Origin of the sequence: Enterobacter sp. 940_PEND (assembly GCF_001059415.1) — a bacterium.
Lineage (GTDB): Bacteria > Pseudomonadota > Gammaproteobacteria > Enterobacterales > Enterobacteriaceae > Enterobacter > Enterobacter cloacae_M.
Map to the genome: position 1 here is coordinate 1 of NZ_JUMS01000149.1, position 49868 is coordinate 49868.

Sequence of the window (49868 nt, forward strand, 5' to 3'; positions counted from 1 at the left end):
CCGAGCGGTTGAAGGCACCGGTCTTGAAAACCGGCGACCCGAAAGGGTTCTAGAGTTCGAATCTCTACGCTTCCGCCAAATTCGAAACCCTGCGATAGCAATATCGCAGGGTTTTTTCGTTTTACAGCCCAATCACCAGCTCCCCGGAATGGCTCCGCGAGCAGCACAGCGCCACCTGCTGGTCCGTTGCGCTTTTTTCCGCCTCCGACTGCACGCTATCCCGGTGATCCGCCACGCCGTCAATCACCGGCGTCAGGCACGCCCCGCAGATCCCCATTTCGCATGAAAGCGGCACGTCCACGCCATTTTCCTGTAATACCTGAGCGATGGTCTTATCCGCGGGCACCGGCCAGCGCTCCCCGGTCGAGGCGAGTTTGACCGTAAAGATCTCGCCTGCGTCACCGCGTGCGGCAGGGGCCGCGGGCTGAAACGCCTCGCTGTGAAGATGGCCATCATCCCATCCCCTGGCCGTCGCCACGTCTCGCACTTTTTCCATAAACCCTGCCGGACCGCAGATCCAGGCGTGAAGCCCCGACTCAGCCACCGGAAGATGTTCTGCCAGCGCCGTGCGCGGGCTGGCGGTATGAATCTGGCACTCACCGAACCGGGAGAGTTCGCGCGCAAACGCCGCGCTTTCGCGGCGTTTGACGTAATAGTGCAGCGTAAACGGCGTTCCGGCCGCCTTCAGCTGCAGGGCCATTGCATACAGCGGCGTAATGCCAATGCCTGCCGCCAGTAGCAACACCCGATCAGCCTGATGCAGCGGAAACAGATTGCGCGGAGCAGAAATCGTTAATTTCTGCCCGGGTCGCAGCGTCTCGTGAACGTAGCGCGATCCGCCGCGCGAGGCGGTTTCCCGTCCCACGCAGATAAGATAGCTCTCGTCTCCGCATGCCCCGGTCAGGGAATACTGGCGCACCGCGCCGCAGGGCAGGTGTACATCAATGTGCGCGCCGGGCTGCCACGCCGGCAGCGCGTTACCGTCTTCAGCTACCAGCCTGACGGCGAGGCTTTTGTCGCCCTCGCGCCACAGCCCGTCAACAATTACGCTCAGCATATCGGCCTCCGTCATACGAGGAAAAATTCGCCAAAGCCCATCTTCTTCAGCCCCCGACGGTAGGCAATTGAGCTTTTATCGGCGGGAATATGGGCTTCCAGGGTCAGATCCAGCGGCAGACTTTCCGGGCGCTGGGTTTCGACCATCAGGCGATCCTCTTCAAAAATCCGCAGGTTAAAGGCATGTACATCTTCCACCGGGATATGCAGGTCAAAGTTACGCGCGATCGGCGCGAACATGCGGGTTACACGTGACGAGACGGGCGATGCGGCGTTCATAATGACCAGTCTCGATTCTCCCGGAAAATGAATCGTCAGGATGGCGGTAAACGGCAGATGCATTTCAAAATGGCGCAGCCACTGGAATCCTTCTGGCGCCTGCACGGGTGAACTGGCGGGATAGTTGCTCACGGAGCTCCAGTAATCGGCAACAAAACCGAACGGCGTCTCCTGCGGCTGATAGGTGGGAACCAGCTGATTACTGGGATCGGCAAAGGTATCGGTGTGGATCCAGGCAAAGTGTGCCACGTCCAGAAACCCCTCCACCTGACGTCCGGCAAAGCCGTTCACCTCAAACGCCGGGCAGTTGATCTGCTGAAATCCGTCGTCATCCCAGTGCGGCATGGTGGGCAGCGGTACAGGATTGTCCGGGTCAAACGCCAGGCAGGTCCAGATCAGGCCGAAGCGCTCTTCCACGGCGTAGTTTATCAGGTTCAGCTTCGCCGGAACGGGCTGGTCGGGGCTGGACGGAATACGGTTGCAGCGCCCGTCTTCCCCAAAGCGGAGGCCGTGGTAGGGGCAGATAATCCCATGCTCATCGTGAAAGCCGAGCGTCAGCGGCACGCCGCGGTGCGGGCAGACGTCACGGGCGACCACGACCTGGTCGTTAATCCGGTAAATCACCAGCTGTTCATCCAGCAGGGTCGCCTTAACCGGTGCCGGGCCAACGTCGCAGGCGCGCGCGACCGGATGCCAGCATTTCGCGAGGCGCAGCCAGTCCTCTGGCTCAAACGTGCAGTGGGCGGGTGGAGTCGGTTCTCTTTTCATCGTTATCCCTCTTACGTTCAGCCTAACGGGCCGCCCTGAATGGTCTCGCACAGACCGTTGATGATGCGCTCGCCGGTCTCTTCTTTGAGCTCCTGATACCAGGCCTGCGTCAACGCCATGTCTTTCCCGTGGGTGACGTCGCAGCGCTTACGGGCCTTCAGGACCAGGTCGCGCACCCGGTCGCAGCGCAGCGCCTCGTACTGCCGCAGCGCCAGCGTGATGTTGTGGTTTTCTCGCAGGCATTCTCCCAGCACCACGGCGTCTTCCATCGCCGCACAGCCGCCCTGACCGATATCCGGCGTGGTGCTGTGTCCGGCATCGCCGAGCAGCGCGACGTTGCCGCGCACCAGGCTGTCGAACGGCTCAATGTCGTGGATTTCAATGCGGTTGGTCGTTTCAGGATCCAGCGCCGCGATAAGCTTCTGCACCGGCGGCGCCCATCCGCGGAAGTAGCCCGTGAGATCGGCGCGCAGGGTGGTGCGATCCTCCGCCAGGCCCGCGGGCAGCGGCACGTCAAAAAAGAAGTAGAAGCGTCCGCCGGAGACGGGCATCAGCGACACGCGTTTGCCTTCGCCAACGAAGGTGGTCCACTGGTGCGCCGGGGCGATTTCTTCGTCAATCTTCACCAGCCCGTTCCAGTTCACGTACCCGGCGTAGCGGCGCTCCGGGGTATACCCCAGCACGTAAGGGCGAACCGCCGAGTGGCTGCCGTCAGCGGCAATCAGAAAATCGCCGGCTGCCGTGGTGCCGTCGGTGAAGGTCACGTTCACGCCCGCGTCGTCTTCATGGACGCGCTCCACGCGCTTGCCGAACTGCACCTTGTCGCGCCCCCAGAAGTCCAGCATTTCGCGCTGAAGCTCGGCGCGCGAGACGGGGCAGGGACGCCCGCCGGTACGCTCAACCAGCGGGGCAAGGCTGAAGCGGGTCAGGGTGTCGCCGCGCCGGTAATCCTTGTAGGCCATAAAACGCATCGGCCCGCCGTACGTCTCGATGATGTCGCCCATGCCGAGGTGCTGCATGCATTTCACGCCGTTAGGCCAGATGGAGATGGCCGCCCCGACGGGCCTGATCTCTTTGACGGCTTCAAACACGGTACAGTCGATACCCGCTTTCTTCAGCGCGACGGCGGCGCTCAGGCCGCCAATACCCGCACCAATGACGATTGCTCTCATGCTTCTCTCCTTTTGCAGGGTGTAAAGACATTCAGCAATTTGCGTACCAGGCTGCAGAGTGGCGAAAACGGCGTTGTGAGGGGGACGTTTGCACTGATAAGGTGCGCAAACGCGGTGAACGTGCCTTTTTTTGAATCAAAAATTTCCAGTTGAGCTATACGGAATCGACTGTTTCACGCCCGCGTTTAGAGTGGCGTGGTTTGTGCAATAACCCGGAGGAAGACAATAAAGGAGACACTATGATCGCACTGCACGACTTCAATCATCTTCCCCACGAAAAGGCGTTAGCGCTGATTCATCCCTGCGTGGCGCTCCCCGAGTGGGCCGATGCGCTGGCTCTGAGGCGACCCTACGCCAGCCGGGACGAATTGTTTAGTACGGCAAACGCGCTGACGCAAAACTGGGATGAAGCGGCGCTGGCGCAGGCCCTGAACGCCCATCCGCGCATCGGGGAAAAGCCCGCAGGTTCACAGGCGGAGGCGGCGCTGTCGCGCCAGGAGCAGGGCGAGGTGAACGATCGCGATGCTGACCTTGCCCGGGCGCTGCGTGAGGGAAATGCCCGCTACGAGGCCCTCTTCGGACGCGTCTTTCTGATCCGCGCGAAGGGCCGCAGCGGCGAGGAGATTTTACAGGCGCTGCACGCGCGGCTGGAGAACAGCGACGCCCAGGAAGTCCGTGCCGCGCTGGAACAGCTGCGGGAAATTACGCTGCTACGGCTGGAAGGAGTCATTAGCGAATGAGCACACTCAGCACCCATATTCTGGATATCTCGACGGGCAAACCCGCAGAGGGCGTGACGGTCCATCTCGAACGGGAGGGCGAAATCATGGCGACGGGCGTGACCAACGCTAATGGTCGTATCACCGAATTTGTCCCTTTCCTGCCCGCGGGCCGCTATCGGCTGGTGGCGGAGATCGGCGCGTGGTTTAGCGAAACCGGTCGCGACACGATCTGGCCCTGCGCGCAAATTGATTTTGTGACGGGAGAAACGGCAGACGAACATTTCCACCTGCCGTTTGTGATTGCGCCCGGCGGGTGGTCAACCTACCGGGGCAGTTGACCACACCCGCTCGCCGTTGACCCAGGTCTCGCTGATGTTGCGCTCGTCGCCGAGGGTCATCAGCACAAAAAGCTGCTCGTAGATATCCTGGCAGCGGCGATTGCGCAGGCGCTGCAGCGGCGTCACGTCGGGGTCAATCACCACGAAATCCGCCTCTTTCCCGGGCGCGAAGTTGCCAATCTTATCTTCGAGCCTGAGAGCGTGCGCGCCGCCCAGCGTGGCGTGATAAAACGCCTCGCTGGCGCGCAGGCGGTAGCTCTGAAGCTGGCCGACCTTGTAGGCCTCCCCCAGGGTGCGCAGCATGCTGAAGGTGGTACCCGCCCCGACGTCTGTGCCGATGCCCATGCGCACCCTGTGCTGCCAGCAGGCGGGCAGGCGAAACAGCCCGCTGCCGAGAAACAGGTTAGAGGTGGGGCAAAACGCCACCGCCGAGCCGGTGTCGTGCAGGCACTGCCACTCGCTGTGGTGAAGGTGAATCGCGTGGGCAAACACGCTGCGCTCGCCGGTCAGCCCGTAGTGGTGATATACGTCCAGATAGCGCTCGTGCTCCGGCCAGAGGTCGCTCACCCAGGCTACTTCGTTGGGGTTTTCGCTCAGGTGGGTCTGCATCCAGGTATCCGGGAACTCCTCTCTGAGCAGGCTGACCGCGGCGAGCAGCTCGGGTGAAGACGTCGGTGCAAAACGCGGGGTAATGGCATACCCCAAGCGTCCCCGGTGGTGCCAGCGCTGGATCAGCGCCCGCGTCTGCCGGTAGCTCTGCTTCGCGTCTTCGCTCAGGTAGTCCGGCGTGTGTCTGTCCATCATCACCTTTCCGGCGATAAGGCGCATGTTCAGTCGCAGGGCTTGGGTAAACAGCGCCTCGACCGATTCCGGATGCAGCGTGCAAAACACCAGCGCGGTGGTGGTGCCGTTGCTCACCAGCTGCTGAATGAAAAATTCGGCGATCTCTTTCGCGTAGGCTTCATCGGAAAACTGGCTCTCCACCGGGAAGGTGTAGGTGGTCAGCCACTCCAGCAGCTGTTCGCCAAAGGCGCCGATCATCTCCGTTTGCGGATAATGGACGTGGGTGTCGACAAAACCGGGCAACAGCAGCCTGCCGCGCAGGTCGGTGTAGCCCTTGTGGGGGTCAAGATACTGCTCGCCCTCCTGCCACGGCATGTGCGCCAGAATTTTCCCGCTCTGTATAAACAGCAGCCCGTCCTCAAGGTAGCGCGCGTGTTGGGCAATCGCGTCTGCGCTGTCGCAGACCTGGGCAATATCAAAAAATGCGCCGCGGATCGCTGTCTGGTAATCCATCATGGTTCCTGCCTTAGTGTTTGCGTAGCGGGGTGATAAGGCGCAGCAAGAACGGTGCCAGAATGAACGGGCCGCAGATACGCTGCGGCCGGAGGAGGGGGTTACTCTTTTTGCGTCGCCACGCGGGAGCTGAACGACGTCGCGCCCGCCGTCTCGCGGTCTTCCCGCGCCAGCCAGCGGTAGGTCACGCCGCCGAGGAAGACGCCGATAAACCAGCTGAAGTTTGCCACCTCATGCAGGGCCGGGATGAAGCTAATCACCAGGCCCACGGCAACGGATGGGATCAGCGCGCCAATAGCTTTCGGGTTAAAGCCGTTGCGGTACCAGTATTTACCCTTTGGCGTGTCGTCGAACAGATCGTCAACCGACACCTTGCCGCGCTTAATCAGGTAGAAGTCGGCAATCAGAATGCCGAACAGCGGGCCGATGAACGCCCCGAGCACGTCCAGGGTGTAGTGGATAAGCTCCGGCGAGTTGAACAGGTTCCACGGGGTAAGCAGGATCGAGCCGACGGCGGCAATCATGCCCCCGGTGCGGAAGCTGATCTTCTGCGGCGAGCAGTTAGAGAAATCAAACGCCGGGGAGACGAAGTTCGCGACGATGTTGATCCCGATGGTAGCGGTGATCATCGTCAGCAGGCCAATCGCCACGGCCAGATCGTTGCCCACGCGGCTGACGGTTTCGATCGGGTCGGTGATCATGCGGCCAAACAGCGACTGGGTGCCGGAGACAATGACTACGGTGACGATGGAGAACAGCAGGAAGTTAAACGGTAGCCCCCAGCGGTTGCCGCGGCGTATCTCGCCCATGCTTTTGCCGTAGCGGGAGAAGTCGCCGAAGTTGAGCAGCGGGCCGGAGAAGTAAGACACCACCAGCGCGGTCGCGGTGATCATCTGCCAGGTCTGCTCGCCCGCGCTCAGGGATTTGCTGGCGAGGGTGAAGGAAATGCCGTCAAAACCGGTCTTGTATACAATCCATCCGGCGAGGGCCAGCATCACCACGTAGACCGCCGGGCCGGCGATATCAATAAAGCGCTTGATGGCGTTCATGCCGTGCCAGAAGACCATCGCCTGCAGGACCCACATGATAGCAAAGCAGATCCAGCCCAGATGCGACAGGCCAAGGAACGCGCCGGTGGTGAGCGAAGAGAGCGACGGCCAGAACTTCAGCGCCACCAGCATCAGGGCATTGGCGGCCAGATAGGTCTGAATGCCGTACCACGCAAAGGCGATCAGCCCGCGGATCACCGCCGGGATATTCGCCCCGAAGACGCCAAACGCCTGACGGCTGATCACCGCATAGGGCACGCCCGCCATCTGGCTCGGTTTGGCCACCAGGTTGGCGCACAGCTGCACGATGCAAATCCCCACCAGCAGGCAAAGCAGCACCTGCCAGCTTGCCAGCCCGAGCGTAAAGAAGCTCGCGGCGACAACATAACCCCCCATGCTGTGAACATCCGACATCCAGAACGAAAAGATGTTGTACCAGCTCCAGTTCTGGTCACGCGTCGGTGCCAGATCCTCATTGCAAAGACGTGGGCTGTAAACCGCACCGGAATCAGCGGCCGTACCCTGCTGCGCGTTTTGACTGTTTGGCATGAAACCTGCTCCTGTGAATGAAAACCCGTTAAGCGGGAGTGCAGACGGTGTTGCAGGATCCAGGCCAAAATAATAAATCTTGTATGCAATATTTTATTTTTATGTATACGATTCGATAACGAAGAGTAAAAGACGGAGTGGTGAATGAACAACATAAATGCCCTGCAGACCGCGGCAGACCTGCATGACAAAGATGAATCGATCTTTCAGGCGCTGATGACCGCGATTGTCGAACATCAGCTGCTGCCGGGGAGCAAACTGCCGGAAGAGGCGCTGGCCGAGGTGTTTGGCGTAAGCCGCACGGGCATCCGCAAGGTGCTTCAACGACTCGCCGCTGTGCAAATGGTCACCTTAACGCCCAAGCGTGGTGCACACGTTGCCAGCCCGACGGTGGAAGAGGCGCAGCACATCTTCCGCACCCGCGCCCTGCTGGAGGTCGCTAACCTGCCGGACGTGCTGGCCCGCTGCCAGCCGCCGCACCTTGCCGCCCTGGAAGCCATTATTCGCCAGGAGCAGCAGGCGCACGAGGCGTACGACGGCCCGGCGGCAATTCGCCACTCCGCCAATTTCCACATTCAGCTGCAGGCCATCTCCGGCAACCAGGTGCTGACGGAGATGGTGACCGGCCTGAGCCAGCGCTCGTCGCTGGTGATTGCCACCTGGGGCGCGCCGTGGCGTCAGGGGTGCCGCTGCAACGATCACGAACAGCTTGTGGATCTGCTGCGCCAGAAGGCGCTCCAGCCGCTCAGCGATGCCTTAATGCACCATTTTGAACATATCGTCGCCAGCCTCTGCTTCGAGCGGGCGGGCGAGTGTCTGCCTGATTTTGCCCGGCTGTTTGCCGGCCACAAGGAGTCGTAATGTCCTCTGTCTGTATACAAGTAATTAACCCCAACACCAGCCTCGCGATGACGGAAACCATCGGCGCGGCGGCACGCGCGGTGGCGGCGCCGGGAACGGAGATCCTCGCGGTCTGCCCGAGCGCGGGCGTGCCGTCTATAGAGGGCCACTTTGATGAGGCCATCGCCGCCGTGGGGGTTCTCGAACAGGTTAAGCTCGGCAGAGAGCAGGGCGTGGACGGTCACGTCATCGCCTGCTTTGGCGATCCGGGCCTGCTGGCGGCGCGCGAGCTGGCGCAGGGGCCGGTTATAGGCATTGCGGAAGCCGCCATGCATATGGCGACGCTGGTGGCGACGCGCTTTTCGGTGGTCACCACGCTGCCGCGCACGTTGATTATTGCCCGCCATCTGCTGCACCAGTATGGCTTTCACGATCGCTGCGCGGCGCTGCACGCTATCGATCTCCCGGTGCTGGCGCTGGAAGACGGCAGCGGTCTGGCGCAGGAAAAAGTGCGTGCGAGCTGTATACAGGCGCTGAAAGAGGACGGCTGCGGGGCCATCGTGCTGGGCTGCGGCGGCATGGCGACGCTGGCGCAGGAGCTGACGCGCGAGCTGCGCGTGCCGGTCATCGACGGCGTCAGCGCGGCGGTGAAGATGGTGGAGTCGCTGGTGGCGCTGGGGCTGTCGACCAGCAAGCACGGGGATCTGGCGTTCCCGGAGAAAAAAGCGTTAAGCGGACAGTTTCAGGCACTGAATCCATTTTAATTTTTGGGGGTGGCAATGGGGCTTTTTGAACAGAATTACCCGCGGGATCTGCGCGGCTACGCGGGCAACCCGCCGCACGCGCGGTGGCCGAATCAGGCGCGCATCGCCGTGCAGTTTGTGCTCAATTATGAGGAAGGGGCGGAGAACCACGTTCTGCACGGCGATGCCGGATCCGAGCAGTTCCTGTCGGACATTATCGGCGCGGCCAGCTACCCGGATAAACACATGTCGATGGACTCCCTCTACGAATACGGCAGCCGCGCCGGATTCTGGCGGATCCACGGTGAATTTCAAAAGCGCGGCCTGCCGCTGACGGTCTTCGGCGTGGCGATGGCGCTGGCGCGTCATCCTGAGATCGTCGAGGCAATCAAGGCAGCGGATTACGACGTGGTGAGCCACGGCTGGCGCTGGATCCACTACCAGAGCATGGATATCAGCCAGGAGCGCGAACACCTTCACAAGGCGGTGCACGTGTTGACCGACCTTTTCGGCAAGCCGCCGACGGGCTGGTACACCGGGCGCGACAGCCCCAACACCCGCCAGCTGGTGGTGGAGCACGGCGGCTTCGACTATGACAGCGACTACTACGGCGACGATCTGCCCTTCTGGACGGAAGTGGCCTGCGGCGACGGCTCCCGTAAACCGCACCTGATCGTGCCCTATACGCTGGATGCCAACGACATGCGCTTCGCCACCGCGCAGGGGTTTAACACCGCCGAGCAGTTCTATACCTACCTGAAGGACAGTTTTGACGTGCTGTACGAAGAAGGGGAAAGCGCGCCGAAGATGATGTCCATCGGCATGCACTGCCGCCTGCTGGGGCGGCCGGGGCGTTTTCGCGCGCTGCAGCGTTTCCTGGATTACGTGCAGCAGCACGAGCGGGTGTGGGTCTGTACCCGCCAGCAGATTGCCAACCACTGGCGGGAGGTGCATCCGTTTCAGAAATAAGTGTGCCGTGTTTAGCCGGGTGGCGGCTGCGCCTTACCCGGCCTACAGGACCCACAGGGCATACGGGACATCGCAGGCTCGGTAAGCGCAGCGCCACCGGGCGGGTTTTTCAGCATTACACCATCAAACTCACCTGCGCCGCCACGATCCGCCACCCGTAGGCAAACCGTACCCACGTCTGCTGCTGGCGGCCAATGCGCTCCGTGCCCTCGCGGGTAAACTCGGTGCTGCACACGGCATAATCCTCCCCGAAGGTGGTAATCACGGTGTGACGCAGCGTCCGCTGCAGCCCGGCGGCGGGGCGCGCCGCGCGAAAGGCGCGGATTTCATCAATCCCATACAGGTTTTCACCCGCCCCCAGACGCACCGTGTTTTTGTCGTGCCAGAACAGCTCGTCCAGCACCGCAACGTTGTTGCTCACCAGCGCGTCTTCATAGCGGTAAAACGCGGCGGTCACCTCGGCAACCACCCACGGCAGGTTAATGTCATCGTGATTCATCATGCGGCCACCTCCGCCGGACGCGCGTCGGCGATCCCACTCTCTTCCAGCACGCGCGCTACGCGCAGGCAGGCCTGCTCGTTAAACGGCGCGGCAATCAGCTGCAGGCCAATCGGCGCACCCTGGGCGGTGCGCAGCGGAACGGTGGTCACGGGTAGGCCCAGAAACGAAATCGGCTGGGTCAGCATCCCCATGCTGGCGCGAATGGGGAGCGGCTGACCGTTAATCTCCATGGTCTGCTCACCCGCGAGCGTGGCGCTGCGCGGCGTTGCCGGAGCGATCAGCACGTCGGCCTGCGCGAACAGGGTTTTAAACGCCTGCCGGGCGTGCGCGCGAAACCGCTGGGCCTGAATGTACCAGGCGGAGGGGATCATTGCGCCTGCCAGCAGGCGTTCCCGGGAGTGCGGCTCAAACCGCTCGGGCTCGCGGCGAAGCGCGGGCAGGTACTGATTTCCCCCTTCGGAGGCGCTGATGATAAACGCCGCGGAACGCGCCAGTTCGGCGTCCGGGAACTGCAGCTCATCCTGCACGTCGAGCGCCTTCGCCACCCGCGCCACGGCGTCTCTGGCATTCGCGTCGCACCAGGTGGTGAAGTAGCCGCCGAGCACCGCGCAGCGCAGGCCGTCGAGCCCGAGGTCGAGCAGGGGGCGCGTCTGCTCGCGCGAGCTCTCTGCCTGAAAAGCGTCGCTGCTGTCCCGGCCCTGCAGCGCATCGTATACGGACGCCAGATCGCACACGCGGCGGGCAAAGGGGCCGATATGATCGAGGCTCGCGACAAACGGATGGCTGCCGGATCGTGACAGGCGGCCAAACGTGGGCTTCAGGCCGTAGATGCCGCACAAGGAGGCCGGAACGCGAATCGAGCCGTTGGTGTCGGTGCCGAGCGAAAAATGCACCAGCCCGGCGGCCACGGCGGCGGCCGAGCCGCCGGACGAGCCGCCCGCAATGCGCGCCAGATCGTGCGGGTTACGCGTCGTGCCGTAGTGGCTGTTTTCGGTCGTGAAGCCGTAGGCGTAGGCGTCCATGTTCACCATCCCGGTCAGCAGCCCGCCCGCGCTGCGCAGCTGGCGCACCGCGAAGCTGTCAGCGGCCGCGGCGGGGCGCTGGCTGAACAGCTCTGCCCCTGCAAGGGTGGTGTGGCCGGCAACGTCGAACAGGTTTTTTACCGCGTAGGGTACGCCCGCCAGCGGCGGCAGGGGGCGCTTTTCGCGGCGGAGGGTATCGATGCTCTCGGCCTCGGCGAGCATACGTGCTTCCGTCACGGCGGTCCAGGCGCCGATCTGCGGGTTAACGCGCGCAATCGCCTCCAGCGTCTGGCGGGCAATCTCGCGAGCGCTCAGCTCGCCCGCGCCCAGCGCATGCTGGATCGCGCTGATACTCATCTCGTGTAGCCTCATGCTTTGTACACTCCTGCGATCTCCAGACGGTCATCGAGCGGCAGCGCCATCAGCGGGGCGGCCATGCTTGCAATGCGGCTGAACTGCACCTGCAGCTCGGCGCGGCGGGCATCGTCCAGCGTCACGTCGAGCACGGACTCCATTTGCGCCAGATACGCCTGCCAGTCGGGTTGTTGTGTCGTCATTGTTTTCTCCTCAGAATCCGGCGGCCGCGCCGTTGCTGCGCGGGTCAAATGCCCCTTCGAACAGCCCGTTGGGGTGGCGGACAATCGCGCCCGCGTGGCCCATCGCTTCGCTGAAGTCAGGGAAGATTTCCACCTCGTGTCCGAGCGCCTGAAGCCGTGAGACCGTCTCAGCGGTAAAGCGTCCTTCCAGCTTTAACGTGTCCGAGGTTTGTCCCCAGGTGCGCCCCAGCAGCCAGCGCGGGCGGGAAATGCTCTCCTGCAGTGGCACGCCCTGAATCGCGTAGCGGGTAAAGAGCGCGGCCTGGGTTTGCGGCTGGCCGTCGCCGCCCATCGATCCGTAGACCATCACGCGCCCGTCCTTAAGACGCGCCGCCGCCGGGTTCAGGGTATGGAAGGGCTGCTTGCCCGGCGCGAGGGCCAGAAGACTATCGGGATCGAGGCTGAACGATGCGCCCCGATTCTGCCAGACGATGCCGGTGTCGGGCAGCACCACGCCGCTGCCGAACTCGTGATAGATACTCTGGATAAACGACACGGCAAGCCCGCTGTTATCCATCACTCCCATCCACACCGTATCGCCGGGGCCTTTTCCGGTGCCCCACGGCGCGGCGCGTCCGTCGTCAACCCTGTCGGCAAGCGCCTGCAGGGCGGCGGGATCCAGCAGACCCTGAATATCGGTTTTCAGCTCGCGCGGGTCGGTGATGTGGGCATCGCGCAGGCCAAAGGCCAGCGTGGTGGCTTCAACGATGCGGTGAATGGTGTCGGCGTCGTCGGCCTCCGCCATATTCAGGCGGTCGGTGATGCCGAGTATCGCCAGCGAGACCAGCCCCTGCGTCGGCGGGGCGTGGTTAAAGATCTCCCCCTGCTGATGCTGCAGCCTCAGCGGCGCGGTGCGCCGGGCGACGTGCGTGCGCAAATCGGCCAGCGTCACGGGCAGGCCCAGCGTCTCCATGCCGTGCGCCAGGACTTCCGCCAGCGGGCCGCGGTAAAAGCTGTCCAGACCGTCCTCCGCCAGGCGCGTCAACGTCGTGGCCATGGCGGGCTGGTAAAAGCGGCTCCCGACCTCTGGCGGCTTGCCGTCCACCAGCCAGGTTTCCGCGAAGCCGGGGATGTCCTTCAGCTCGTCGAATTTGCTGGCCGTGGCATGGGCCTGCGAGGCCGTGACCGGCGTGCCGTTCTTCGCATAGTCAATGGCGTCGGCCAGCAGGCGGGCCAGCGGCAGCGCCTTGCCGGTCATCTCGCGCGAGACCTTCAGCGCCTCGTCCCAGCCGCTCACCGTGCCGGCGACGGTCAGCGCCGCGCGGGGGCCGCGGTGGGGAATATGCGCCAGCCCGTCGTAGGCGGCGAGCGTTGCGCGCGATCCCGCCGTGCCGCTGGCATCAATGGCGACAGGTTCGCCGTCCGGCGGCACGATAAGCCAGAAGCCATCGCCGCCCAGCCCGTTCATGTGCGGGTAAACCACGGCAACGGTGGCCGCCGCAGCGACCATCGCCTCTATCGCGCTGCCGCCTTCGCGCAGTACCGCCAGCGCGCTCTGGCTGGCAAGATGGTGGGGCGCAACGGCCATGCCGTGCGTGGAGACATTACTTTGCATAAAGCGTCCTCGTAACCCTGAAAGTCACAAGGTGCTGCAAAAGCTGTTCCAGATCTGAAAGAAAAGTTTCAGTAAACTGGCACGTATAATGAATACGCATAATAAAAGGTACAATGTGATGAAACAAAAGTTACAGAGGCGCTATGGAACAACTGGATGAACGTCTGAAAGCACAGTACCCGTCGCTGTCGCCGCAGGAGCAGCGGGTGGCGGACTTTATTTTCGACCATTTTGACGACCTGATTAGCTACAACAGCGCCGAGCTGGCGCAGCTGAGCGGGGTGTCGAAAGCCACGGTCAGCCGTCTGTTTAAGCGTCTGGGCTATGAGAAATATAAGGACATGCGCGACGAGCTGCGCACCCTGCGCCAGAGCGGGATGCCGCTCACCGATAACCGCGACGCGGTGCAGGGCAATACGCTGCTGGCGCGCCACTATAAGCAGGAGATGGCGAACCTGACCCAGTGGGTCAATGCCCTCGACGCGCAGCAGTTTGCCGACGCCATGGCCTGCATGGTGAAGGCGCGGCGCATCGTCATTATCGGCATGCGTAACGCCTATCCGGCGGCGCTGCACCTGCGTCAGCAGCTGCTGCAGGCGCGCGGTCAGGTGCTGGTTCTGCCGCAGCCGGGGCAGAGCCTGGGCGAGGAGCTGGTGGATTTAACGCCGGACGATCTGGTGGTCATGATGGCCTTTCGCCGCCGCCCGCGCATCATCCGCCCGCTGATGCAGCAGCTTCAGAGCAGCGGTATTCCGGTACTGCTGATGTGCGAGCCGCAGGCGCACAGCCTGTTTCCGCTGGCGAGCTGGCAGCTCTGCGCCCCGCTGGACAGCGTCTCGGCCTATGACAGCTACTCCTCGGTCAACAGCCTGATCAACCTGCTGGCGAACGCTTTCCTGCATGAGATTCTCGATAAAGGCCGTCCGCGCATTCACGAGATTGCCTCCCTCTACCAGCAGCTGGACGAACTCGAACAACGATAATGGGGCATCAGGCTGGTGCTTTGCATTAAAATGGTGCATGTGGCGGGTCGGGAAAACGCTCGTTTTTTCGACCCTTCCCCGTTTTATCAGGCTTTACAAGAATATTTCCCGCTTCGCCCTGGTTGGCACATTAGTTGCAAAATCACATTCAAAGAATCTTTTGTTTCATGTTAACGTTACGGGGAAGCACCATGAAAAAATTGTTGATTGCACTGGCCGGGGCCGCATGTCTCTTCACACAGCTGCCGGCAAAGGCTGACCAGCTTCAGGATATCGAGAAGCGCGGCACCATCCGCATTGCCGTTCCGCAGGACTTCCCGCCGTTTGGCTCGGTGGGGACCGACCTGCAGCCGCAGGGCTATGACATCGACATGGCGCGCTATCTGGCCAAACAGATGAAGCTTAAGCTGCAGCTGGTGCCGGTGACCAGCGCCAACCGCGTGCCGTATCTGCAAACCGATAAGGTGGATCTGGTCATTTCAAGCCTCGGTAAAAACCCGGAGCGCGAGAAGGTGATCGACTTTAGCCGCGCCTACGCGCCGTTCTTCCTCGGCGTGTTTGGTCCGAAAGGCGCCGAGCTGAAAGATGCCGCCGCGCTGAGCGGAAAAACCATCGGCGTGACGCGCGGGGCGGTGGAGGACATGGTGCTGACCGGCCTGGCGCCGAAAGACGCGGACGTGAAGCGCTACGAGGATAACAACACCACGCTCTCCGCCTACCTCTCCGGACAGGTGCAGTACGTGGCAACCGGCAACCTCGTGGTGGCGGCCATTTCGCGCCAGAACGCGGATAAAGCCCCGGTGCCGAGCTTTATGCTGAAAGATTCGCCGTGCTTTATTGGCCTGAAGAAAAACGAACCGGCCCTGAAGGCAAAGGTGGATGCGCTGATTGAGCAGGGCATCAAGGACGGCACGCTGAACGGCCTGTCCGAGCAATGGCTGAAGGCCCCGCTGCCGGCAAACCTTGGCGCCTGAGCCGATGACTGAGCAACTTCATTTCTCCGCGCTCTGGCCGCACTGGCCGGAGCTGCTGGCGGGGCTATGGGTCACCGTTCAGCTGACGGTGATGGCCACCGTCGGCGGGCTGGCGATAGGGATTTTCGGGGCGGCGATCCGCAGCGGACGCAAAACCTGGTTCAGCCGGATCTGGGGCGGCTACGTGGAAATTATCCGCAACACGCCGTTTGTCGTGCAGCTGTTTTTCATCGTCTTCGGCCTGCCGAATCTCGGGCTGAAGATGACGGCGGGGGAAGCGGCGCTGCTGGCCATGGTGGTGAACCTGGGCGCCTACAGCACCGAAATTATCCGCGCGGGCATACAGGTCACGCCGAAAGGGCAGTGGGAAGCCGGACGCGTGCTGGGGCTGACCCGCCTGCAGACCTTTATCCGCGTGGTGCTGCCGCCCGCGCTGCAGCGCATTTATCCGGCGCTGGTGAGCCAGTGCATCATCGTGATGCTCGGCTCGTCGGTGGTGTCGCAGGTCTCGTATGAAGAGCTGACCTTCGCCGCCAACCTGATCCAGTCCAGAACGTTTTTGAGCTTTGAGGTTTATCTGGTGACAACCGGGATTTACTTAGCGCTGTCGATTACCCTGCGCCAGCTGATGATGGCGGCGGGACGCAAATGGCTGGGGGTGCAGGCATGATGACCACCTTTACCGACTGGGACATTATTCGCAACCTGCTGCTGGCCGGACGCTGGACGGTGCTGCTGTCGCTGGTGGCGTTTGTCGGCGGGGCGGCGGTGACGCTGCCGCTCCTGCTGCTGCGCCTCACGGGCGGGCGCACGGTCAGGCGCATCATCCGCGGCTATATTGAGCTGTTTCAGGGCACGCCGCTGCTGATGCAGCTGTTCCTGGCCTTCTTCGGCGTGGCGCTGTTCGGCATCGACGTTTCGCCTTGGACCGCCGCCTCGCTGGCGCTCACCTTCTACACCAGCGCGTTTCTGCTCGATATCTGGAACGGCAGCATTCGCGCCCTGCCGAAAGGGCAGTGGGAAGCGTCGCGCTGTCTGGGGCTGACCTTCGGCCAGACCCTGTTTCGCGTCGTTGCCCCGCAGGCGCTGCGCATCGGCATCGCCCCGACGGTCGGTTTTGCCGTTCAGGTGATCAAAGGCACCGCGCTGGCGTCGATCATCGGCTTTATTGAGCTGACCAAGGCCGGGACCATGCTGACCAACGTGACGTATCAGCCGTTTAAGGTCTTTGCGCTGGTGGCGCTCGGCTACTTTATTCTGTGTTATCCGCTGTCGCGCTACAGCCGCTATCTGGAGACGAAATTCAATGCCTCTCATCACCATTAATCAGGTGCAGAAGTACTACGGCGATAACCACGTGCTCAAGGGCGTCGATCTGGATATCGACATGGGCCAGGTGATCTCCATTATCGGGCGCAGCGGATCGGGCAAAAGCACGCTGCTGCGCTGCATCAACGGCCTGGAAGGCTATCAGGACGGCAGCATCAAGCTGGGCGGCATGACCATTACCGACCGGGATTCTCAGGCGCGCGAAATCAGCCGCTCGGTCGGGATGGTGTTTCAGAGCTTCAACCTGTTCCCACACATGACGGCGCTGGAAAACGTGATGCTCGCCCCGCGTCGGGTGCTGAAGAAAAGCGCCGCCGAATGCCGCGAGCTGGCGCAGCGCATGCTGGAGAAAGTGGGCTTAGGCGATCGTCTGGATTACTACCCGTCGAGCCTCTCCGGCGGCCAGCAGCAGCGCGTGGCGATTGCCCGCGCGCTGGCGATGTCGCCTAAAGTTTTACTCTGCGACGAGATCACCTCCGCGCTCGACCCGGAGCTGGTGGGCGAAGTGCTCAAGGTGCTGGAGCAGCTGGCGGCCGAGGGGATGACGCTCATACTGGTTACCCATGAAATGAATTTTGCCCGCGAAGTGGGCGACCGCGTGGTGTTTATGCACCAGGGGAAAGTCTGGGAGCAGGGCGACAGCAAAACGCTGTTCGCCAATCCGCAGACCACGGAACTGAAGCAGTTCATCTCCTCCGTGCGCGGCCTCAACTGATAAGGACTGACAAATGGATATCGCACGCTTTCCGCAAATCAACCCGCCCCAGCGCCTGCTGATGGGGCCGGGCCCGATCAACGCCGACCCGCGCGTGCTGCGCGCCATGTCGAGCCAGCTGATCGGCCAGTACGATCCGGCCATGACCCACTACATGAACGAGGTGATGGCGCTCTATCGCGGGGTGTTCCGCACCGAGAACCGCTGGACGATGCTGGTGGACGGCACCTCCCGCGCGGGAATTGAAGCCATTCTGGTCTCTGCCATCCGCCCGGGAGATAAGGTGCTGGTGCCGGTCTTTGGCCGCTTTGGTCATCTGCTGTGCGAAATTGCCCGCCGCTGCCGCGCGGAGGTGCATACCATCGAGGTGCCGTGGGGCGAGGTGTTTACCCCGGACCAGGTAGAGGATGCGATTAAGCGTATTCGTCCGCGCCTGCTGCTGACCGTGCAGGGCGACACCTCCACCACCATGCTGCAGCCGCTCGCCGAGCTGGGCGCGATCTGCCGCCGCTACGACGTGCTGTTTTACACCGACGCCACCGCGTCGCTCGGCGGCAACGCGCTGGAGACCGACGCCTGGGGGCTGGACGCCGTCTCGGCCGGGATGCAGAAGTGCCTCGGCGGCCCGTCGGGCACCTCGCCGATCACCCTGAGCGCGCGCATGGAAGAGGCGATCCGCCGTCGCAAATGCGTTGAGGAAGGCATCCGCACCGACGCCCACCGCGACGGCGACGAGGAGATGATCTACTCCAACTACTTCGATCTCGGCATGGTGATGGACTACTGGGGGCCGGAGCGGCTGAACCACCACACCGAAGCCACCACCGCGCTGTTTGGTGCCCGCGAGTGCGCGCGGCTGATCCTGCAGGAAGGGCTGGATAACGGCATCGCGCGCCATAAGCTGCACGGCGATGCGCTGCTGAAGGGCATTCAGGCGATGGGGCTGGAGACCTTTGGCGACCTGAAGCACAAGATGAACAACGTGCTGGGCGTGGTTATCCCGCAGGGCGTCAACGGCGACCAGGTGCGTAAGCTGATGCTGGAGGATTTCGGGATTGAAATCGGCACCTCGTTTGGCCCGCTGCACGGCAAAGTGTGGCGCATCGGCACCATGGGCTACAACGCGCGCAAAGACTGCGTGATGACCACCCTGAGCGCGCTGGAGTCGGTGCTGAACTACCTGAAATTCTCCACCACGCAGGGGGCCGCCATGCAGGCCGCGTGGGACCACTATCACCGCGAGACGCCGCAATGAGCCCGGCGGCAGAACGGGTGATGGCCCGCGCCGACGCGCTGGCCGCCATCAGCGAAACCCCGGATGCGCTGACGCGGGTCTATCTCTCCACCCAGCATCTGCAGGCCAACCAGCTGGTGGGGCAGTGGATGAGCCAGGCGGGAATGACCGTCTGGCAGGACAGCGTGGGCAACATCTGTGGACGCTATGAGGGCGCGCAGGAAGGGGCGCAGGCGGTGCTGCTCGGCTCGCATCTCGATACCGTGCGCAATGCCGGACGCTACGACGGCATGCTTGGGGTGCTCACCGCCATTGAGGTGGTGGACAGCCTGCACCAGCAGGGTGTGCATCTGGCGCAGGCCATCGAGATTGTCGGCTTTTGCGACGAAGAGGGGACCCGCTTCGGCATTACGCTGTTAGGCAGCCGGGGCATTACCGGCACCTGGCCGCAGGGCTGGCTGGAGAAAGCCGACGCCAGCGGAATCAGCGTGGCGCAGGCTATGACCCTGGTGGGGCTCGATCCTGCCCGCGTGCTGCATGCCGCGCGCCGTCAGGAGGATTTCAGCGCCTATCTGGAGCTGCATATTGAGCAGGGGCCATGCCTTGAGCAGGAGGCGCTCGCCCTTGGCGTGGTGGAAGCCATTAACGGCGCGCGCCGTCTGAACTGCCGCTTTACCGGCGAGGCCGGGCACGCGGGAACCGTACCGATGCTCCACCGCAGGGACGCGCTGGCCGCCGCCGCCGAGTGGATGGTTATCATTGAAAACGCTACCCGACAGCAGGGCGGCAACCTGGTAGCGACGGTTGGCGAGCTGCGCTGTCTGCCGGGGGCGGTGAACGTAATCCCCGGCGAGGTTCAGCTCTCGCTGGATATTCGCGGTCCGCAGGATGCGCCGCTTGATCGGTTGCTTAACGACCTGCTGGAACATGCCCAGGCGATCGCATCGCGCCGCGGTCTGGACTTCAGCGCCGAGGAGTTTTACCGCATTGCCGCCACGCCGTGCGATATCCACCTGCAAAAGGTGCTGGGGGAGGCCGTCACATCGGTACAGGGGCGCTCGCTATCGCTGCCCAGCGGTGCGGGCCACGATGCGATTGCCATCGCGGAACGCTGGCCGGTCGGCATGCTGTTTGTGCGCTGCAAAGGGGGCGTCAGCCACCATCCGGCGGAATCGGTGATGGCTGAAGATGTCGCCCTGGCGATTGAGGTGTTTTCGCGAGCGGTGATCCAGCTGGCGGACCGCGTTACTCCAGCCCCAGCGTATATTGCGCGATCTTGAAGTAGATAATCAGCCCGGTGCCGTCAATAAGCGTCGCGATAAACGGCGCGGAGACGACCGCCGGGTCAATGCCGCAGCGCTTGAGCACCATCGGGATCACGGACGACACAATCGCACTCCAGAGCGTAATGCACACCAGCGTCAGGCTGACGATAAGCGTAATTTCCAGCCCAATCCCCATCATCCAGGCGCGAATGCACCCGGCGACACCGAGCGTGGCGGCAATCATCAGCGAGGTGGTCATCTCTTTACGCAGCACGCGGCCAACGTCGCGCAGGCGGACTTCCCCCAGCGCCATGGCGCGCACCAGGGTGGAGGTGATCTGCGTCCCGCTGTTGCCGCCCGTGCCGATCAGCAGCGGAATAAAGAACGCCAGCGCGATGGCGGACTCCAGCGCCTCTTCAAAATGCTGAATCACCGAGCTGGTGTAGGCCTCCGCGACAAACAGCAGCAGCAGCCAGACGGAACGTTTCTTCCACAGGCTATACGGGCTGGTGTCCAGATAGGGCTTCTCCAGCGGCAGCGTCGCCCCCTGAAGCTGGGCGTCTTCGGTGACGTCATCTTCCAGCAGATGGGCGATTTCGCGCTCGGTCAGGCAGCCGACGAGCTTGCCGTGGGTGACCACGGGCACCACATCCGCGCCGCCGTGCGCCAGCAGTCCGGCAACGTCGGCACGTTCATCCTCCGGTTTGACCTGCAAAAACTGCGAAATCATCAGCGATTTCACCGGCTGTACCGTATCGGCGGTTTGCAGCAATTTACGCACGGCAATCATGCCCGCCAGGCGGCCATTGTCTTCAATAAAAATATGAGACGGAATATCGTCGTCTTTTAATTTTTCGAAGAATTGCTCGCGCGCCAGCGCCACGCATAATGAAATATCGAGGACAATAAAATCGGTATTCATATATTGCGCAATGGCGCTGTCATTGAATGCCAGATTCTGGTTGTGAATAGCGTAAGACATAGTGAATTCCCTTTGAATAATAACATCTCTCAGGGGCGAGCAAGACAGGGCATGTCGAAGAGGAGATCCCCACGTCCTGGGTTCAGCACTGTACACCGTATCCCGCGAGGGAAGTTATACTGACAAAGCCTTGATTCGACAGTGCCTGTTTTACCCTGTGTCGGTTCTCTCGAACCTACCAGAGCGATAACGTGTATTTGTACAGGAGCCTCGCCATAACGAGATCGTTGTAAAACGAGAGGAATAATACGCTTATTTAAATTTACCGCTCAGAAAATTAAATAATGTTTAAGAACGGTTTAGACGATTTTTATTAATAAAATGTTGAGGGTTTATTTAGGTTAATTCATTTCTAATGGAGGATTAAATAATCAACGAAGGAGAGGGTAATGGCGTGGTTTGATAATCTGCTGAATCATTTTGCGCTGTATCCGGCACATCTTTTCGCGCTGTTATTTGTGATGGCGCTGAGTAAATCGACGGTGCTGATCTCCTCCGTGCTGCCGCCCGCCTCGGTGATGCTGCTGGCGGGCATTACCGTTAGCCAGACGAGCATGCATCCTGCACTGGCGTGGCTGGCCATAGTTTTGGGGGCAACGGCGGGTTCGGTGCTGAATTACCATATCGGCCAGCTGATGGGGCACACCCGGCTGGTCACGCGTTTCACCTCAAAGCATGCCGATAAGTTCTTGCGGGTACAGCATCAGTTGCAAAAGAACGGTGTCATCGTGCTGTTTACGTCGCGTTTTCTGGCGGTGTTGCGCTACATCGTGCCGCTGGCGGCGGGCATGCTCAGGCTGAATGCAGTCAAGGTCTACGCCGTCAGCCTGCTTTCCGCCTGCGCATGGGCGGCGCTGTATGTCGGCATCATCACCGGCATCAGCGCCTTTTGAGTTACAAACTCCCCATTCCGCCGTCCACCAGCAGCTCCGTTCCCACCGTGTAGCTCGACTCGTCGGACGCCAGATAGAGCGCGGCTTTTGCCAGCTCCGTCGTCGAGCCCATTCTGCCGAGCGGCACCAGCTCGATGATCTCCGCCATCATCGCGTTAAGCGCCTCATCGCTTAAGCCCGTCTTCGTAAACGCCGGAGTTTCCACCGGACCGGGGCTCAGGCCGTTGACGCGGATCCCGCGCGGCAGCAGCTCCGCCGACAGCGTGCGCGCCAGCGACAGCAGGGCAGCCTTGCTCGCGGCATACACGCTGCTGGTGGGCAGGCCGATACGCGCGCTCACCGAGCCGCAGAGGATCACCGACGACGGGTTATTCAGCAGCGGCAGCAGCGCCTGAATTAAAAAGAACGGCCCCTTCAGGTTGATGCCCATCAGGCGGTCCCACGCATCCTCCTGCCAGGCTTCCAGCGGCGCGTGCGTTACGTCGCCGGCGTTGAGAAACACCGCGTCCAGGCGTGGCCAGCGGGCGGCGAGGGTTTCCGCCAGCGCTTTTTGTGAGGCGATATCTCCCGCATCGGTCGGGATCACCCAGGCCTTATCGCCAAGAATACGTTCTGCTTCGGCGAGGGTGTCCGGGTTGCGTCCGGTCACGGCGACGCGCGCGCCTTCGGCGATAAACGCCTGCGCGGTGGCAAGACCGATGCCGCTGGTGCCGCCGGTAATCAGCGTATATTTATCTGTTAAACGACCCATGTTCTTCTCCTGAAATGTCACTGGAGAAAGCACTATAGAAACGTTAGTATCGAAAGGAAACCAGGTACCAAATGGATACTAAAGAGGCAAGAGGTGTGCTATGGCAGAAATGCTGGAGGTGTGCTGCGAAAAAAAATCTGAGGCGTATACCTGCCCGATGACGCAGTTTGTTAACCTGATTTCCGGCAAATGGGCGATCCCCATTCTCTACCGCCTGATTGTTTTTAACACGCCCGTACGCTTTGGCGATCTGCTGCGGGCCGCTGCCCCCATCACGCAGAAAGAGCTGACAAAGCAGCTGCGCCTGTTTGAGCAGCGCGGGCTGGTGACGCGGACGGTCTACCCGGAGATCCCCCCGCGTGTGGAGTATCAAATCACCGCGCTGGGGTTAACCCTGCAGGACGCACTCTCCCCGCTGGCCGCCTGGATGAGCGAGTACGGCGACCAGCTTGAGCGTTAGGCTACTGTTTTGCGTAGCGCGGTGCCGGAATGCCGGTGCGTGCGCTGTTGAACAGCTCAAGACGCGCCGCTTCGTAGCGATCCCACAGGCCAGCGTCATGCATCGGCGGGATGGTGATCGGTTCACCCTGATCCAGACCCGCCAGCGATGCATCCACCATATCGTCGGTGGTCATCACCGATCCTTCCGGCAAATCGTTCACCGTGACGCCCGAATGGCTCCAGATTTCCGTCGCCGTGGCGGCGGGCAGCACAGCCTGAATGCGCACGCTGCTGTCGGCAAATTCTTCCTGTAACCCACGGGTAAAGCTCAGAACCCACGCCTTGGTGGCGCTGTAGAGCGCGCTACCGGCACGGACGTGCAGCGCTAACACCGAGGCGATATTGATCAGCGTGCCGCGATTGTTCTGCGCCAGGCGCGGCAGGATGGCGTAGGTCAGACGCATCAGCGCCGTGGTGTTCAGGGTGTTAATGGCCTGATGCTGCGCCACATCGCCTGCGAGGAACGGCGCCATCTGGGCGGTGCCCGCGTTGTTAATGAGCGTATCAATGGCTGTGTTGCTGCGCAGCTCCTCTTCCACGGCGCGGATCCCCTGTTCATCGGTAAGATCGGCCACCAGAATATCGACGGCCACGCCGTAGCGCGCGCGAAGGTCGGCGGCAAGGGTTTTCAGGCGATCTTCGCGACGGGCGACCAGTACCAGGTTAGCGCCGCGCGCGGCAAGGCGATCGGCATAAACGGCACCAATTCCGGAAGAGGCGCCCGTAATCAGGGCGGTGGTGATTTGCGTAGTCATCGTGTGTTACCTCAGGGCAAAGTGGGTTATTTGGTTTCAAGATGAAACTAAATAAACTCTCTGCTATTTGGTTTTATAATGCAACCATATTTGCGAGCATTTTGTGCTTTTGCCGTCGGGAACTATCAGGAGGGGAGTTTCGCCACGATCTCTTCAGGCGTCAGTTCGCGGCCATCGTCGGCGATAAGCGCCAGTTTACGCAGGGGTTTGCGCTGTTCGGTATCGACCAGCACGGTGCCGCATTCGTTATCCGCAAACAAAAATTCATTGCCCCACTGGGAGAGGGCAACCAGCACCGTTTGCAGGGCACGACCTTTCTCGGTCAGGACGTATTCCTGCCAGGCGCTGCCGTCGGACGCGGGCTGAAGCCGGAGGATGCCTTCGTCGACCAGCAGTTTTAGCCGCGTGGTCAGCATGTTTTTGGCGATACCAAGGCTTTTCTGGAACTCGCCGAAGCGTTTAATCCCGCGCAGCGCGTCGCGCACGATCAGCAGCGACCACCAGTCGCCGATTATATCCAGCGAACGGGCGACGGGGCAGGTGCTTTCTTCGAGGCGGGTACGTTTCACGGTCAATTCTCCGGTGGGGTGTGGTTTTATTATAAAACTTATTGGTGCACACAGTAAGCACGTTAATCATCAGTTTGAGAAATGCTTCCCGGAAAATTGTCACCAATCTGTCACACTGAAGGCGACATTTTAAAACGATTGAGGAATTAGGGATGAGAAAAGCACTACTCGCGCTGGCAGTCGCCGGTTCCATTTCAGCAACGTTTGGCGTGCAGGCGCAAGAGACGCCGGAAGGGTATCAGCTGGAGCAAGTTTTAATCATGAGTCGTCACAACCTGCGCGCGCCGCTCGCCAATAACGGCAGCGTGCTGGAGCAGTCCACGCCGAAGCAGTGGCCGGAGTGGGAGGTGCCGGGCGGTCAGCTCACCACCAAGGGCGGCGTGCTGGAAGTCTATATGGGCCATTACATGCGCGAGTGGCTGGCGCAGCAGGGGATGGTGAAGACGGGAGAATGCCCGGCGGCGGATAGCGTTTATGCTTACGCCAACAGCCTGCAGCGTACCGTCGCCACAGCGCAGTTCTTCATCACTGGCGCGTTCCCGGGCTGCGACGTTCCCGTGCACCATCAGGAAAAAATGGGCACCATGGATCCGACCTTTAATCCGGTGATTACCGATAACTCGCCGGAATTCCGCGAAAAAGCGCTCAAGGCGATGGAGTCCGAGCGGCAGAAAATGCAGCTTACCGAAAGCTATAAGCTGCTGGAGCAAATGACGAACTACGCCGATTCTCCGTCCTGCAAAGAGAAAAAGGTCTGCTCGCTGGCGGACGCGAAAGATACCTTTAGCGCCGACTATGAAAAAGAGCCTGGCGTATCCGGGCCGCTGAAGGTGGGCAACTCGCTGGTGGATGCGTTCACGCTGCAGTATTACGAAGGCTTCCCGGCCGACCAGGTGGCATGGGGCGAAATCAAAACCGACCAGCAGTGGCGCGTGCTGTCAAAGCTGAAGAACGGCTATCAGGACTCGCTGTTTACCTCCACCGAGGTGGCGCAAAACGTGGCGAAGCCGCTGGTGAAGTATATTGATAAAACCCTGGTCACCGAGCAGGCGAAAGCGCCTAAGATCACCCTGCTGGTGGGGCATGATTCGAACATTGCTTCCCTGCTCACCGCCCTGGATTTCAAACCGTATCAGCTGCACGATCAGCAGGAACGTACCCCGATCGGCGGCAAGATTGTCTTCCAGCGCTGGCATGACAAAAACGCCAATCAGGAGCTGATGAAAATTGAGTATGTCTACCAGAGCTCAGAGCAGCTGCGTAACGCCAGCGTGCTGTCGCTGAAGTCCCCCGCGCAGCGCGTGACCCTGGAGCTGAAAGGCTGTCCGGTGGATGCGAACGGCTTCTGTCCTGTCGATAAATTCAATGCGGTGATGAATAACGCGGCGAAGTAAAGGAGAACCCCCCGCTGCGGCGGGGGGAAACGCTTAGACGTTTTTACGTTCGATGGTTTGCTCGCCCCAGAAGAGCGAGTCTTTATCCGTTTTTTCGAAGGCGCGCACCAGCACCTCATCGTTACCTTCCTCCCAAATCTGCTCGGCCAGCTTTTCATCGTACTTCGCGACTTCAAAGATAGCTTCGGCAATCTCCGGAGAGGTGTTGCGTAAACTTGCCCATTCGCCCACGTGGTGAGCTTTGGATTCTTGAGTTGGCATGCTTGTCCTCCTGTTGGGTGTTAGCCGTTCAGTTTTTTGGCCAGACCCGCGACGTATTCACCCTGATAGCGGGCGATAGACAGTTCTTCATTGCTTGGCTGACGTGAGCCATCCCCACCGGCAATGGTGGTTGCGCCGTACGGCGTACCGCCACGCACCTGGGAAATGTCAAACAGCTCCTGGGCGCCGTAGCCAATCGGCACAATCACCATCCCGTGATGAGCAAGGGTAGTCCAGGTTGAGGTAATCGTCTGCTCCTGACCGCCGCCGGTGCCGGTTGAGCTGAATACGCTGGCGAGTTTCCCGTAGAGCGCGCCGGATGCCCAAAGTCCGCCGGTTTGATCGAGGAAGGTGCGCATCTGGCCTGACATATTGCCGAAGCGGGTCGGTGTGCCGAAGATAATGGCATCATAGTCCGCCAGCTCCTGCGGGGTGGCGACCGGGGCGTTTTGCGTTTTCCCCCCGGCTTTCAGGAAGGCTTCCGCCTGCATGGTTTCCGGTACGCGTTTCACCACAACCTCAACGCCATCAACCCTGTTCGCACCTTCTGCTACCGCGTGAGCCATGGTTTCAATGTGTCCATACATGGAATAATAGAGCACCAGAACTTTTGCCATTTTGCATCACTCCTCGTTTGTTTTTTCTGACAGCGGATCGCTGCGCTCATTTAAAGATATGTCATCACGGCCAGACTGCAAAAATGAACGCCATTTCTTTGATTTATAACAATATGGTTACAAAAAGGCTTTGTAGCAAAATGAAACAACTTTTTGGCGGCGGATTTTTGAAATGATAAGAAAGGCTTATGAATCGCCGCCGCGTCATCTCACCCGAAAGGCTGAGTTCATGTTGCAGAATATTACCTGCGGCTTGCCGGATAGCGGCATTCCACTAAGCTTAGTTTCACGCGGCACAGATAAAGGCACTGTCCTTGTGTCGCGAGGTGAAAGAATCCTCTTTTACTGAATGCAATATGATGTCTAATGTTTCACATTCTGGAGGTTAGAGATGGCAAACCATCGTGGTGGTTCAGGTAATTTCGCAGAAGACCGTGAAAGAGCATCAGAAGCAGGCCGTAAAGGTGGCCAGCATAGCGGGGGCAACTTCAAGAATGACCCGCAACGCGCATCTGAAGCTGGCAAGAAAGGGGGTAAAAACAGCCACGGCAGCAGTAAGTAACACGCCGGGTTGAACCCCTGCCGCCGGGATCTCCCGGCGGTTTTTTTATTTCTGCAACATTGAACTGTAACCAAAGGCAACGCACACTAGAGAATTCATCTTAACCGCGAGTGCCGCATGTCTGTCTCACGCTTCAAATTCTCCGTTAAACCGCAGGAAGCCATTCTCATTCTCATCACCATGTTCTGGGGCGGGACGTTTCTGGCCGTTCAGTACGCGGTGACCCTCAGCGATCCGTTCTTTTTTGTTGGCCTGCGCTTTGCGACGGCGGCGCTTGCCGTGGGGCTAATTTCGCTTAAAACGCTGCGGGGACTGACGCTGAAAGAACTTAAGGCCGGCGTGGCGATTGGGGTGGCGATAGCGATGGGCTACAGCCTGCAGACGTGGGGATTGCAGACCATCTCCAGCAGTAAATCCGCGTTTATCACCGCCATGTATGTGCCGCTGGTGCCGCTACTGCAGTGGCTGTGCCTGGGGCGGCTGCCGGGACTGATGTCCTGTATTGGCATCGTGCTGGCGTTTATCGGCCTAATCTTACTGGCCGGGCCGGAAAACAACCTGCTTGCGCTGGGGCCGGGCGAAATCATCACCCTGATTGGGGCGATTGCCATTGCGGCGGAAATTATTCTGATTAGCGCCTGGGCGGGCAAGGTCGACGTCAAACGGGTGACGGTGGTGCAGCTCGCCACGGCGTCGCTGGTGGCGTTTGCGACGATGGTTCCGGCAGGGGAATCCGTGCCGCCGATGTCCTCCGGCCTGGTGGTGGTCGCACTGGGGCTGGGTATCTTCAGCGCCATTATTCAGGTCACCATGAACTGGGCGCAGCGCAGCGTATCGCCAACCCGCGCGACGGTGATTTATACCGGTGAACCGGTCTGGGCGGGGATTTTCGGACGCATTGCTGGTGAGCGCTTGCCGCTTCTGGCGCTGGTGGGCGCGGCATTTATTGTCGCCGGGGTGCTGGTAAGCGAGTTAAAGGTCAGAAAGCGTCGGGGTGAGGTCAGGGATTTGACTGCAAAAGAAGGTTTAGATTGAAAAAATGGACAGGCTTATTTACGATATGTACGGATAAATACCGTACACGGTGATGTAAACCATGCCAGCACTTAAAAAACAGCGTATCGATCTTCGCTTAACGGACGAAGACAAAACAATGATTGAAGAAGCGGCGGCGATGACGAACCAAACGATCACCCAGTTTATGGTGAACAGTGCGTCAGAGCGTGCTGCAGAGGTCATTGAGCAGCACCGTCGTCTCGTATTAAACGAAGCATCATGGACTGCGGTGATGGATGCCATCGACAATCCGCCTGAGCCAAATGAACGCCTGAAACGAGCAGCAAAACGGCTTCGAAACATGGAGTGAAGCGCCGTGGAGAATCTCACGATCGAAATGTTATCAGAGGGAACCGATTATGACTTCGAGGATTTTGATTGTGGCGAACCCTCGCTAAATGCCTTCCTTGCTGAACATCTGGTGCGTCAGCACAATGGGCGTATTTTACGAGCCTACCTGCTTAAAGAGCGCGATCGTCCGCGTGTCCTGGGTTATTACACGTTATCGGGAAGCTGTTTTGAAAGAGCGATGCTTCCTTCTAAGACTCAGCAGCGCCGGATCCCTTATATCAACGTACCCAGCGTGACGCTGGGACGTCTGGCTGTAGATAAAACACTACAGGGAAACGAGTGGGGAACAACGCTCGTCGCGCATGCTATGCGCGTTGTCTACCTGGCTTCACAGGCTGTGGGGGTACACGGAATATTTGTTGATGCCCTTAACGAGCGGGCAAAACGATTTTATCTGAAGCAGGGCTTTATCCCGCTGACAGGTGAAAACAGCCATTCTTTGTTCTTCCCTACAAAATCTATCGAACGGCTGTTTGAGCAAGAGTGATTGCTTTACTACCTGTTGTTCTGAAGGAATGTACATGTCGGGTAAGGCCTGGCCGTCACCCGACATGGTGATTTCACGAATCCTGATGCACGACGGCGCCCTGCGGCGCGGCGGCCATCCGGCGGCTCAGCAGGGCGTTAAGCAGGATCGCGCCGAAGGTCGCCGTACCAATCCCGCCAATCGTAAAGCCGCCCAGCGTCAGGGCAAAATCGCCCGCGCCCAGCACCAGCGTGACCGCCACCATAATCAGGTTGCCGTTCTGGCTGAGATCGACCCGATGCTGCACCCAGATACGCGCGCCGGCTACGGCGATCAGCCCAAACACCACAATCGATGCCCCGCCGATGACCGGGGACGGAATGGTGTGGATCAGCGCGCCGAACTTCGGTGAGAAACCGAGCAGCATCGCCATCACCGCCGCCGCCACGAAGACCAGCGTCGAGTAGACCTTGGTCACCGCCATCACGCCGATGTTTTCAGCATAGGTGGTGACGCCGCTGCCGCCTACGGAACCGGAGAGCATGGTCGCCAGACCGTCACCGACGAACGCGCGGCCCATGTACGGATCCATGCTGCGCCCGGTCATCCCCGCAACCGCCTTCAGGTGGCCTAAGTTCTCCGCCACCAGGATCACCGCCACCGGTGCGATAAGCATCATCGCCTGGGTGTTAAAGGTGGGCGAGGTCACCTTCGGCAGGCCGAACCAGGCGGCCTGGTGGAGCAGCGTAAAGTCAACCGGCTTGCCCAGGCCGAAAACGTTGGCCAGCAGCGCGTAGACCAGACAGGCGACAATCAGCCCAACCAGAATCAGCAGCCGCTGAATCATGCCGCGCGTGAACACCGCCACCAGGCCGATGCACAGAACCGTGATCACCGCCATCCAGCTTTCAAACGGCGAGGCGGAGACGCTCCTGACCGCAATTGGCGCGAGGTTGAGGCCTATCGCCATCACCACGGCGCCCGTCACGACGGGAGGCATCATTCGCTCGATCCAGCGCGTGCCGATTTTCATCACCACCAGACCAATCAGGGTGTAGACCAGACCACAGGCGATGATGCCGCCGAGGGCCACGCTCAGGTTAGGGTTGATCCCCTGGCCGTTAAACCCGGTGGTGGCGATGACGACGCCCACAAAGGCGGCGCTGGAGCCGAGATAGCTGGGCACGCGCCCGCCGGTGACGAAAAAGAACAGCAGGGTACCGATACCCGACATCAGAATAGACAGGTTGGGATCGAGTCCCATCAGCATCGGCATCAGCACCGTGGCGCCAAACATGGCGACCGCGTGCTGGACGCCCATCACCATCGTCTGCCCGAGCGGGAGACGTTCATCCGGCGCGACCACGCCTGCTTCTGTGGAGGTCGATTTCAACTGCCAGTGGGGAAATCCGAACATGGTCTGTCTCCTTAAGGCGGGTTAACAGGCGGGTCGCATAAGCGCGTGATAGCCGCGGTCAAACCACACCAGCCCTTGCGGCGCGGGGTGGCGAATAATCGAAATAATGTCGCAAAACAGAATGTCGTGGGTGCCGACGCTCACCACCTGGCTGATGCGGCAGTCAAACGAGGCCAGCGCATCTTCCAGGCGTGGACAGCCCGTGTCGCCCGTCTGCCAGCGGGCGGCGGCAAAGCGTTCCGCCATCGGCGTTTTCCCGCCAAACAGGTTAGATAAAGGCTCCTGTCCGGCGCTCAGGGTATTCACGCAAAGGGTGCGGTTTTCGCTAAACGTTGGCCAGACGGACGCGCCGCGGTTCAGGCACACCAGCAGGGTGGGCGGTGAATCCGTTACGCTGCACACCGCGCTGGCGGTGAAGCCTGCCATCCCCGCCGGGCCGTCGGTGGTGATGATGTTGACCGCCGCGCCAACGCAGGCCATGGCGTCGCGAAAGGTTTGTTTATCCGGTGTTGTCATCATCGCTCCTTACGCCAGCCCGCAGGCATCGTCGAAGTCCAGGCGCGGCAGGCGCCCGTAAAGTTTGCCCGGGTCGCCGTAGCCAATGTTGATCAGCAGATTGCTTTTAAGCGTCGTGCCGGTGAAAAAGGCCTCGTCGACCTTTTGACGGTCAAAGCCCGACATCGGGCCGGTGTCCAGCCCCAGCGCGCGACAGGCGAAGATCAGGTAGGCAGCCTGCAGCGAGCTGTTGCGAAAGGCGGTCTCTTCCGCCAGCGCGGGGCTTGCGGTAAACCAGCTCTTTGCATCGCCGTGCGGGAACAGCTCGGGCAGGCGCTCGTAGAATTCACCGTCCCAGGCGACAATTGCCGTGACCGGAGCCGTGAGCGTTTTCTCAAGGTTGCCGCTGGAGAGCGCCGGGCGCAGCTTCTCTTTTCCCTCCGCGCTTCGCACAAACACAATGCGCGCCGGGGAGCAGTTGGCGGACGTTGGCCCCCATTTCATCAGGTTGTAGATTTCGCGCAGCGTTTCGTCGCTGACGGGCATATTCTGCCAGCCGTTATGGGTGCGGGCGCCGGTGAACAGCGTTTCCAGCGCGCCGGGGGTAATGGCTTCGCTCATTAAAGCTCCTTATAAAGCGGGTTCCGGGCTGTGCAGCAGGCTGGCAAGCCCGTTCAGCAGCAGGGTGTTGAAGGTATCCGGCTCGGTGACGTTGCAGGCATGCCCGCCCTGGCGCATTACCGCGCTGTGGCTGTGCGGGATCGCCGCCTGCAGTTCAGACGAGCAAACCGCGGGCACCAGCATGTCGTCGGCGGAGCAGATGATCTGTACCGGGCAGCGAATGCGCGCCGCATGGCGGCTGAAGTCGGCCTTTTTCAGGGCGCTAAGCCTGTGCAGCAGGTTAGTTTTGCCCTGGAAATGGGCCAGCGCCAGCGCTTCTTCGGCCTCAAGACGGGGGGCGCGGGCGGCCATCCAGTCCGCCGGGTAAAGAAACAGCGGCTGCGCCTCGACCCACGCCTGGGCGCCGCCGTAATGCAGCAGCCGCTCGCGGATCTGAAAGCAGCGGCGGGTGTGGGCGTTGAGGGTTAACCAGCCGTTGACGCACACCAGCGCGGCGAGAGCGTCGGGTCTGTCGAGGGCCAGCTGCAGGCCGACCAGCGCCCCCAGCGCGTGACCCACGACGCTGTAGCGTTCAATCCCGGCATCCGCCAGCGCCCGGGCCAGCTCGTCCGCCATCTGCGCAAGGCTGTAGTCTTCCGGCAGGGTGGCGGGGTTATTGCCCGTTCCGAGCTGGTCATAGCACACCACCTGATACTCCGGCTCCAGCGCGGCCAACTGGGGCAGCCAGTAGCTGCCGCTGCCGCCGAGACCGGAAATAAAGACCACCACGGGCGCGCCTTCATACGGGGGCGGCGAGACGGAAAGTTTCATACCTGCCTCACTTCGCGATGTGCGCAACGGTGGCGATTTCAACCAGCGCCTCTGGCTTCACCAGCCCACACTGAATGCAGAACCGCGCCGGTTTATCGCCGGGGAAGAACTCGGCGTAAATCTCGTTAATCGCGGCGTAGTTTTTCCAGTCGGTGATAAAGATGCTGTTGAAGGTCACATCCTCCATCGTGCCACCCGCCGTTTCGATCACGGTTTTGATCGTCTCCAGCACGTGGCGGGTTTGCGCCTTTGGGTCGTTGATAAACACCACGTTGTTGTCTTTATCAAACGGCAGCGTGCCGGAGACATACACCACGCCGTCGGCGAGTGTGCCGGGGACAAAAGGGGCAATCGGCGTGCTGGTGCCCGGCGGAATAATCACGGATTTTGGCATCAGGTGTCTCCTCAGGCGATACGGGCAAGCGGGGGATTCAGGGCGTCGCAGAAATCTGCAACGTTACTGACCCAGCCAAAAAAGGTTTCGATATTGAACAGGGCCGCCTTCTGGGCGAATTCCGGCCCGGCCTGGTGGGTCGCGTCTTCCAGCACCACGCCAAAATACTCGAGGAAAAAGCCGTCGCGCAGGGTCGACTCCACGCAGACGTTGGTGGCGATCCCGGTGAATATCAGATGGCGAATGCCCCGGCTGCGCAGCAGGCTATCGAGCGGCGTGTTGAAAAAGCCGCTGTAGCGCGGTTTGGGCAGGACAATATCGCCCGCCTGCGGTACCAGTTCATCCACCAGCTGATAGTCCCAGCCGCCTTTCGCCAGCAGCTTGCCCTGCAGTTCGGGCCGTTTACGCATGGTTTTCAGGGCGTTCGACTTGTGGAAGTTGGGCGAGCCGGGGCCGCCGGCCTCGACGTACTGGTCATCCCAGCCGTTCTGGAACCAGATGATGAGCATGCCCGCGGCGCGCGCGGCGGCGACGGCGGTTTTAATGTTCTCAATCACCGGTCGGGTGGCGGAGACGTCGAACCCCGCCAGATCCAGATAACCGCCCTGGCTGGCGTAGGCGTTTTGCATGTCCACCACGATCAGCGCGCTCTGCTGGGGCGCGAAGGTAATAGCTTCCGGGCGTGCGTTAAGGGTCGTCATTACGCCACCTCCTTCGTGACGGCGGGGATGTGGGCGCGGCACTGCATCAGCGGCTGGATGCGCTCGCCGAAGGTCTCCACGCCGGTGAGGAAATCGTCGAAGGTCAGCAGAACGCCTTCCGCACCGGGCACGGCCGCCACTTCGTCTAGCATTCTGGCTACGCTGGCGTACGAGCCGACCAGGGTGCCCATGTTGATATTGACGGCGGAGGTCGGATCGGCCATCTGGCGAACGTTGGTATCTGCCCCGGAGCGGGTATCCTTCTGGCTCTGCTCGGTCAGCCAGCTCAGGGCCTCCTCGTCGGCACCATCCTTATAGCGCTCCCATTTGGCGCGCGCGGCGTCGTCGGTTTCGTCGGCAATGACCATAAACAGCACGTAGGAGCCCACGTCGCGCCCGGTTTTATCGGCGGCCTCTTTCATCCGCGCGGCGGTCGGGGCGAAGGCGGCAGGCGTATTCACCCCTTTACCGAAGCAAAAGTTGAAGTCGGCGTATTTGGCGGAAAATTCCATCCCCGCGTCGCTTTGTCCGGCGCAAATCACCTTCATCGGCACCGACGGCTGCGGGCTGACGCGGCAGTCGTTCATGGTGAAGAAATCGCCCTTGAAATCGCTTTTGCCGGTCCCCCACAGGTCGCGCAGCACCTGCACGTATTCGGTCAGGTAGTCGTAGCGACGCGAGAAGTAGTCGTCACCCGGCCAGAGCCCCATCTGCTCGTACTCCGGTTTTTGCCAGCCGGTGACCAGGTTGACGCCAAAGCGCCCGCCGGAGATCGAGTCGATGGTGGAGGCCATGCGCGCGACGATTGCCGGGGGCAGGGTGAGGGTGGCGGCGGTGGCGTAGATTTGGATCCGCGAGGTGACCGCGGCCAGCCCGGCCATCAGGGTAAAGGACTCCAGGTTGTGGTCCCAGAATTCGGTTTTGCCGCCAAAGCCGCGCAGCTTGATCATCGAAAGCGCAAAGTCGAAATGGTAGTGCTCCGCTTTCTGCACGATGGCTTTATTGAGCTCAAAGGTCGGCTTGTATTGCGGTGCAGTGGTCGAGATAAGCCAGCCGTTGTTGCCGATGGGTACAAATACGCCAATTTTCATCACGAACCTCTCTTCATTACGTCGCAGGTGTAACGGTGTTTTTGCAAAGGCAGTGCCAGTTTTGAAAATGGCTGTGTTATTAATGTGTTAATTAGATGTTGGTGGATTGATGCGGCTAAATGTGGACTAACTGGTCAAAAACATTGCACAGAAAACAGGCATTCATGCGCGATCGGAGTGCAGGGTGTCGTGGGGAGACGGGGGTTTTGCTATGCTGAGGACAACGCAGAATAAGGAGAGCGGGAATGACACAAGGCGCAGTGAAAACACCAGGTAAACGTTCGCAGGCGGTGAGCGCCAAGAAGCAGGCGATCCTCAGCGCGGCGCTGGAGACTTTTTCGCAGTTTGGTATTCACGGCACGCGCCTGGAGCAGGTGGCGGAGCAGTCCGGCGTATCCAAAACCAATCTGCTTTACTATTACCCGTCGAAAGAGGCGCTCTATGTGGCGGTGATGCAGCAGATCCTCGATATCTGGCTGGCGCCCCTCAAAGCGTTCCGCGCAGAGCTGGCCCCGCTGGTGGCGATCAAAGAGTATATTCGCCTGAAGCTGGAGGTGTCGCGCGATTACCCGCAGGCGTCGCGACTGTTTTGTCTTGAGATGCTGCAGGGCGCGCCGCTGCTGCAGGCGGAATTAACCGGAGATTTAAAACAGCTGGTGGACGATAAGTCGGCCATTATTGCCGGATGGGTCGCCAGCGGAAAGCTGGCCCCGGTCGACCCGCATCATCTGATCTTTATGATTTGGGCCTCCACCCAGCATTACGCTGACTTTGCGGCCCAGGTTGAGGCGGTGACCGGTAAAACGCTCCAGGACGAGGCGTTTTTCCACAGCACCCTGGAGAACGTGCAGCGGATGATTATCGAAGGGATCCGCCTGCGCTAGTTTCCCGGCGGGAGAGGGCAGCTTAAGTCGCCCTCTTCACACTGCATCAGCGAGGCCAGAAACGCTTCGCGCTCCACGGTTTTTTCCGCCAGGCACTGGTTAACAATCATTGGCTGGACGCTCCCGCCTTCCGTCCCCGAACCGATAAACGCGCAGTCCGCATCGCGCAGGGTAATCCACGCCTGCTGCGCTTTTTTCAGCAGGTCGCGCTGGGGCGCTACCGCACGCTTAACGGCGGCCTGATAGGTCTGGTTGAGCTTTTTATCGGCAGCCTGGTACTGCTGCGCGCTACAGGTATTCAGCTCAAGCTGGGTGGTCGCTTTGTCGCACTCGTCGGCCAGCGCGCTGGCGCTCATTAGCAGTGCTGCACTGGCGATAAGATATCGTTTCATATACTCCCCAATAAAATAAGGCTCCGTCTCCGGAGCCTTATTAGCACAGCGTTAGCCTATTGTCATCAGGCTGGCGTTACCGCCTGCCGCCGCCGTGTTGACGCTGAGCGAGCGCTCCACGTACAGACGCTCCAGCAGCAGGTTGGTTTCCCCGCGCGCAAAGCCCTGCACGGAAACGATGGCACCGCTGCGGGCCGCCACCTGCTCGCAGAGTTCACGCAGCTGATCGGAATCACCGTGGTAGATCACCGCATCAAACGGCTGGGTTAGCAGGTTATCGGCTTTCGCGAAGCGAATGCGGGCCGAGACCGCCTTCGGCAGCTGTTTGGCGAGATCGCGATGCAGGGCATCTTCCGGCCACAGCACTTCACAGCCGGTTGCCATGGCGGCGGCCAGCTGCACCAGCGCGTCCTGCTCGTTATCGGCCACGCACAGCACGCGCTCGCGCGGCATCAGCGTCCAGGTGTTGCGCTCGCCGGTTGGACCCGGCAGCAGACGCTGCGTGCCCGCCTGCGCCAGCTCGCCGTACTGCTTCGCGACGGCACGCAGTTCAGGGCGTTTTTCCGCCCAGGCGATCAGCGCCTCCAGCGGCTGGGTCAGCACGGTTTTCAGCTGCGCATCCACCGGATAGTCCGCATCCTGGCGTGCCAGGGTGACGCCCAGGGCGTTCTCCGGACGGTTCGCCAGCAGACGGTACAGGTAGAGCGGACCGCCCGCTTTCGGACCGGTGCCGGAAAGGCCTTCGCCGCCGAACGGCTGCACGCCCACGACCGCGCCGACCATGTTGCGGTTGACGTACAGGTTGCCCACTTTGGCGCTGCCGGTCACCTGCGCGATAGTCTCGTCGATACGGGTATGCACGCCGAGCGTCAGGCCATAGCCGGAGGCGTTGATCTGCTCAACCAGCTCGTTCAGGTTGTTACGGTTGTAGCGCACCACGTGCAGCACCGGGCCGAAGACCTCTTTTTTCAGCTCGTCGAAGCTTGCCAGCTCAATCAGCGTTGGCGGCACAAAGGTGCCGGTCCGCCATTCGCGGGCATCTTCGCTGTTCTCGCGCACCGCCTGGAACACCGGACGGCCTTTCGCGCGCATGGTCTGAATGTGGTTTTCGATGTTGGCTTTGGCTTCCGCGTCGATCACCGGCCCGATGTCGGTGGTGAGACGGCCCGGGTTGCCCATGCGGCATTCGGCCATCGCGCCGCGCAGCATCTTCAGCGTGTGGTCCGCCACGTCGTCCTGCAGGCACAGCACGCGCAGGGCGGAGCAGCGCTGACCGGCGCTGTCGAACGCGGAGGCCAGCACGTCGACCACCACCTGCTCTGTGAGCGCGGAGGAGTCAACGATCATGGCGTTCATCCCGCCGGTTTCCGCGATGAGCGGCGTAGGACGGCCCTGCGCATCCAGACGGGTGGCAATGTTGCGCTGCAGCAGCGACGCCACTTCGGTCGAACCGGTAAACATCACGCCGCGCACGCGGTTGTCGGAGGTCAGTTTGGCACCGACCGTTTCACCACGGCCCGGCAGCAGCTGAACCACGCCCGCCGGCACGCCGGCTTCCAGAAGAATGTTGATGCCCTGCGCGGCAATCAGCGGGGTCTGCTCTGCCGGTTTTGCCAGCACGCTGTTGCCTGCGGCCAGCGCGGCGGCAATCTGGCCGGTGAAGATCGCCAGCGGGAAGTTCCACGGGCTGATACAGACTACCGGGCCGAGCGGACGGTGGGTTTCGTTATCGAAATCATCGCGCACCTGACCGGCGTAGTAGTGCAGGAAGTCGACGGCCTCGCGCACTTCGGCAATCGCGTTGCTGAAGGTTTTACCCGCCTCGCGCACCAGAATGCCGATGAGCGACTGCATCTGATCTTCCATCAGCACCGCCGCACGCCCCAGAATCGCTGCGCGCTCCTGCGGCGGCGTGGCAAACCAGATAGGGGCGTTGTTCACCGCGCTGTCCAGCGCCTGATCCACTTCCGCTTCGGTCGCTTCACGCGCGTAGCCGACGATATCCTTCGGCTCGGCCGGGTTGATCACCGGCTGCATTTCGCCGTCTGCAACGGGCTGCTCCAGCATCGGTTTGGCCTGCCACTTCTGCAGCGCGCTGTTGAGCAGGGCAGAGGAGAGGGACGCCAGACGGTGTTCGTTGGCGAGATCCAGACCCGCCGAGTTGACGCGGCCTTTGCCGTACAGCTCGCGCGGCAGGGCAATCTTCGGATGCGGCAGGCCAACCTGGCCTTCCTGCGCCGCCATCTTCTCAACGGCCTGCACCGGATCGGCCACCAGCTCGTCCAGCGGCAGCGTGGTGTCGGCGATGCGGTTAACGAAGGAGGTGTTCGCGCCGTTTTCCAGCAGACGACGCACCAGGTACGCCAGCAGGGTTTCGTGCGTTCCCACCGGAGCATAGATTCGGCATGGGCGGTTCAGCTTGCCGTCCGCCACTTTACCGGTGACCTGCTCGTACAGCGGTTCACCCATGCCGTGCAGGCACTGGAACTCGTACTGGCCCGGGTAGTAGTTTTGCCCGGCCAGGCTGTAGATCGCCGCCAGGGTGTGGGCGTTGTGGGTAGCGAACTGCGGATAGATCAGGTTCGGCACGCCGAGCAGCTTTTTCGCACAGGCGAGGTAAGAGACGTCGGTGTATACCTTGCGGGTATAGACCGGATAGCCTTCCAGCCCTTCCATCTGGGCGCGTTTGATTTCGCTGTCCCAGTAGGCGCCTTTCACCAGACGGATCATCAGGCGACGGCGGCTGCGGCTTGCCAGGTCAATCAGGTAATCAATGACGAACGGGCAGCGCTTCTGGTAGGCCTGGATAACGAAGCCGATGCCGTTCCAGCCTGCCAGCTCCGGCTCGAAGCACAGTTTTTCCAGCAGATCGAGGGAGATCTCCAGACGGTCGGCCTCTTCGGCGTCGATGTTAATGCCGATGTCATACTGGCGCGCCAGCAGGGTCAGGGACTTCAGGCGCGGGTAGAGTTCTTCCATCACACGGTCGTACTGCGCGCGGCTGTAGCGCGGGTGCAGGGCAGAAAGCTTGATAGAGATGCCCGGGCCTTCATAAATACCGCGACCGTTGGACGCTTTACCGATGGCGTGGATCGCCTGCTGGTAAGAGACCATGTAGGCCTGCGCGTCGGCGGCGGTCAGGGCCGCTTCGCCCAGCATGTCGTACGAGTAGCGGAAACCTTTATCTTCCAGCTTGCGGGCGTTCGCCAGCGCTTCGGCAATGGTTTCCCCGGTGACAAACTGCTCGCCCATCAGGCGCATCGCCATGTCCACGCCTTTGCGGATCAGCGGCTCGCCGCTCTTGCCGATGATGCGGTTCAGAGAGCGGGAGAGGTTGGCTTCGTTATGGGTGGAGACCAGTTTGCCGGTAAACAGCAGGCCCCAGGTGGCGGCGTTGACGAACAGCGACGGGCTACGGCCAATATGGGAATGCCAGTTGCCGTTGCTGATCTTGTCGCGGATCAGCGCGTCGCGGGTGGCTTTATCCGGAATACGCAGCAGCGCTTCCGCCAGACACATCAGCGCCACGCCTTCCTGAGAGGAGAGGGAAAACTCCTGCAGCAGACCCTGAACCATCCCGGCGCGGCCGGTGGCGGTTTTCTGGTTGCGCAGCTTGTCGGCTAACTGATACGCCAGGCTGTGCGCCTGTGCGGCAATGGCTTCCGGCAGGCGGGCCTGCTCCAGCAGCATCGGCACGGCGTCGGTTTCGGCACGGCGGTAGGCGCCGGTAATGGCGGCACGGCTGACGGACTGCGGCAGGATCTGCTCGGCAAATTCAAGGAACGGCTGATGGTTCTCGTCGCCAGCGGCCGGGGCTTCTTCGCTTTCATTCGCCGCGCCGGCCAGCAGGGCAGGCAGCTCCGGCAGGCCCTCATCGCTCTCGAGTCTTTCGAGATAGTTAAAAATCGCCTGCTTGATTAACCAGTGCGGCGTGCGGTCAATGCGGGTTGCTGCGGTCTTAATCCGTTCGCGGGTTGCGTCATCCAGCTTAACCCCCATGGTGGTCATACCCATGCCAAAGCTCCTGTTGTTCTGTAATAGCGTTCTGTAGATAGCGTGAAATATCCCCTATGTTGCAACTTTGTGCAACCCTGTTAAATGTGACCTGGTTTGCAACCCGGAAAATGAATGGATTGTTAACGAATGGTTAGCTGGGAAAACGCGCTGGCTTTTGTGCGGGAAGCCTGGTTTTATGCGGTAGTTAACACTTTTCAAAGGTGCAACCCGTAAAAGCGTGAGCGAGTGCAACCTATAGGAAACTCGTATCAAACCGGGGATGAAATTGATGTAAATGCAGTGTTAAATCGTTTGTCAGCGGAAGGCGCATACGGCAGGATAGCGCGCCCAACCGAAACACAAGATACATTCACCTCGTTCCGGTGATCATATAACAAGGCAGCCCGGATGGTTGTCGCTCGACATTTTGGAGAATTTGAATGGCTATTAGCACACCGATGCTGGTGACATTTCTCGTTTATATTTTTGGCATGATCCTGATAGGGTTTTTGGCGTGGCGTTCTACAAAGAACTTTGACGACTACATTCTGGGCGGACGCAGTTTAGGCCCAATGGTGACCGCACTCTCTGCGGGCGCCTCCGACATGAGCGGCTGGCTGCTGATGGGGCTGCCCGGCGCGATTTTTATCTCCGGTATCTCTGAAAGCTGGATCGCCATCGGCCTGACCGTCGGCGCGTGGATCAACTGGAAGCTGGTGGCAGGCCGTCTGCGCGTGCATACCGAGGCCAACAACAACGCCCTGACGCTGCCGGATTACTTCACCGGACGCTTCGAAGATAACAGCCGCATCCTGCGCATTATCTCTGCGGTAGTTATCCTGCTGTTCTTCACCATCTACTGCGCCTCCGGCATCGTGGCCGGCGCGCGTCTGTTCGAAAGCACTTTCGGCATGAGCTACGAAACCGCCCTGTGGGCCGGTGCGGCGGCGACCATCCTCTATACCTTCGTGGGCGGGTTCCTGGCGGTAAGCTGGACCGACACCGTGCAGGCGAGCCTGATGATCTTCGCCCTGATCCTGACCCCGGTGATTGTGATTTTCACCGTTGGCGGCTTTGGCGAATCGCTGGAAGTGATCAAGCAGAAGAGCATTGAAAACGTCGACATGCTGAAAGGGCTGAACTTCGTGGCCATCGTCTCCCTGATGGGCTGGGGCCTGGGCTACTTCGGTCAGCCGCATATCCTGGCGCGCTTTATGGCGGCGGATTCTCACCACACCATCGTTCATGCCCGTCGCATCAGTATGACGTGGATGATCCTGTGTCTGGCAGGCGCGTGTGCGGTCGGCTTCTTCGGCATCGCGTACTTCAACAACAACCCGGCGCAGGCGGGCGCGGTCAACCAGAACGCCGAGCGCGTGTTCATCGAGCTGGCGCAAATTCTGTTTAACCCGTGGATTGCCGGTATTCTGCTCTCCGCAATCCTGGCGGCGGTGATGTCTACCCTGAGCTGCCAGCTGCTGGTCTGCTCCAGTGCGATCACCGAAGACCTTTACAAAGCCTTTCTGCGTAAAAACGCGAGCCAGAAAGAGCTGGTGTGGGTAGGACGCTTTATGGTGCTGCTGGTGGCGTTGATTGCCATCGCGCTGGCGGCCAACCCGGAAAACCGCGTGCTGGGCCTCGTGAGCTACGCGTGGGCGGGCTTCGGTGCTGCGTTTGGTCCGGTAGTGCTGTTCTCCGTCATGTGGTCACGTATGACCCGTAACGGCGCGCTGGCGGGGATGATCATTGGTGCGGTGACCGTTATCGTCTGGAAACAGTTCGCATGGCTGGGCCTGTACGAAATCATTCCGGGCTTCATCTTCGGCAGCATCGGCATCGTGGTGTTCAGCCTGCTGGGTAAAGCCCCGTCTGCCTCCATGCAGAAACGCTTTGCTGAAGCCGACGCGCATTACCACACTGCGCCGCCGTCTAAGCTCCAGGCAGAATAATTATTCTCGCTGCACAATGCAGGCCGGGTGAGCGCAAGCGCACCCGGCTTTTTTCTTGCCAAAATCCGTCATTTCCTGTGATATCCATGTGCTTATAACAATGAGGATAGCGAAGCATGACAATCAAAACAGGGGTAATGGCAGCAGCATTATTGATGCTCGCTGGCTGCACGGCGCCATCGCAGCAGGCGGCGGTAGAGACCTGCAAAGCGGATAACCAGATGCAGCAAACCACGCTCTATTTCGGCTTAAATCGTCCTGCCGGGGCGCAGATTACCAGCAACGAGTGGCAGCAGTTTGTTGACCAGGACGTGACGCCGCGTTTCCGCGATGGCTTAACGGTGTTTGACGCGCGCGGGCAGTGGCTGGGGAACGATGGGAAAGTGGCGCGCGAACCCAGCAAAGCATTAATGCTGATCCACGGTAAAGATGCGCTGAGCGAGAAGAACATCGAAGCGTTGCGCGGGATTTATAAATCACGCTTCGCGCAGGAGTCGGTGATGCGCGTCGACCAGCCGGTGTGCGTGCAGTTCTAATAAAAACGGCGGGAAATCCCGCCGTTGCTGTATCGTAGGCCCGTGCAAGCGAAGCGCCGCCGGGCAAAAACACTTACAACACCAACCCCGCAAAGCTCGCCGACAGCAGGCTCACCAGCGTCGCGCCGTACACCAGACGCAGACCAAACCGCGACACCACGTTCCCCTGCTGCTCGTTCAGGCCCTTAATCGCCCCCGCCACAATGCCGATGGACGCGAAGTTCGCGAAGGACACCAGGAAGACGGATAAGATGCCCAGCCCGCGAGGGGACATCTGATGCGAGATTTTTTGCAGCTCAATCATCGCCACAAATTCATTCGCCACCAGCTTGGTCGCCATAATACTGCCCGCGTTTAAGGCATCACTCAGCGGAATACCAATAAGCCATGCCAGCGGATAAAACACATAGCCCAAAATCTGCTGGAAACTCATGCCAAATACGCTGGAGAAGAGGGCGTTAACGGCGCTAATAAGCGCGATAAAGCCAATCAGCATGGCCAGAATAATCATCGCCACCTTAAAACCGGCCAGAATATACTCGCCGAGCATTTCGAAGAAGCTCTGCGATTCATGCAGTTTTTCCAGCTTGATATCCGGCTCCGCTTCCGGGCGCGCCGGGTTGATAACGGAGAGAATAATAAAGGTGCTGAACATGTTCAGAATCAGCGCCGCGACGACAAATTTGGCGTCGAGCATGGTCATATAGGCGCCGACAATCGACAGGGAGACCGTCGACATTGCCGTGGCCGCCATGGTGAAGAGACGACGAGAGGAGAGATCGCCCAGCACGCCTTTGTAGGCAATGAAGTTTTCCGACTGGCCGAGGATCAGCGAGCTCACCGCGTTAAAGGATTCCAGCTTGCCCATACCGTTCAGTTTTGACAGCAGCGTGCCGATGACCCGAATAAAAATCGGCAGGATCCGCCAGTGCTGAAGAATACCAATCAGCGCGGAAATAAAAATAATTGGGCAAAGCACGCCGAGGAAAATGAACGCCAGCCCTTTTTCCCCCATTCCGCCAAAGACGAAATTGGTCCCTTCACCGGCAAATTTAAGCAGTGACTCAAAAAATCCCGAGACGTATTTAATCAGGAATAACCCGCTTTCGGCGTGCAGGAAAAAGAACGCCAGGGCAATCTCAATGACAATAAGCTGTAAAACATAACGAATGCGAATTTTTCGGCGGTCGAAACTCACCAGCCAGGCGAGCGCAAGAATAATCACCAGCGCCAGCAGGAAATGGACAATCTTAAACATGGTTTATTTTCAGTTGGTTTTTGAGAAGGATATTTAGCCACAGCGCTGGTTAACCGTAAATGGGCAATTTTATTATAACTTATAAACTTAACGGTAACGTCGGCAACTATTAACAGGCTTTGCGTTTACAACTCGTCATCAAAACACCACACATTTCGCTTGTGTTTCTTTTCGCCGTAATGATAATCACTATCACAAGAATTTACCTTTCTTTGCATCAGTTGACCGCGATAAACATTTAAGGTGTCGGCATGTTTGTTCCATTTCTCATTATGTTACGTGAAGGGCTCGAAGCTGCCCTCATCGTGAGCCTCATCGCCAGTTATCTGAAGCGAACCCAGCGCGGACGCTGGATTGGCGTCATGTGGGTCGGGGTATTCCTTGCCGCGGCGCTCTGTCTGGGCCTCGGTATCCTCATCAACGAAACCACCGGGGAGTTCCCGCAGAAAGAGCAGGAGCTGTTTGAGGGGATCGTCGCCGTAATTGCGGTGGTGATCCTTACCTGGATGGTGTTCTGGATGCGTAAAGTCTCGCGCAACGTGAAGGTGCAGCTGGAGCAGGCGGTGGATAACGCGCTGCAAAAGGGCAATAACCACGGCTGGGCGCTCATTATGATGGTCTTTTTCGCCGTCGCGCGTGAAGGCCTGGAATCCGTTTTCTTCCTGCTGGCGGCGTTTCAGCAGGATGTGGGGATCTGGCCGCCGCTGGGTGCCATGCTTGGCCTCGCCACGGCCGTGGTGCTCGGTTTCCTGCTCTACTGGGGCGGTATCCGCCTGAACCTGGGCGCCTTCTTCAAGTGGACCAGCCTGTTTATTCTGCTGGTGGCGGCAGGGCTGGCGGCGGGGGCGATACGCGCCTTCCACGAGGCGGGCCTGTGGAACCATTTCCAGGACGTGGCGTTTGACCTCAGCAACGTGCTTTCCACCCATTCTCTGACCGGCACCCTGCTCGAAGGTATCTTCGGCTATCAGGAAACGCCGAGCGTCAGCGAAGTGGCGATGTACTTTATCTATCTGGTTCCGGCGCTGGTGCTGTTCGCAATGCCGCCGCGTACCGGCACGCAGGCGTCGCGCGTTGCGCCGTAATCTTTTATTTAGTTACAACATACTTATAAAGGGAAGAGTCATGGCAATTCAGTTCCGTCGTAGTGCGTTATGCGCAGGCATTGCCGCGCTGTTCGCTTCTGCATTCTCCGCCTGGGGCGCGGATGTTCCTCAGGTTAAAGTCACCGTCAATGATAAGCAGTGTGAGCCGATGACCCTCACGGTGAACAGCGGCAAAACCCAGTTCATTATTCAGAACCACAGCCAGAAGGCGCTGGAGTGGGAGATCCTGAAAGGGGTTCTGGTGGTGGAGGAGCGCGAAAACATCGCCCCTGGCTTCAGCCAGAAGATGACCGCCAACCTGCAGCCGGGCGAGTATGAGATGACCTGCGGTCTGCTGACCAACCCTAAAGGGAAGCTGATCGTCAAAGGTGAAGCGACGGCCAATGCGGTGAAAGGCGCTGCGGTGCTGAGCCTGGGCGACGCGATTACGGCGTATAAAGCCTATGTCACGAAAGAGACGGCGGACCTGGCGGCGGCAACCAAAGCCTTTACCGATGCGGTGAAGGCCGGTGACATCGAAAAAGCGAAATCCCTCTATGCGCCAACCCGTCAGCACTACGAGCGCATCGAGCCGATTGCCGAACTGTTCTCGGACCTTGATGGCAGCATTGATGCCCGCGAAGATGATTACGAGCAGAAAGCCGCCGATCCGAAATTCACCGGTTTCCACCGTCTGGAAAAAGCCCTGTTTGGCGACAACTCTACCAAAGGGATGGAAAAATACGCCGAGCAGCTGAATGGCGACGTGCTGGAGCTGCAAAAGCGCATCAGCGAGCTGGCCTTCCCGCCGTCAAAAGTGGTGGGCGGCGCGGCCGGCCTGATTGAAGAAGTGGCCGCGAGCAAAATCAGCGGCGAAGAAGATCGCTACAGCCATACCGATCTGTGGGACTTCCAGGCCAACGTCGACGGCGCGCAGAAAATTGTTAACCTGCTGCGTCCTCAGCTGCAGAAAGAGAACGGCGAACTGCTGGCCAAAGTGGATGCCAACTTCAAAAAAGTCGACACCATTCTGGCGAAGTACCGGACTAAAGACGGGTTTGAAACCTACGACAAGCTGACCGATGCCGACCGTAACGCGCTGAAAGGCCCGATTACCGCCCTGGCGGAAGATCTCTCTCTGCTGCGCGGCGTACTGGGTCTGGACTAAGCACGATGAATAAGCATAGCGAGAACGATGTGGTTGAGCCTTCACGTCGTCGATTGTTAAAAGGGGTAGGGGCGCTGGGCGGCGCGCTTGCCCTGGCCGGTGGCTGCCCTGTTGGACATGCGGCGAAACCGCAAAGCGCGCCCGGCACGCTGTCACCCAATGCCCGCATGGAGACGCAGCCGTTTTATGGCGAGCATCAGTCGGGCATCCTGACGCCGCAGCAGGCGTCCATGATGCTGGTGGCCTTTGATTCGCTGGCCAGCGATAAAGCCGATCTGGAGCGCCTGTTCCGCCTGCTGACGACGCGCATCGCGTTTCTCACCGCGGGCGGACCGGCACCCGATACGCCGAACCCGCGTCTGCCGCCAATGGACTCCGGCATTCTGGGGCCGTTTATCGCCCCGGATAACCTGACCATTACCGTTTCGCTCGGCGAGTCGCTGTTTGATGCCCGCTATGGGCTGACAAAACAGAAGCCGAAAGCGCTGCAGAAAATGACGCGTTTCCCGAACGACTCCCTGGACGCGGCGCTGTGTCATGGCGACCTGCTCCTGCAAATTTGTGCCAATACCCAGGACACGGTGATCCACGCCCTGCGCGATATCATCAAGCACACGCCGGATCTGCTGAGCGTGCGCTGGAAGCGGGAAGGGTTTATCTCGGACCACGCCGCCCGCAGTAAAGGGAAAGAGACGCCGGTGAACCTGCTGGGCTTTAAGGACGGCACGGCCAACCCGGACAGCAGCGATGCGGCGTTGATGAAAGACGTGGTATGGGTGACGGCGGATCAGGGCGAACCGGCGTGGGCGGTGGGCGGCAGCTATCAGGCGGTACGGATTATCCAGTTCCACGTGGAGTTCTGGGACCGCACGCCGCTGAAAGAACAGCAGACGATCTTTGGTCGCGATAAGCAAAGCGGCGCGCCGCTCGGCATGAAGAACGAGCATGACGTGCCCGACTACGCCAGCGATCCCAATGGCGATACCATCGCGCTGGACAGCCACATTCGTCTGGCTAATCCGCGCACCAAAGAGACGCAGTCCAGCCTGATGATGCGTCGGGGATACAGCTATTCGCTCGGCGTGACCAATGCCGGTCAGCTTGATATGGGCCTGCTGTTCGTCTGCTATCAGCACGATCTGGAAAAAGGCTTCCTGACCGTGCAGAAGCGGCTCAACGGCGAAGCGCTGGAAGAGTACATTAAGCCTATCGGCGGCGGCTATTTCTTTGCCCTGCCGGGCGTGCGCGATCGGAACGCGTACCTCGCTCAAGGTCTTATTGAAGCCTGATAATTGTCCCCGCAACCGTTCGCGGGGACATTATTTTTTCATATGACTATCCTCCTGTTATATTTCTGTAATATTTCTATATGAGACTGATTTCACCTGTAGGGACAGTCTTAAAAGTTGCACTCAGGTAAAATAAATGTTGCATTTATGATAACTCCTGATGTACTTAAGATAAGACAGCGGTAGTTCCCGGCAGTGATGCTGAATCACTATGGAGATCGCGAATGGTTGCGTCCTGTACTGGACAAGGTAAACATAACAACCGCAGCACCCGGCGCGGAGGCTCAGACTCCGGCAGCGATTTCCTCACCACTAAATTCTCCCCCCTCCCTCAAGAATCTGATTCGACCGACGTGCAGAACGGTGCGCGTAGCTGTTCCGTATCGTTATCCGATAAAGCAAGCAATGGCTTACAAGGAAGCCAACCCTCTGATGTTCGTGCGCATAATCGTGCCGAAGCTGGCGCGTGTGATGAATACCAACAACTCAAGGTGCTATCCATGGGAAGACAAAAAGCAGTGATCAAAGCTCGTCGCGAAGCAAAACGTGTGCTGAGACGGGATTCACGTAGCCATAAACAGCGTGAAGAAGAATCGGTCACCTCGCTTGTGCAGATGAGTGGCGTAGAAGCAATTGGCATGGCCCGAGACAGCCGTGATAATTCTCCAATTGTGGCGCGCAATGAGGCTCAGGCGCACTACCTGAATGCTATCGAGAGTAAACAGCTCATCTTTGCAACCGGTGAAGCCGGATGCGGGAAAACCTGGATTAGTGCAGCCAAAGCGGCGGAGGCGCTGATTCATAAGGACGTGGAGCGCATTATTGTTACCCGTCCTGTACTGCAGGCTGATGAAGATCTCGGCTTCCTGCCCGGAGATATTTCGGAGAAGTTTGCTCCGTACTTCAGGCCCGTCTATGACGTGCTGGTGAAGCGACTGGGTGCATCCTTTATGCAGTACTGCCTGCGACCAGAGATTGGCAAGGTGGAAATCGCGCCGTTCGCCTATATGCGCGGACGTACATTTGAAAATGCGGTCGTCATTCTTGACGAGGCTCAGAACGTGACCGCTGCGCAAATGAAGATGTTTTTAACGCGCCTCGGGGAGAACGTGACGGTTATCGTTAACGGCGATATTACCCAGTGTGACCTGCCATCCGGCGTGAAATCCGGGCTGAGCGACGCCATGTCACGTTTTGAGGAAGATGAGATGATTGGGGTGGTACGCTTCACCAAAGAGGACTGCGTGCGTTCAGCGCTCTGTCAGCGCACGCTGCAGGCGTATTACTGAGTTTGCTGTTGTGTTCAAGGCCCGGGAAACCGGGCTTTGTTTTTTTGTGCTTTTATAAAAAGTAATATACCCTGAATAAATACTTCCTTGAAGTAAATTAATTTAATCTTTTAGTAGAAACCTCTGGAGGCATCACTGCGGTTAGTAATATTGGCATCGCTTCTGATGTGATCTTCCCATCCTTAACTTTGTTTTTGATATAACTAGGATATTTTTCAGGAAGGTAAACATTTTGGAACCATAACCTAAAATCAGAGATTGCACTTAAGGGATAGGCATTTACCTCTGGATCTAATTGCCTATAAGATTCTGGATATTTGTGGTGTATTTTTATTCTTTCACCATATCGAATTGAGAGGTTCTCAGATTTCCAATATTTTGCCCAGTGAATACCTAAGCTTCCATCAGGCATAATTGAATCATCTACGGCAATATTATTGCGAATTAATGAAGCAATTACTGTCGTTGCTTCATCAAACATGGTAAAATATCCTTTGGGGCATTCATTATTAAGTACTCTTTCTTGGAATAAACTCCAGCTCTGCGCTATTAAATCCTTTTCACTATAATTTAATCTTTCGTATATATAATTTCTTAGTCCAAGCTTTGCTGCTTTTCTATAATTAGTGATAGCTTCTTGTTTTGTCGTTGGAGCATAATGAGCATAATAGTCAGTTATTGCCATCACAATTTGCTCTGGGACGGCGTGAATGACTCCTGTAATGGAGTTTTTACTATCTAACTCAACATATAAGCTATCGGGTACAATTGAAGATTCAGTCCACTCCTTTATTAACTCAGTAAGTTGTTGACCTCTACTACGTATTTGAGCATCACCTGAAGACCAATCCTGAGCTAATTGTATTATAGAGCTTGGGGCTAGCCCGCAGAATTTTGCTACGCCTTGTAATGATAGGAATGTTTCACCATTTGGTAAAACACCCATGCTAATGTTATCTACCTCCTGGAGTTTAACAGGAGTCAAGCTTAATAATTGCTGTTTCATCTAAATCTCCGGATTGACGTATTATATTCAAGGGAGTGCTAAGCGTGTCAAAATATCTTAAGGAGGCTATTAGTACATCAACATACTACCTATTCGTGAAAGTGTCTAGCGAAGTAAATTGAAATTATTTATCTTATCTATATGTTGTCTATTATATATAATATATATTTATTGGATTTTAGATGTATACGATACATAGTTGAATTGTTCTGTATAACATTATGAGAACGTTGACGCGCTGCACTCACAGTCTGTTCAACTGGTTGTCGCCAGTTGTCGAACCCGGTCGGGGAATCTCATCCCCCGCAGGCGTGCAACATGCGAAAAAAAAGCCCGCATTTTCATGCGAGCTCTTCTTTAAATATGGCGGTGA

The 49868-nt window shown here is 59.4% G+C and carries 51 protein-coding genes, 1 pseudogene and 1 riboswitch; of the genes and pseudogenes, 26 read left to right on the forward strand and 26 right to left on the reverse strand.

Translation table 11 applies throughout. The features are described 5' to 3' along the window. Nucleotides 1-121 precede the first annotated feature (121 nt). From ADJ24_RS21245 to hpxO, 3 genes are read right to left on the reverse strand one after another with little or no spacing between them, the layout of a single operon-like run. Nucleotides 122-1057: a PDR/VanB family oxidoreductase gene (locus tag ADJ24_RS21245; protein WP_023311049.1), complete on the reverse strand. Its 936-nt coding sequence runs from the start codon at nt 1055-1057 to the stop codon at nt 122-124. An 11-nt stretch (nt 1058-1068) separates the two neighbouring features. Further along, nucleotides 1069-2103, reverse strand: a complete 1035-nt coding sequence (gene hpxD / locus ADJ24_RS21250; protein ID WP_023311050.1) for a molybdenum cofactor-independent xanthine hydroxylase subunit HpxD — start codon at nt 2101-2103, stop codon at nt 1069-1071. 17 nt (nt 2104-2120) lie between these two features. Beyond that, nucleotides 2121-3275, reverse strand: a complete 1155-nt coding sequence (hpxO, locus tag ADJ24_RS21255) for an FAD-dependent urate hydroxylase HpxO (RefSeq protein WP_023311051.1) — start codon at nt 3273-3275, stop codon at nt 2121-2123. 239 nt (nt 3276-3514) lie between these two features. Here hpxO and uraD point away from each other — a divergent pair, with 239 nt between their 5' ends. Further along, the gene (gene uraD, locus ADJ24_RS21260) at nt 3515-4015 is read left to right on the forward strand and encodes a 2-oxo-4-hydroxy-4-carboxy-5-ureidoimidazoline decarboxylase (protein WP_023311052.1); all 501 of its coding nucleotides are present in this window, start codon (nt 3515-3517) and stop codon (nt 4013-4015) included. Then, nucleotides 4012-4335: a hydroxyisourate hydrolase gene (gene uraH / locus ADJ24_RS21265; RefSeq protein WP_023311053.1), complete on the forward strand. Its 324-nt coding sequence runs from the start codon at nt 4012-4014 to the stop codon at nt 4333-4335. The genes uraD and uraH overlap by 4 nt, the downstream gene beginning before the upstream one ends. On the opposite strand, the gene guaD is transcribed toward uraH, so the two are convergent. Continuing rightward, nucleotides 4315-5634, reverse strand: a complete 1320-nt coding sequence (gene guaD, locus ADJ24_RS21270; protein WP_045354530.1) for a guanine deaminase — start codon at nt 5632-5634, stop codon at nt 4315-4317. The two genes, uraH and guaD, sit on opposite strands and share 21 nt — an antisense overlap. 98 nt (nt 5635-5732) lie before the next feature. Further along, entirely contained in the window at nt 5733-7229 is a 1497-nt protein-coding gene (locus tag ADJ24_RS21275) for an NCS1 family nucleobase:cation symporter-1 (protein WP_023311055.1), read from the reverse strand. 144 nt (nt 7230-7373) lie between these two features. Between ADJ24_RS21275 and ADJ24_RS21280 the strand changes: the two genes are divergently transcribed. From ADJ24_RS21280 to puuE, 3 genes and pseudogenes are all read left to right on the forward strand, one after another. Further along, on the forward strand, nt 7374-8090 hold the full coding sequence (locus tag ADJ24_RS21280; protein WP_023311056.1) for a GntR family transcriptional regulator: 717 nt from the start codon (nt 7374-7376) through the stop codon (nt 8088-8090). Next, nucleotides 8090-8964 (forward strand): annotated as a pseudogene (gene hpxA, locus ADJ24_RS21285) (allantoin racemase). Before ADJ24_RS21280 ends, hpxA begins: the two are co-directional and overlap by 1 nt. Continuing rightward, a complete protein-coding gene (gene puuE, locus ADJ24_RS21290) occupies nt 8882-9781 on the forward strand; it encodes an allantoinase PuuE (protein ID WP_233422269.1) in 900 nt (299 codons plus the stop codon). The pseudogene hpxA and the gene puuE overlap by 83 nt, the downstream one beginning before the upstream one ends. Nucleotides 9782-9896: 115 nt before the next feature. Here puuE and hpxZ read toward each other — a convergent pair whose 3' ends face one another. From hpxZ to hpxW, 4 genes are read right to left on the reverse strand one after another with little or no spacing between them, the layout of a single operon-like run. Beyond that, a complete protein-coding gene (gene hpxZ / locus ADJ24_RS21295; RefSeq protein ID WP_023311059.1) occupies nt 9897-10283 on the reverse strand; it encodes an oxalurate catabolism protein HpxZ in 387 nt (128 codons plus the stop codon). Next, on the reverse strand, nt 10280-11677 hold the full coding sequence (locus tag ADJ24_RS21300; protein ID WP_023311060.1) for an AtzE family amidohydrolase: 1398 nt from the start codon (nt 11675-11677) through the stop codon (nt 10280-10282). The genes hpxZ and ADJ24_RS21300 overlap by 4 nt, the downstream gene beginning before the upstream one ends. Next, nucleotides 11674-11862: an oxalurate catabolism protein HpxX gene (gene hpxX, locus ADJ24_RS21305; protein ID WP_023311061.1), complete on the reverse strand. Its 189-nt coding sequence runs from the start codon at nt 11860-11862 to the stop codon at nt 11674-11676. The genes ADJ24_RS21300 and hpxX overlap by 4 nt, the downstream gene beginning before the upstream one ends. A 10-nt stretch (nt 11863-11872) precedes the next feature. Continuing rightward, nucleotides 11873-13456 (reverse strand): oxamate amidohydrolase, encoded by a 1584-nt coding sequence (gene hpxW, locus ADJ24_RS21310; RefSeq protein WP_048703672.1) that lies wholly within the window; start codon nt 13454-13456, stop codon nt 11873-11875. A 143-nt stretch (nt 13457-13599) separates the two neighbouring features. Between hpxW and hpxU the strand changes: the two genes are divergently transcribed. From hpxU to hpxK, 7 genes are all read left to right on the forward strand, one after another. After that, the gene (gene hpxU / locus ADJ24_RS21315) at nt 13600-14439 is read left to right on the forward strand and encodes a MurR/RpiR family transcriptional regulator HpxU (RefSeq protein ID WP_023311063.1); all 840 of its coding nucleotides are present in this window, start codon (nt 13600-13602) and stop codon (nt 14437-14439) included. 191 nt (nt 14440-14630) lie between these two features. Further along, nucleotides 14631-15413, forward strand: coding sequence for a transporter substrate-binding domain-containing protein (locus ADJ24_RS21320; protein WP_023311064.1), 783 nt, complete (start codon nt 14631-14633; stop codon nt 15411-15413). A gap of 4 nt (nt 15414-15417) precedes the next feature. Then, entirely contained in the window at nt 15418-16083 is a 666-nt protein-coding gene (locus tag ADJ24_RS21325) for an amino acid ABC transporter permease (RefSeq protein ID WP_023311065.1), read from the forward strand. Beyond that, a complete protein-coding gene (locus tag ADJ24_RS21330; RefSeq protein ID WP_064791110.1) occupies nt 16083-16739 on the forward strand; it encodes an amino acid ABC transporter permease in 657 nt (218 codons plus the stop codon). Before ADJ24_RS21325 ends, ADJ24_RS21330 begins: the two co-directional genes overlap by 1 nt. Continuing rightward, nucleotides 16720-17457: an amino acid ABC transporter ATP-binding protein gene (locus ADJ24_RS21335; protein WP_008499843.1), complete on the forward strand. Its 738-nt coding sequence runs from the start codon at nt 16720-16722 to the stop codon at nt 17455-17457. The genes ADJ24_RS21330 and ADJ24_RS21335 overlap by 20 nt, the downstream gene beginning before the upstream one ends. A gap of 13 nt (nt 17458-17470) precedes the next feature. Continuing rightward, nucleotides 17471-18712, forward strand: a complete 1242-nt coding sequence (locus ADJ24_RS21340; protein WP_023311067.1) for a pyridoxal-phosphate-dependent aminotransferase family protein — start codon at nt 17471-17473, stop codon at nt 18710-18712. Next, the gene (hpxK, locus tag ADJ24_RS21345; RefSeq protein WP_023311068.1) at nt 18709-19971 is read left to right on the forward strand and encodes an allantoate amidohydrolase; all 1263 of its coding nucleotides are present in this window, start codon (nt 18709-18711) and stop codon (nt 19969-19971) included. Before ADJ24_RS21340 ends, hpxK begins: the two co-directional genes overlap by 4 nt. Here the strand turns inward: hpxK and ADJ24_RS21350 are convergent. Further along, entirely contained in the window at nt 19937-20938 is a 1002-nt protein-coding gene (locus ADJ24_RS21350) for a magnesium transporter (protein WP_023311069.1), read from the reverse strand. The two genes, hpxK and ADJ24_RS21350, sit on opposite strands and share 35 nt — an antisense overlap. Nucleotides 20939-20998: 60 nt before the next feature. Next, nucleotides 20999-21168: riboswitch (M-box (ykoK) riboswitch) on the reverse strand. A gap of 159 nt (nt 21169-21327) precedes the next feature. Between ADJ24_RS21350 and ADJ24_RS21355 the strand changes: the two genes are divergently transcribed. Next, entirely contained in the window at nt 21328-21831 is a 504-nt protein-coding gene (locus ADJ24_RS21355) for a DedA family protein (RefSeq protein WP_023311070.1), read from the forward strand. A 1-nt stretch (nt 21832) separates the two neighbouring features. Here the strand turns inward: ADJ24_RS21355 and ADJ24_RS21360 are convergent, their stop codons facing one another. Next, nucleotides 21833-22582 (reverse strand): SDR family oxidoreductase, encoded by a 750-nt coding sequence (locus tag ADJ24_RS21360; RefSeq protein WP_023311071.1) that lies wholly within the window; start codon nt 22580-22582, stop codon nt 21833-21835. Between the two features lie 100 nt (nt 22583-22682). On the opposite strand from ADJ24_RS21360, the gene ADJ24_RS21365 reads away from it, so the two are divergent. Further along, nucleotides 22683-23042, forward strand: a complete 360-nt coding sequence (locus tag ADJ24_RS21365) for a winged helix-turn-helix transcriptional regulator (RefSeq protein ID WP_023311072.1) — start codon at nt 22683-22685, stop codon at nt 23040-23042. Between the two features lies 1 nt (nt 23043). On the opposite strand, the gene ADJ24_RS21370 is transcribed toward ADJ24_RS21365, so the two are convergent. Beyond that, nucleotides 23044-23838 (reverse strand): SDR family NAD(P)-dependent oxidoreductase, encoded by a 795-nt coding sequence (locus ADJ24_RS21370; RefSeq protein WP_023311073.1) that lies wholly within the window; start codon nt 23836-23838, stop codon nt 23044-23046. 125 nt (nt 23839-23963) lie between these two features. After that, the gene (locus ADJ24_RS21375) at nt 23964-24407 is read right to left on the reverse strand and encodes a winged helix-turn-helix transcriptional regulator (RefSeq protein ID WP_023311074.1); all 444 of its coding nucleotides are present in this window, start codon (nt 24405-24407) and stop codon (nt 23964-23966) included. A 152-nt stretch (nt 24408-24559) separates the two neighbouring features. Between ADJ24_RS21375 and agp the strand changes: the two genes are divergently transcribed. After that, entirely contained in the window at nt 24560-25801 is a 1242-nt protein-coding gene (agp, locus tag ADJ24_RS21380) for a bifunctional glucose-1-phosphatase/inositol phosphatase (RefSeq protein ID WP_023311075.1), read from the forward strand. Between the two features lie 33 nt (nt 25802-25834). On the opposite strand, the gene ADJ24_RS21385 is transcribed toward agp, so the two are convergent. Then, on the reverse strand, nt 25835-26062 hold the full coding sequence (locus ADJ24_RS21385; protein WP_008499832.1) for a YccJ family protein: 228 nt from the start codon (nt 26060-26062) through the stop codon (nt 25835-25837). A 20-nt stretch (nt 26063-26082) separates the two neighbouring features. Then, nucleotides 26083-26679, reverse strand: coding sequence for an NAD(P)H:quinone oxidoreductase (gene wrbA, locus ADJ24_RS21390; RefSeq protein ID WP_023311076.1), 597 nt, complete (start codon nt 26677-26679; stop codon nt 26083-26085). 391 nt (nt 26680-27070) lie between these two features. Between wrbA and ADJ24_RS21395 the strand changes: the two genes are divergently transcribed. From ADJ24_RS21395 to ADJ24_RS21410, 4 genes are all read left to right on the forward strand, one after another. Next, the gene (locus ADJ24_RS21395) at nt 27071-27241 is read left to right on the forward strand and encodes a general stress protein (RefSeq protein WP_023311077.1); all 171 of its coding nucleotides are present in this window, start codon (nt 27071-27073) and stop codon (nt 27239-27241) included. A 117-nt stretch (nt 27242-27358) separates the two neighbouring features. Continuing rightward, on the forward strand, nt 27359-28276 hold the full coding sequence (locus ADJ24_RS21400; RefSeq protein ID WP_023311078.1) for a DMT family transporter: 918 nt from the start codon (nt 27359-27361) through the stop codon (nt 28274-28276). 61 nt (nt 28277-28337) lie between these two features. Further along, nucleotides 28338-28607 carry a DUF1778 domain-containing protein gene (locus tag ADJ24_RS21405; protein ID WP_023311079.1) on the forward strand — a complete coding sequence of 90 codons (270 nt, stop codon included), beginning with the start codon at nt 28338-28340 and terminating at the stop codon, nt 28605-28607. 27 nt (nt 28608-28634) lie between these two features. Then, the gene (locus ADJ24_RS21410; protein WP_173654903.1) at nt 28635-29135 is read left to right on the forward strand and encodes a GNAT family N-acetyltransferase; all 501 of its coding nucleotides are present in this window, start codon (nt 28635-28637) and stop codon (nt 29133-29135) included. 73 nt (nt 29136-29208) lie between these two features. On the opposite strand, the gene rutG is transcribed toward ADJ24_RS21410, so the two are convergent. The 7 genes from rutG to rutA are packed head-to-tail and all read right to left on the reverse strand — an operon-like array spanning nt 29209 to nt 34643. Beyond that, entirely contained in the window at nt 29209-30531 is a 1323-nt protein-coding gene (rutG, locus tag ADJ24_RS21415; protein ID WP_023311081.1) for a pyrimidine utilization transport protein G, read from the reverse strand. Nucleotides 30532-30552: 21 nt separating this feature from the next. Next, the gene (gene rutF / locus ADJ24_RS21420; protein ID WP_023311082.1) at nt 30553-31047 is read right to left on the reverse strand and encodes an NADH-dependent FMN reductase RutF; all 495 of its coding nucleotides are present in this window, start codon (nt 31045-31047) and stop codon (nt 30553-30555) included. 9 nt (nt 31048-31056) lie between these two features. Beyond that, nucleotides 31057-31647: a malonic semialdehyde reductase gene (locus ADJ24_RS21425; RefSeq protein WP_023311083.1), complete on the reverse strand. Its 591-nt coding sequence runs from the start codon at nt 31645-31647 to the stop codon at nt 31057-31059. Nucleotides 31648-31656: 9 nt separating this feature from the next. Next, nucleotides 31657-32457, reverse strand: coding sequence for a pyrimidine utilization protein D (gene rutD, locus ADJ24_RS21430; RefSeq protein WP_023311084.1), 801 nt, complete (start codon nt 32455-32457; stop codon nt 31657-31659). A gap of 7 nt (nt 32458-32464) precedes the next feature. Then, nucleotides 32465-32851 (reverse strand): pyrimidine utilization protein C, encoded by a 387-nt coding sequence (rutC, locus tag ADJ24_RS21435; protein ID WP_010429508.1) that lies wholly within the window; start codon nt 32849-32851, stop codon nt 32465-32467. Between the two features lie 11 nt (nt 32852-32862). Next, nucleotides 32863-33552: a pyrimidine utilization protein B gene (rutB, locus tag ADJ24_RS21440; RefSeq protein ID WP_023311085.1), complete on the reverse strand. Its 690-nt coding sequence runs from the start codon at nt 33550-33552 to the stop codon at nt 32863-32865. Then, a complete protein-coding gene (gene rutA, locus ADJ24_RS21445; protein ID WP_023311086.1) occupies nt 33552-34643 on the reverse strand; it encodes a pyrimidine utilization protein A in 1092 nt (363 codons plus the stop codon). Before rutA ends, rutB begins: the two co-directional genes overlap by 1 nt. 245 nt (nt 34644-34888) lie before the next feature. Here rutA and rutR point away from each other — a divergent pair, with 245 nt between their 5' ends. Further along, the gene (gene rutR, locus ADJ24_RS21450) at nt 34889-35527 is read left to right on the forward strand and encodes an HTH-type transcriptional regulator RutR (protein ID WP_023311087.1); all 639 of its coding nucleotides are present in this window, start codon (nt 34889-34891) and stop codon (nt 35525-35527) included. On the opposite strand, the gene ADJ24_RS21455 is transcribed toward rutR, so the two are convergent. Both ADJ24_RS21455 and putA read right to left on the reverse strand, forming a co-directional pair. Next, complete coding sequence (locus tag ADJ24_RS21455; protein WP_032668166.1) at nt 35524-35919, reverse strand: lysozyme inhibitor LprI family protein; 396 nt, start codon at nt 35917-35919, stop codon at nt 35524-35526. The two genes, rutR and ADJ24_RS21455, sit on opposite strands and share 4 nt — an antisense overlap. A 51-nt stretch (nt 35920-35970) precedes the next feature. Continuing rightward, on the reverse strand, nt 35971-39933 hold the full coding sequence (gene putA / locus ADJ24_RS21460; protein WP_023311089.1) for a trifunctional transcriptional regulator/proline dehydrogenase/L-glutamate gamma-semialdehyde dehydrogenase: 3963 nt from the start codon (nt 39931-39933) through the stop codon (nt 35971-35973). 422 nt (nt 39934-40355) lie between these two features. On the opposite strand from putA, the gene putP reads away from it, so the two are divergent. Both putP and ADJ24_RS21470 read left to right on the forward strand, forming a co-directional pair. After that, nucleotides 40356-41864 carry a sodium/proline symporter PutP gene (gene putP, locus ADJ24_RS21465; protein WP_023311090.1) on the forward strand — a complete coding sequence of 503 codons (1509 nt, stop codon included), beginning with the start codon at nt 40356-40358 and terminating at the stop codon, nt 41862-41864. Between the two features lie 116 nt (nt 41865-41980). Next, nucleotides 41981-42400: a DUF3574 domain-containing protein gene (locus tag ADJ24_RS21470; RefSeq protein ID WP_023311091.1), complete on the forward strand. Its 420-nt coding sequence runs from the start codon at nt 41981-41983 to the stop codon at nt 42398-42400. A gap of 73 nt (nt 42401-42473) precedes the next feature. Here ADJ24_RS21470 and ADJ24_RS21475 read toward each other — a convergent pair whose 3' ends face one another. Continuing rightward, nucleotides 42474-43658, reverse strand: coding sequence for a NupC/NupG family nucleoside CNT transporter (locus tag ADJ24_RS21475; protein ID WP_023311092.1), 1185 nt, complete (start codon nt 43656-43658; stop codon nt 42474-42476). A 251-nt stretch (nt 43659-43909) separates the two neighbouring features. On the opposite strand from ADJ24_RS21475, the gene efeU reads away from it, so the two are divergent. The 4 genes from efeU (at nt 43910) to phoH (ending at nt 48489) form a co-directional block, all read left to right on the forward strand. After that, nucleotides 43910-44743 carry an iron uptake transporter permease EfeU gene (gene efeU / locus ADJ24_RS21480; RefSeq protein ID WP_023311093.1) on the forward strand — a complete coding sequence of 278 codons (834 nt, stop codon included), beginning with the start codon at nt 43910-43912 and terminating at the stop codon, nt 44741-44743. 40 nt (nt 44744-44783) lie between these two features. Next, nucleotides 44784-45911: an iron uptake system protein EfeO gene (gene efeO / locus ADJ24_RS21485; protein WP_023311094.1), complete on the forward strand. Its 1128-nt coding sequence runs from the start codon at nt 44784-44786 to the stop codon at nt 45909-45911. Between the two features lie 5 nt (nt 45912-45916). Further along, the gene (gene efeB, locus ADJ24_RS21490) at nt 45917-47200 is read left to right on the forward strand and encodes an iron uptake transporter deferrochelatase/peroxidase subunit (protein WP_023311095.1); all 1284 of its coding nucleotides are present in this window, start codon (nt 45917-45919) and stop codon (nt 47198-47200) included. Nucleotides 47201-47700: 500 nt separating this feature from the next. Then, the gene (gene phoH, locus ADJ24_RS21495) at nt 47701-48489 is read left to right on the forward strand and encodes a phosphate starvation-inducible protein PhoH (RefSeq protein ID WP_024908976.1); all 789 of its coding nucleotides are present in this window, start codon (nt 47701-47703) and stop codon (nt 48487-48489) included. A gap of 97 nt (nt 48490-48586) precedes the next feature. On the opposite strand, the gene ADJ24_RS21500 is transcribed toward phoH, so the two are convergent. Then, nucleotides 48587-49495: a hypothetical protein gene (locus tag ADJ24_RS21500; protein ID WP_023311097.1), complete on the reverse strand. Its 909-nt coding sequence runs from the start codon at nt 49493-49495 to the stop codon at nt 48587-48589. Nucleotides 49496-49868: the final 373 nt, after the last annotated feature.

What these genes read in the sequence shown, in the direction of transcription:
- ADJ24_RS21245 (WP_023311049.1), bottom strand. Translation starts at nt 1,057, where the DNA reads ATGCTGAGCGTAATTGTTGACGGGCTGTGGCGCGAGGGCGACAAAAGC.
- hpxD (WP_023311050.1), bottom strand. Translation starts at nt 2,103, where the DNA reads ATGAAAAGAGAACCGACTCCACCCGCCCACTGCACGTTTGAGCCAGAG.
- hpxO (WP_023311051.1), bottom strand. Translation starts at nt 3,275, where the DNA reads ATGAGAGCAATCGTCATTGGTGCGGGTATTGGCGGCCTGAGCGCCGCC.
- uraD (WP_023311052.1), top strand. Translation starts at nt 3,515, where the DNA reads ATGATCGCACTGCACGACTTCAATCATCTTCCCCACGAAAAGGCGTTA.
- uraH (WP_023311053.1), top strand. Translation starts at nt 4,012, where the DNA reads ATGAGCACACTCAGCACCCATATTCTGGATATCTCGACGGGCAAACCC.
- guaD (WP_045354530.1), bottom strand. Translation starts at nt 5,634, where the DNA reads ATGATGGATTACCAGACAGCGATCCGCGGCGCATTTTTTGATATTGCC.
- ADJ24_RS21275 (WP_023311055.1), bottom strand. Translation starts at nt 7,229, where the DNA reads ATGCCAAACAGTCAAAACGCGCAGCAGGGTACGGCCGCTGATTCCGGT.
- ADJ24_RS21280 (WP_023311056.1), top strand. Translation starts at nt 7,374, where the DNA reads ATGAACAACATAAATGCCCTGCAGACCGCGGCAGACCTGCATGACAAA.
- hpxZ (WP_023311059.1), bottom strand. Translation starts at nt 10,283, where the DNA reads ATGATGAATCACGATGACATTAACCTGCCGTGGGTGGTTGCCGAGGTG.
- ADJ24_RS21300 (WP_023311060.1), bottom strand. Translation starts at nt 11,677, where the DNA reads ATGAGGCTACACGAGATGAGTATCAGCGCGATCCAGCATGCGCTGGGC.
- hpxX (WP_023311061.1), bottom strand. Translation starts at nt 11,862, where the DNA reads ATGACGACACAACAACCCGACTGGCAGGCGTATCTGGCGCAAATGGAG.
- hpxW (WP_048703672.1), bottom strand. Translation starts at nt 13,456, where the DNA reads ATGCAAAGTAATGTCTCCACGCACGGCATGGCCGTTGCGCCCCACCAT.
- hpxU (WP_023311063.1), top strand. Translation starts at nt 13,600, where the DNA reads ATGGAACAACTGGATGAACGTCTGAAAGCACAGTACCCGTCGCTGTCG.
- ADJ24_RS21320 (WP_023311064.1), top strand. Translation starts at nt 14,631, where the DNA reads ATGAAAAAATTGTTGATTGCACTGGCCGGGGCCGCATGTCTCTTCACA.
- ADJ24_RS21325 (WP_023311065.1), top strand. Translation starts at nt 15,418, where the DNA reads ATGACTGAGCAACTTCATTTCTCCGCGCTCTGGCCGCACTGGCCGGAG.
- ADJ24_RS21330 (WP_064791110.1), top strand. Translation starts at nt 16,083, where the DNA reads ATGACCACCTTTACCGACTGGGACATTATTCGCAACCTGCTGCTGGCC.
- ADJ24_RS21335 (WP_008499843.1), top strand. Translation starts at nt 16,720, where the DNA reads ATGCCTCTCATCACCATTAATCAGGTGCAGAAGTACTACGGCGATAAC.
- ADJ24_RS21340 (WP_023311067.1), top strand. Translation starts at nt 17,471, where the DNA reads ATGGATATCGCACGCTTTCCGCAAATCAACCCGCCCCAGCGCCTGCTG.
- hpxK (WP_023311068.1), top strand. Translation starts at nt 18,709, where the DNA reads ATGAGCCCGGCGGCAGAACGGGTGATGGCCCGCGCCGACGCGCTGGCC.
- ADJ24_RS21350 (WP_023311069.1), bottom strand. Translation starts at nt 20,938, where the DNA reads ATGTCTTACGCTATTCACAACCAGAATCTGGCATTCAATGACAGCGCC.
- ADJ24_RS21355 (WP_023311070.1), top strand. Translation starts at nt 21,328, where the DNA reads ATGGCGTGGTTTGATAATCTGCTGAATCATTTTGCGCTGTATCCGGCA.
- ADJ24_RS21360 (WP_023311071.1), bottom strand. Translation starts at nt 22,582, where the DNA reads ATGGGTCGTTTAACAGATAAATATACGCTGATTACCGGCGGCACCAGC.
- ADJ24_RS21365 (WP_023311072.1), top strand. Translation starts at nt 22,683, where the DNA reads ATGGCAGAAATGCTGGAGGTGTGCTGCGAAAAAAAATCTGAGGCGTAT.
- ADJ24_RS21370 (WP_023311073.1), bottom strand. Translation starts at nt 23,838, where the DNA reads ATGACTACGCAAATCACCACCGCCCTGATTACGGGCGCCTCTTCCGGA.
- agp (WP_023311075.1), top strand. Translation starts at nt 24,560, where the DNA reads ATGAGAAAAGCACTACTCGCGCTGGCAGTCGCCGGTTCCATTTCAGCA.
- ADJ24_RS21385 (WP_008499832.1), bottom strand. Translation starts at nt 26,062, where the DNA reads ATGCCAACTCAAGAATCCAAAGCTCACCACGTGGGCGAATGGGCAAGT.
- wrbA (WP_023311076.1), bottom strand. Translation starts at nt 26,679, where the DNA reads ATGGCAAAAGTTCTGGTGCTCTATTATTCCATGTATGGACACATTGAA.
- ADJ24_RS21395 (WP_023311077.1), top strand. Translation starts at nt 27,071, where the DNA reads ATGGCAAACCATCGTGGTGGTTCAGGTAATTTCGCAGAAGACCGTGAA.
- ADJ24_RS21400 (WP_023311078.1), top strand. Translation starts at nt 27,359, where the DNA reads ATGTCTGTCTCACGCTTCAAATTCTCCGTTAAACCGCAGGAAGCCATT.
- ADJ24_RS21405 (WP_023311079.1), top strand. Translation starts at nt 28,338, where the DNA reads ATGCCAGCACTTAAAAAACAGCGTATCGATCTTCGCTTAACGGACGAA.
- ADJ24_RS21410 (WP_173654903.1), top strand. Translation starts at nt 28,635, where the DNA reads ATGTTATCAGAGGGAACCGATTATGACTTCGAGGATTTTGATTGTGGC.
- rutG (WP_023311081.1), bottom strand. Translation starts at nt 30,531, where the DNA reads ATGTTCGGATTTCCCCACTGGCAGTTGAAATCGACCTCCACAGAAGCA.
- rutF (WP_023311082.1), bottom strand. Translation starts at nt 31,047, where the DNA reads ATGACAACACCGGATAAACAAACCTTTCGCGACGCCATGGCCTGCGTT.
- ADJ24_RS21425 (WP_023311083.1), bottom strand. Translation starts at nt 31,647, where the DNA reads ATGAGCGAAGCCATTACCCCCGGCGCGCTGGAAACGCTGTTCACCGGC.
- rutD (WP_023311084.1), bottom strand. Translation starts at nt 32,457, where the DNA reads ATGAAACTTTCCGTCTCGCCGCCCCCGTATGAAGGCGCGCCCGTGGTG.
- rutC (WP_010429508.1), bottom strand. Translation starts at nt 32,851, where the DNA reads ATGCCAAAATCCGTGATTATTCCGCCGGGCACCAGCACGCCGATTGCC.
- rutB (WP_023311085.1), bottom strand. Translation starts at nt 33,552, where the DNA reads ATGACGACCCTTAACGCACGCCCGGAAGCTATTACCTTCGCGCCCCAG.
- rutA (WP_023311086.1), bottom strand. Translation starts at nt 34,643, where the DNA reads ATGAAAATTGGCGTATTTGTACCCATCGGCAACAACGGCTGGCTTATC.
- rutR (WP_023311087.1), top strand. Translation starts at nt 34,889, where the DNA reads ATGACACAAGGCGCAGTGAAAACACCAGGTAAACGTTCGCAGGCGGTG.
- ADJ24_RS21455 (WP_032668166.1), bottom strand. Translation starts at nt 35,919, where the DNA reads ATGAAACGATATCTTATCGCCAGTGCAGCACTGCTAATGAGCGCCAGC.
- putA (WP_023311089.1), bottom strand. Translation starts at nt 39,933, where the DNA reads ATGGGTATGACCACCATGGGGGTTAAGCTGGATGACGCAACCCGCGAA.
- putP (WP_023311090.1), top strand. Translation starts at nt 40,356, where the DNA reads ATGGCTATTAGCACACCGATGCTGGTGACATTTCTCGTTTATATTTTT.
- ADJ24_RS21470 (WP_023311091.1), top strand. Translation starts at nt 41,981, where the DNA reads ATGACAATCAAAACAGGGGTAATGGCAGCAGCATTATTGATGCTCGCT.
- ADJ24_RS21475 (WP_023311092.1), bottom strand. Translation starts at nt 43,658, where the DNA reads ATGTTTAAGATTGTCCATTTCCTGCTGGCGCTGGTGATTATTCTTGCG.
- efeU (WP_023311093.1), top strand. Translation starts at nt 43,910, where the DNA reads ATGTTTGTTCCATTTCTCATTATGTTACGTGAAGGGCTCGAAGCTGCC.
- efeO (WP_023311094.1), top strand. Translation starts at nt 44,784, where the DNA reads ATGGCAATTCAGTTCCGTCGTAGTGCGTTATGCGCAGGCATTGCCGCG.
- efeB (WP_023311095.1), top strand. Translation starts at nt 45,917, where the DNA reads ATGAATAAGCATAGCGAGAACGATGTGGTTGAGCCTTCACGTCGTCGA.
- phoH (WP_024908976.1), top strand. Translation starts at nt 47,701, where the DNA reads ATGGGAAGACAAAAAGCAGTGATCAAAGCTCGTCGCGAAGCAAAACGT.
- ADJ24_RS21500 (WP_023311097.1), bottom strand. Translation starts at nt 49,495, where the DNA reads ATGAAACAGCAATTATTAAGCTTGACTCCTGTTAAACTCCAGGAGGTA.